Annotated in this window: 45 protein-coding genes, 2 tRNA genes, 1 pseudogene and 1 riboswitch (1 of these 49 running past the window's edge); of the genes and pseudogenes, 33 read left to right on the forward strand and 15 right to left on the reverse strand. The window is 44.2% G+C overall.

Annotated elements, in window-relative coordinates:
* Positions 1 to 87 precede the first annotated feature (87 nt).
* From glcF to BM122_RS05865, 4 genes are read right to left on the reverse strand one after another with little or no spacing between them, the layout of a single operon-like run.
* The gene (gene glcF, locus BM122_RS05850; RefSeq protein WP_074904446.1) at positions 88 to 1,353 is read right to left on the reverse strand and encodes a glycolate oxidase subunit GlcF; all 1,266 of its coding nucleotides are present in this window, start codon (positions 1,351 to 1,353) and stop codon (positions 88 to 90) included.
* A gap of 3 nt (positions 1,354 to 1,356) precedes the next feature.
* Positions 1,357 to 2,430 (reverse strand): glycolate oxidase subunit GlcE, encoded by a 1,074-nt coding sequence (gene glcE, locus BM122_RS05855; RefSeq protein WP_074904448.1) that lies wholly within the window; start codon positions 2,428 to 2,430, stop codon positions 1,357 to 1,359.
* Between the two features lie 52 nt (positions 2,431 to 2,482).
* Positions 2,483 to 3,937: an FAD-linked oxidase C-terminal domain-containing protein gene (locus BM122_RS05860; RefSeq protein WP_074904449.1), complete on the reverse strand. Its 1,455-nt coding sequence runs from the start codon at positions 3,935 to 3,937 to the stop codon at positions 2,483 to 2,485.
* Between the two features lie 9 nt (positions 3,938 to 3,946).
* A complete protein-coding gene (locus BM122_RS05865) occupies positions 3,947 to 4,843 on the reverse strand; it encodes a 2-hydroxy-3-oxopropionate reductase (RefSeq protein WP_442753694.1) in 897 nt (298 codons plus the stop codon).
* Positions 4,844 to 5,253: 410 nt separating this feature from the next.
* On the opposite strand from BM122_RS05865, the gene carA reads away from it, so the two are divergent.
* The 3 genes from carA to greA all read left to right on the forward strand — a co-directional run bounded on the left by carA (position 5,254) and on the right by greA (position 10,193).
* Positions 5,254 to 6,399, forward strand: a complete 1,146-nt coding sequence (gene carA, locus BM122_RS05870; protein ID WP_074904451.1) for a glutamine-hydrolyzing carbamoyl-phosphate synthase small subunit — start codon at positions 5,254 to 5,256, stop codon at positions 6,397 to 6,399.
* Positions 6,400 to 6,457: 58 nt separating this feature from the next.
* Entirely contained in the window at positions 6,458 to 9,655 is a 3,198-nt protein-coding gene (gene carB / locus BM122_RS05875; RefSeq protein ID WP_074904452.1) for a carbamoyl-phosphate synthase large subunit, read from the forward strand.
* Between the two features lie 61 nt (positions 9,656 to 9,716).
* Entirely contained in the window at positions 9,717 to 10,193 is a 477-nt protein-coding gene (greA, locus tag BM122_RS05880) for a transcription elongation factor GreA (RefSeq protein WP_074904454.1), read from the forward strand.
* 70 nt (positions 10,194 to 10,263) lie between these two features.
* Here the strand turns inward: greA and yhbY are convergent, their stop codons facing one another.
* Positions 10,264 to 10,557, reverse strand: a complete 294-nt coding sequence (gene yhbY / locus BM122_RS05885) for a ribosome assembly RNA-binding protein YhbY (protein WP_074904455.1) — start codon at positions 10,555 to 10,557, stop codon at positions 10,264 to 10,266.
* Between the two features lie 37 nt (positions 10,558 to 10,594).
* Here yhbY and BM122_RS05890 point away from each other — a divergent pair, with 37 nt between their 5' ends.
* From BM122_RS05890 to cysG, 5 genes are all read left to right on the forward strand, one after another.
* Positions 10,595 to 11,215, forward strand: a complete 621-nt coding sequence (locus tag BM122_RS05890; protein ID WP_074904457.1) for an RlmE family RNA methyltransferase — start codon at positions 10,595 to 10,597, stop codon at positions 11,213 to 11,215.
* A 157-nt stretch (positions 11,216 to 11,372) separates the two neighbouring features.
* Positions 11,373 to 13,277: an ATP-dependent zinc metalloprotease FtsH gene (gene ftsH / locus BM122_RS05895; protein ID WP_074904458.1), complete on the forward strand. Its 1,905-nt coding sequence runs from the start codon at positions 11,373 to 11,375 to the stop codon at positions 13,275 to 13,277.
* A gap of 123 nt (positions 13,278 to 13,400) precedes the next feature.
* Positions 13,401 to 14,228 carry a dihydropteroate synthase gene (folP, locus tag BM122_RS05900; protein WP_074904460.1) on the forward strand — a complete coding sequence of 276 codons (828 nt, stop codon included), beginning with the start codon at positions 13,401 to 13,403 and terminating at the stop codon, positions 14,226 to 14,228.
* A gap of 36 nt (positions 14,229 to 14,264) precedes the next feature.
* Positions 14,265 to 15,626: a phosphoglucosamine mutase gene (glmM, locus tag BM122_RS05905; protein WP_074904461.1), complete on the forward strand. Its 1,362-nt coding sequence runs from the start codon at positions 14,265 to 14,267 to the stop codon at positions 15,624 to 15,626.
* A 1,071-nt stretch (positions 15,627 to 16,697) separates the two neighbouring features.
* Entirely contained in the window at positions 16,698 to 18,101 is a 1,404-nt protein-coding gene (gene cysG / locus BM122_RS05910) for a siroheme synthase CysG (RefSeq protein WP_074904462.1), read from the forward strand.
* Positions 18,102 to 18,159: 58 nt separating this feature from the next.
* On the opposite strand, the gene sbcB is transcribed toward cysG, so the two are convergent.
* The 4 genes from sbcB to metK all read right to left on the reverse strand — a co-directional run bounded on the left by sbcB (position 18,160) and on the right by metK (position 23,639).
* Positions 18,160 to 19,611: an exodeoxyribonuclease I gene (gene sbcB / locus BM122_RS05915; protein WP_074904463.1), complete on the reverse strand. Its 1,452-nt coding sequence runs from the start codon at positions 19,609 to 19,611 to the stop codon at positions 18,160 to 18,162.
* Between the two features lie 227 nt (positions 19,612 to 19,838).
* Entirely contained in the window at positions 19,839 to 20,684 is an 846-nt protein-coding gene (gene metF, locus BM122_RS05920) for a methylenetetrahydrofolate reductase [NAD(P)H] (protein ID WP_074904464.1), read from the reverse strand.
* A gap of 165 nt (positions 20,685 to 20,849) precedes the next feature.
* Positions 20,850 to 22,301, reverse strand: a complete 1,452-nt coding sequence (ahcY, locus tag BM122_RS05925; RefSeq protein ID WP_074904465.1) for an adenosylhomocysteinase — start codon at positions 22,299 to 22,301, stop codon at positions 20,850 to 20,852.
* A 16-nt stretch (positions 22,302 to 22,317) separates the two neighbouring features.
* A riboswitch (S-adenosyl-L-homocysteine riboswitch) is annotated at positions 22,318 to 22,397 on the reverse strand.
* Between the two features lie 78 nt (positions 22,398 to 22,475).
* The gene (gene metK / locus BM122_RS05930) at positions 22,476 to 23,639 is read right to left on the reverse strand and encodes a methionine adenosyltransferase (RefSeq protein WP_074904466.1); all 1,164 of its coding nucleotides are present in this window, start codon (positions 23,637 to 23,639) and stop codon (positions 22,476 to 22,478) included.
* A 210-nt stretch (positions 23,640 to 23,849) separates the two neighbouring features.
* Here metK and gltX point away from each other — a divergent pair, with 210 nt between their 5' ends.
* The 7 genes from gltX to hemB all read left to right on the forward strand — a co-directional run bounded on the left by gltX (position 23,850) and on the right by hemB (position 29,279).
* Positions 23,850 to 25,241 (forward strand): glutamate--tRNA ligase, encoded by a 1,392-nt coding sequence (gene gltX, locus BM122_RS05935; protein ID WP_074904467.1) that lies wholly within the window; start codon positions 23,850 to 23,852, stop codon positions 25,239 to 25,241.
* 53 nt (positions 25,242 to 25,294) lie between these two features.
* Positions 25,295 to 25,370: transfer RNA gene (locus BM122_RS05940), tRNA-Ala, on the forward strand.
* Between the two features lie 33 nt (positions 25,371 to 25,403).
* A tRNA-Glu gene (locus tag BM122_RS05945) sits at positions 25,404 to 25,479 on the forward strand.
* Between the two features lie 203 nt (positions 25,480 to 25,682).
* Complete coding sequence (gene birA, locus BM122_RS05950; protein WP_074904468.1) at positions 25,683 to 26,702, forward strand: bifunctional biotin--[acetyl-CoA-carboxylase] ligase/biotin operon repressor BirA; 1,020 nt, start codon at positions 25,683 to 25,685, stop codon at positions 26,700 to 26,702.
* A 10-nt stretch (positions 26,703 to 26,712) separates the two neighbouring features.
* A complete protein-coding gene (locus BM122_RS05955) occupies positions 26,713 to 27,459 on the forward strand; it encodes a type III pantothenate kinase (RefSeq protein WP_074904469.1) in 747 nt (248 codons plus the stop codon).
* 14 nt (positions 27,460 to 27,473) lie between these two features.
* Positions 27,474 to 28,232 (forward strand): ribosome biogenesis GTP-binding protein YihA/YsxC, encoded by a 759-nt coding sequence (gene yihA / locus BM122_RS05960; protein ID WP_083398356.1) that lies wholly within the window; start codon positions 27,474 to 27,476, stop codon positions 28,230 to 28,232.
* A gap of 39 nt (positions 28,233 to 28,271) precedes the next feature.
* The gene (gene hemB / locus BM122_RS05965; RefSeq protein ID WP_074904470.1) at positions 28,272 to 29,279 is read left to right on the forward strand and encodes a porphobilinogen synthase; all 1,008 of its coding nucleotides are present in this window, start codon (positions 28,272 to 28,274) and stop codon (positions 29,277 to 29,279) included.
* A gap of 18 nt (positions 29,280 to 29,297) precedes the next feature.
* Here the strand turns inward: hemB and BM122_RS05970 are convergent, their stop codons facing one another.
* Positions 29,298 to 31,610: a penicillin-binding protein 1A gene (locus tag BM122_RS05970; protein ID WP_074904471.1), complete on the reverse strand. Its 2,313-nt coding sequence runs from the start codon at positions 31,608 to 31,610 to the stop codon at positions 29,298 to 29,300.
* Between the two features lie 236 nt (positions 31,611 to 31,846).
* On the opposite strand from BM122_RS05970, the gene BM122_RS05975 reads away from it, so the two are divergent.
* From BM122_RS05975 to pilQ, 5 genes are read left to right on the forward strand one after another with little or no spacing between them, the layout of a single operon-like run.
* Positions 31,847 to 32,950: a pilus assembly protein PilM gene (locus tag BM122_RS05975; protein WP_074904472.1), complete on the forward strand. Its 1,104-nt coding sequence runs from the start codon at positions 31,847 to 31,849 to the stop codon at positions 32,948 to 32,950.
* The gene (locus BM122_RS05980) at positions 32,947 to 33,534 is read left to right on the forward strand and encodes a PilN domain-containing protein (protein ID WP_074904473.1); all 588 of its coding nucleotides are present in this window, start codon (positions 32,947 to 32,949) and stop codon (positions 33,532 to 33,534) included. Before BM122_RS05975 ends, BM122_RS05980 begins: the two co-directional genes overlap by 4 nt.
* Before the next feature lie 18 nt (positions 33,535 to 33,552).
* Positions 33,553 to 34,179, forward strand: a complete 627-nt coding sequence (locus BM122_RS05985; RefSeq protein ID WP_074904474.1) for a type IV pilus inner membrane component PilO — start codon at positions 33,553 to 33,555, stop codon at positions 34,177 to 34,179.
* On the forward strand, positions 34,176 to 34,709 hold the full coding sequence (locus tag BM122_RS05990; protein WP_074904475.1) for a pilus assembly protein PilP: 534 nt from the start codon (positions 34,176 to 34,178) through the stop codon (positions 34,707 to 34,709). The genes BM122_RS05985 and BM122_RS05990 overlap by 4 nt, the downstream gene beginning before the upstream one ends.
* On the forward strand, positions 34,709 to 36,838 hold the full coding sequence (gene pilQ / locus BM122_RS05995; RefSeq protein WP_083398357.1) for a type IV pilus secretin PilQ: 2,130 nt from the start codon (positions 34,709 to 34,711) through the stop codon (positions 36,836 to 36,838). Before BM122_RS05990 ends, pilQ begins: the two co-directional genes overlap by 1 nt.
* A 317-nt stretch (positions 36,839 to 37,155) precedes the next feature.
* On the opposite strand, the gene trmL is transcribed toward pilQ, so the two are convergent.
* Positions 37,156 to 37,626, reverse strand: coding sequence for a tRNA (uridine(34)/cytosine(34)/5-carboxymethylaminomethyluridine(34)-2'-O)-methyltransferase TrmL (gene trmL / locus BM122_RS06000; RefSeq protein ID WP_074904476.1), 471 nt, complete (start codon positions 37,624 to 37,626; stop codon positions 37,156 to 37,158).
* 10 nt (positions 37,627 to 37,636) lie between these two features.
* A complete protein-coding gene (locus tag BM122_RS06005) occupies positions 37,637 to 38,344 on the reverse strand; it encodes a ComF family protein (protein ID WP_256211910.1) in 708 nt (235 codons plus the stop codon).
* Between the two features lie 160 nt (positions 38,345 to 38,504).
* On the opposite strand from BM122_RS06005, the gene bioB reads away from it, so the two are divergent.
* The 5 genes from bioB to bioD all read left to right on the forward strand — a co-directional run bounded on the left by bioB (position 38,505) and on the right by bioD (position 43,101).
* The gene (gene bioB, locus BM122_RS06010; protein ID WP_256211911.1) at positions 38,505 to 39,464 is read left to right on the forward strand and encodes a biotin synthase BioB; all 960 of its coding nucleotides are present in this window, start codon (positions 38,505 to 38,507) and stop codon (positions 39,462 to 39,464) included.
* A gap of 12 nt (positions 39,465 to 39,476) precedes the next feature.
* Positions 39,477 to 40,643 (forward strand): 8-amino-7-oxononanoate synthase, encoded by a 1,167-nt coding sequence (gene bioF, locus BM122_RS06015; protein WP_074904479.1) that lies wholly within the window; start codon positions 39,477 to 39,479, stop codon positions 40,641 to 40,643.
* Between the two features lie 45 nt (positions 40,644 to 40,688).
* Complete coding sequence (gene bioH, locus BM122_RS06020) at positions 40,689 to 41,447, forward strand: pimeloyl-ACP methyl ester esterase BioH (RefSeq protein WP_074904480.1); 759 nt, start codon at positions 40,689 to 40,691, stop codon at positions 41,445 to 41,447.
* The gene (gene bioC / locus BM122_RS06025) at positions 41,437 to 42,318 is read left to right on the forward strand and encodes a malonyl-ACP O-methyltransferase BioC (protein WP_074904481.1); all 882 of its coding nucleotides are present in this window, start codon (positions 41,437 to 41,439) and stop codon (positions 42,316 to 42,318) included. Before bioH ends, bioC begins: the two co-directional genes overlap by 11 nt.
* Positions 42,319 to 42,420: 102 nt before the next feature.
* Positions 42,421 to 43,101 carry a dethiobiotin synthase gene (gene bioD, locus BM122_RS06030; RefSeq protein ID WP_256211912.1) on the forward strand — a complete coding sequence of 227 codons (681 nt, stop codon included), beginning with the start codon at positions 42,421 to 42,423 and terminating at the stop codon, positions 43,099 to 43,101.
* Positions 43,102 to 43,262: 161 nt separating this feature from the next.
* Here the strand turns inward: bioD and pip are convergent, their stop codons facing one another.
* A complete protein-coding gene (gene pip, locus BM122_RS06035) occupies positions 43,263 to 44,225 on the reverse strand; it encodes a prolyl aminopeptidase (protein WP_074904483.1) in 963 nt (320 codons plus the stop codon).
* Positions 44,226 to 44,761: 536 nt separating this feature from the next.
* Between pip and BM122_RS06040 the strand changes: the two genes are divergently transcribed.
* The 7 genes and pseudogenes from BM122_RS06040 to BM122_RS06065 all read left to right on the forward strand — a co-directional run bounded on the left by BM122_RS06040 (position 44,762) and on the right by BM122_RS06065 (position 50,200).
* Positions 44,762 to 45,925, forward strand: coding sequence for a patatin-like phospholipase family protein (locus tag BM122_RS06040; RefSeq protein WP_074904484.1), 1,164 nt, complete (start codon positions 44,762 to 44,764; stop codon positions 45,923 to 45,925).
* A gap of 12 nt (positions 45,926 to 45,937) precedes the next feature.
* Positions 45,938 to 46,660: a TerC family protein gene (locus BM122_RS06045; protein WP_074904485.1), complete on the forward strand. Its 723-nt coding sequence runs from the start codon at positions 45,938 to 45,940 to the stop codon at positions 46,658 to 46,660.
* Positions 46,661 to 46,701: 41 nt separating this feature from the next.
* Positions 46,702 to 47,127, forward strand: coding sequence for a universal stress protein (locus tag BM122_RS06050; RefSeq protein WP_074904486.1), 426 nt, complete (start codon positions 46,702 to 46,704; stop codon positions 47,125 to 47,127).
* A 244-nt stretch (positions 47,128 to 47,371) separates the two neighbouring features.
* Positions 47,372 to 49,208 (forward strand): annotated as a pseudogene (locus BM122_RS06055) (GspE/PulE family protein); the annotation flags it as partial.
* Between the two features lie 66 nt (positions 49,209 to 49,274).
* Positions 49,275 to 49,622: an REP-associated tyrosine transposase gene (locus BM122_RS06060; RefSeq protein ID WP_305728207.1), complete on the forward strand. Its 348-nt coding sequence runs from the start codon at positions 49,275 to 49,277 to the stop codon at positions 49,620 to 49,622.
* Complete coding sequence (locus tag BM122_RS25730; RefSeq protein WP_305728208.1) at positions 49,610 to 49,804, forward strand: hypothetical protein; 195 nt, start codon at positions 49,610 to 49,612, stop codon at positions 49,802 to 49,804. Before BM122_RS06060 ends, BM122_RS25730 begins: the two co-directional genes overlap by 13 nt.
* A gap of 72 nt (positions 49,805 to 49,876) precedes the next feature.
* Complete coding sequence (locus BM122_RS06065; protein ID WP_218152011.1) at positions 49,877 to 50,200, forward strand: REP-associated tyrosine transposase; 324 nt, start codon at positions 49,877 to 49,879, stop codon at positions 50,198 to 50,200.
* Between the two features lie 407 nt (positions 50,201 to 50,607).
* On the opposite strand, the gene BM122_RS06070 is transcribed toward BM122_RS06065, so the two are convergent.
* The gene (locus tag BM122_RS06070; RefSeq protein ID WP_074904487.1) at positions 50,608 to 51,093 is read right to left on the reverse strand and encodes a pilin; all 486 of its coding nucleotides are present in this window, start codon (positions 51,091 to 51,093) and stop codon (positions 50,608 to 50,610) included.
* A gap of 197 nt (positions 51,094 to 51,290) precedes the next feature.
* Positions 51,291 to 54,083 (reverse strand): bifunctional [glutamate--ammonia ligase]-adenylyl-L-tyrosine phosphorylase/[glutamate--ammonia-ligase] adenylyltransferase, encoded by a 2,793-nt coding sequence (gene glnE / locus BM122_RS06075; RefSeq protein ID WP_074904488.1) that lies wholly within the window; start codon positions 54,081 to 54,083, stop codon positions 51,291 to 51,293.
* Positions 54,084 to 54,340: 257 nt separating this feature from the next.
* Here glnE and BM122_RS06080 point away from each other — a divergent pair, with 257 nt between their 5' ends.
* Positions 54,341 to 57,671, forward strand: the 5' portion of a protein-coding gene (locus BM122_RS06080) for a YhdP family protein (protein ID WP_177198059.1). Its footprint extends 539 nt past the window's final position; only the first 3,331 of its 3,870 coding nucleotides appear in the window; its start codon is at positions 54,341 to 54,343; its stop codon lies off the right edge, out of view.

Below are 57,671 nucleotides of genomic sequence, written 5' to 3' on the forward strand. Positions count from 1 at the left end.
CAATTATTTGTTGGAATGCCTTTTACCATACCTTGCTCTTGGCTGCTTGGTTGGCAAACATCCCGGCTTGATAAACGGGTTATGCACTTATGATAAGAATTCACCACTTAATATTTCATCCAAAACTTCTATCCAGTGCCTGACGGGTAATGATGTACCGCTTTGTAGATGCATTAAGCAACCAATATTTGCAGTTACAAGCTGATCTGGTTTCTCGGCAGTAAGGTTAATTAATTTTTCCTTGAGCAATTGTTGAGACAATATTGGCTGAAGGATGGAGTAAGTGCCAGCGGAACCACAGCAAAGATGAGCATCTTTAACCGAACAAAGCGTAAAACCAGTCATACTTAGTATTTTTTCGACGACACCACGGATCTGCATACCATGCTGAAGCGTGCAGGGAGAATGAAACGCAAGCTTTGTTTTGTCATATTGTCCAGTTTTTTCAAGAAGAGTAGCCAAATTAACCGTTTCTGCTGCTAATATCTCACTGATATCTTTAGCTAATGCTGAAATTTGTTTGGCTTTTTCTCCATAAGCTGGATCGTTGCGTAATAAATATCCATAATCCTTGACAGTGACTCCGCAACCACTTGCTGTCATCACAATGGCTTCTATCGGCTGTGTGTTCTTTTTTTCATCAATAAGTGACCACCACGCATCGATATTGCGACGCATGTAATTCAATCCATCTTGCTGAGCATCAAGATGATAAGAGAGCGCACCACAGCAGCCTGCTTTTTCCGCTGTAATTAGCGAAATTCCAAGCTTATCGAGAACGCGCGCAGTAGCAATATTGATGTTAGGCGAAAACTCCGGTTGCACGCATCCATCGAGTACAAGCATAGTTCGTTGATGTTTTTTTGTGGGCCACTTTCTGCTATTTTGAATCTTGGCAGGGATTGATTTTTTTAATTTGCCCGAAATTAAAGGACGGAAAAATTGGCCTATTTTAAATAAAGATGTGAATAAATATCGATTAGGTAAGATTTTGTTCAATAGATACCGCATGCTTCTCTCGCGCGTACCGCGTGTTACATTTTTGTGAATAACACCTCGCCCAATATCGATTAGTCGACCATATCGAACGCCAGAAGGGCAGGTTGTTTCACAAGCGCGGCAAGTAAGGCACCTATCCAGGTGCTGTTGTGTTTTCTGCGTGGCTGGCTGCCCTTCCAAGACTTGCTTCATCAAGTAAATGCGACCGCGTGGGCTATCCAATTCATCGCCCAATAACTGGTAAGTGGGGCATGTAGCCAGGCAAAAGCCACAATGTACACAGGATCTCAATATCGCATCAGCTTCCTGGCCATCCGGGGTATGTTTAATAAAATCAGCAAGATTCGTCTGCATTTTTTAGTACTCTGGATACATTCGTCCTGGGTTAAATATTCCCGCGGGATCAAATTTTTGTTTTAAGCGTTTATGAAGTGTCATCATATAAGATGTTAAGGGATGAAAGATTTGAGCAGAGGATTTGTTACCATAAAACAAAGTAGCATGTCCACCTGCTGTTTCTGCTTGCGCCCGAATAGTGTTTTCATTTAAATTTTCGTCGCTCGCCAGCCAGCGCAATGCGCCCCCCCATTCTAATAATTGTTCTCCTGGCAGTAGTAGCTTGGGGGTGGAAGATTTGAGTGATAAGCGCCACAGTCTCGCCCCTGAATGAAAGAAGGGATGGGTATGCTCGCGTATGGATTGCCAGAACGATTTGGCTTGTTTAATTTCTTCTCCACCCAGTTTAAGGCGAGCGGCATGCACCGCAGATTCGGCACCGGAGAGTCTTACAAAAAGATGATCATTATAAAAGCAGGTAGCAGAAATAGGTAATGGTTTGCTTGCCCAATGATGCATTTTGTCAATTGCTTCAGATTCTGTCATCTGCATACCTAGCGTTATCTCCATTGACGGTAGCGGCAATACCTTGAGTGAAACTTCCAGTAGCACTCCCAGGGTCCCCATCGCGCCGGTTACAAGACGTGAAACATCATAACCTGCTACATTTTTCATGACCTGTCCGCCAAAATGTAAATCATCCCCTTTGCCATCCAGCATGCGTACCCCGAGCACAAAATCACGAGCTGCTCCCGTATAGGCTCTTCGGGGCCCAGAAAGACCGGTGGCGATACAGCCACCGAGTGTGGCATTTTCATCAAAATGAGGCGGCTCAAAAGCGAGCATCTGATGATGTTCCGATAATACTGCTTCAAGATCAGACAGGCGTGTACCTGCGCGTGCGGTTACGATAAGCTCGCTCGGCTCGTAATTTACGATACCCGAATATGCTGCAACATCAAGTATTTCGTATGTTTGACTAGTTAGCTGACCACCATAAAAATATTTGCTGTTACCGCCACGGATATAAAGCGGTTTTTTATTTTTTACCGCAGCATTGATTGTATGAATAAAGTGTTCAACTGCTTTTGGCATAAAGTAAAAAAAATAATATAGTTTGGAGGAATTTACCCAGTATATTGCTTAATCAAAATCTAGGGATCGTTGGAAATTTATTTTCGCCACGATGTACATGCATGGCTCCTAATTCTGCGCAGCGATGGAGCGTTGGAATTGCTTTCCCGGGATTTAATAAGCCAGCAGGATCAAAAGCATGTTTGATCGCATGAAATAGGTTTCGTTCGGCAGATTTAAATTGAAGACACATTTGATCTAGCTTTTCTATTCCAACGCCATGTTCTCCAGTGATCGTTCCGCCAGCCTCAATACATATTTCCAATATTCTAGCGCCGAAAGCTTCAGTTTTCTCTAATTCTCCAGGTTGATTGGCATCGTAAAGTATTAATGGATGTAAATTACCATCCCCGGCATGGAAAACATTCATGCAGCGCAAGCCATATTCAGCAGAGAGCGTTTCAATATCATGTAATACTTGCGCTAAACGCTTGCGAGGAATCGTTCCATCCATACAGTAGTAATCGGGTGATACCCTGCCGGCAGCAGGAAAAGCAGCTTTGCGTCCTGCCCAAAAACACAGCCGCTCTGTTTCATCGCGTGAAATGCTGATTTTGATTGCGCCATTATCTTGCATGATTGTACTTATCTTTTGAATTTCATCTGCTACCTCTTCTGTCATACCGTCGGCTTCGCACAATAGAATGGCAGCAGCATCTAAATCATAGCCGGCATGCAAAAAATCCTCCACGGCATGGATAGTGATCCTATCCATCATCTCCATGCCAGCCGGAATAATTCCAGCACTGATGACATTGGCCACAGCATCTGCAGCTTTTTGGATATCATTAAATGCTGCCATTACTAATTGTGCTTTTTCAGGTTTTGGAGTGAGCTTAACCGTGATCTCGGTGATGATACCTAGCATTCCCTCGCTGCCAGTCATTAAAGCCAGCAAATCATAGCCTGGGCTATCGAGCGCACTACTTCCAATTTCAATTGCTTGGCCTTCCATGGTTAGTACTCGTAACTTGAGAATATTATGGACAGTCAACCCATATTTCAGGCAATGTACTCCGCCAGAATTCTCAGCTACATTGCCACCAATCGTGCAAGCTATTTGTGATGAAGGATCAGGCGCGTAATACAAACTGTATGGCGCAACTGCTTCGCTAATCGCCAAATTCCTTACCCCCGGTTGTACACGTGCCGTGCGTGTTATTGGATCGATTTCAAGTATTTGTTTTAATTTGGCTAGCGATAGCAAAATACCTTCATCATGAGGCAGCGCACCACCCGATAGGCCTGTTCCTGCGCCACGTGCAACTACCGGGGTTTGGGTGGCATGGCAAATTTGTAGAATTTTGACTACTTCTTCTTCTGTTTGAGGGAGCGCAACGATCATCGGCGTTTGCCGGTATGCAGATAGACCATCACATTCGTATGGTTTTAAATCCTCCGTTTCATATAAAACAGCATCACGAGTAAGAAAAGAGCGCAATTTACTGACTAATTCGAAACGAGACATAAATCGGTATTAATTTTTTATTTGATGATTGCTTAATTTTTCAAGCATGCAAACAATAGCGGAGTTATCCCACTTGGCGTCTCCATGAGCAATACATGCATTATAAAGCGATTGGGTTATGGCTGTATTGGGTAAACTGACGCCTAATTCAGATGCGCATGAAAGGGCGATAGCGAGATCTTTTTGTTGCAATTCGATCCGAAATCCTGGATCAAATGAACGCTTGATCATACGATTTCCATGAACCTCAAGAACACGTGAGGAAGCAAACCCTCCCAGTAAAGCTTGCCGTACTCTTGCAGGATCAGCGCCCGCCTTGGACGCAAACAGGAGTGCCTCGCCTACTGCTTCTACTGTAAGCGCAACTATAATCTGGTTAGCAACCTTGCAAATTTGACCCGCACCATTAGCACCTATCAACGTGATGGTTTGTCCCATCAAACCAAGTATGGGTTTTATTTTGTCAAATACACTTTCGTCAGCTCCGACCATAATAGTTAGTGTAGCGTTTTTCGCACCCACATCTCCTCCTGAAACAGGAGCATCCACATAATCACAACCTAACTGGTTGATTCGGTCCGCGAATTTTATGGTTTTGAGGGGAGAGATAGAACTCATATCCACGATTATTTTTTTTGTGGGATGTTTATTCAAACTATCAGCGATTCCACCGTGACCAAATAGAACTTTTTCAACATCAGGCGCATCGGGTAACATCAGAAAAATAATTTCTGCATTTTGGGCGACTTCTTTGGGTGTAGCACAACGATTACCACCTTCTTTGATAAGTTCTTCAGGTACGCCGCTACGAGAGTGTAGAAATAATTTATGCCCACCTCGAATAAGATGGCCTGCCATGGGCTTCCCCATGATACCCAAACCAATAAAGCCAATATTATTAATCACTCAATCTCCTTTAAGGATGTCATTTTCTTTGTGTTAACAATTGATCGGATCGTACCTGATTTAGCACGCTGTTGAAAATATCTCGCCGTTGTCGCTGCGCTGTTAAAAATTGGCTCAAAATGCTCATTTATCAAGTATAAACTTTATTTTTTCGACTGTTTCTACCTATCTTCTGTATATCTCGACTGCTAAAATATGTTTTTAACAGCCTATTAGATCTGTTGAATAATTGATAATAACTATAAAGCGTTTTGTTGATAATGCTATAATTTTGTATGTTTGGCAGTATGCCTGCTATTCCATAGAAAACGCACTTTATCTCACGTATAATCAATAGAGATTTTGAACGTGGACAATATGTGAGTCTACGTTTGTCTTTAAGTCTGGTCAGATCCATAAGGAGTCTTTTTGTGTCACAACATCCACGTGCTATCCTCGTTTTAGAAGATGGCACCGTTTTTCATGGAATTTCTGTCGGTGTTGAAGGGATAACTACTGGTGAGGTTGCTTTTAATACAGCTATGACAGGTTATCAAGAAATTCTTACTGATCCCTCATATTGTCGGCAAATTATTACACTTACTTATCCCCATATTGGTAACACTGGGACTAATTTAGAAGATATAGAATCATCTAATATCAACAAAGTTTATGCTGCTGGTTTGGTAGTGCGAGATTTGCCTCCCGTTTCTAGTAATTGGCGAAAAACTGAAACACTTCCTACCTTTCTAAAAAATCATAATGTCATTGCTATTGCTGAGATTGATACACGTAAGCTTACGCGTATTTTAAGGCAAAAAGGGGCTCAAGCTGGCTGTATTATGACTGGAAGGATCAATGAATCCGAAGCATTGCAGAAAGCTAGAGCATTCCCAGGATTAGCAGGCATGGATCTTGCGCAAGTCGTTAGCTGTAAGCAAACCTACGAATGGCAAGAGGGTGAATGGAAGTGGGGGGGAGGATATCATATTCAACCAACAACCCACTTCCATGTTGCTGCTCTTGACTTCGGGATCAAACGTAACATATTGCGGAAGCTGGCGCAACGTCATTGCAAGGTAACAGTATTTCCAGCGCAAACACCGGCAAATGAAATTCTAGCCTCGCAGCCCGATGGTGTATTTTTATCAAATGGACCTGGAGATCCAGAGCCCTGCAATTATGCGATTAATATTACCCAGAGATTGCTGGAAGCAAAAGTTCCACTTTTTGGTATTTGCCTAGGGCACCAGATACTTGCCCTTGCAATTGGTGCTAAAACAATCAAAATGAAATTTGGTCACCATGGGGCAAACCACCCTGTTCAGGATCTGGATAGTGGTCGGGTGATCATCACAAGTCAGAACCATGGATTCGCCGTAGATATCAATACGCTTCCATCTCACGCACGTATTACCCATCGATCGCTATTTGATAATAGCCTGCAAGGTTTTGAACTTAATGAAAATATGGCTTTTACTTTTCAAGGGCATCCAGAAGCGAGTCCTGGTCCGCACGATGTGGATTATTTATTTGATCGTTTCATCGATCAGATGAATCAGTGTAAAAAAAATTAATTTGAGTCATAGTAGCTTGTATCACATTCAGTTTTACAGATTGCCTGGTTAGAGGAATATGCCTAAACGTACTGACTTAAAATCCATTCTCATCATTGGAGCTGGGCCAATTGTCATTGGTCAGGCCTGTGAATTTGATTACTCCGGTGTGCAGGCATGCAAAGCCTTGCGTGAAGAAGGTTACCGTATTGTTCTGATTAATTCCAATCCTGCTACCATTATGACTGATCCAGAAATGGCCGATGCAACATATATCGAACCCATCACCTGGACAATGGTTGAGAAGATAATTGAGATTGAGCGTCCTAATGCCTTATTGCCAACAATGGGGGGGCAAACAGCTCTGAATTGCGCGCTTGATTTAGTTAAACATGGTGTTCTCGAAAAATATGGCGTGGAGCTCATTGGTGCATCCCGTGAGGCCATTGATAAAGCTGAAGATCGGGAAAAATTTAAAGAGGCGATGTCGCGAATTGGGTTAAATTCAGCACGTTCTGCAGTCGCGCATAGTCTGGAAGAAGCATTGCAAGTCCAAGCCATGATTGGTTATCCTGCTATTATTCGGCCATCATTTACCTTAGGTGGCAGCGGAGGAGGAATTGCATATAACCGTGAAGAATTCGTTGAAATTTGCGAGCGTGGATTGGATATTTCTCCCACTAAGGAGCTCCTTATCGAAGAATCCGTCATTGGCTGGAAAGAATTTGAAATGGAGGTAGTGCGCGATAAAAATGACAATTCCATCATAATATGCTCTATTGAAAATTTTGATCCAATGGGTATTCATACCGGTGACTCGATTACAGTTGCACCGGCACAAACTCTTACTGACAAAGAGTATCAGCGTATGCGTGATGCATCTATTGCGGTATTGCGTGAAATTGGTGTAGAGACAGGTGGCTCCAATGTGCAATTTGCTATTAATCCGCAAGATGGCCGTATGTTAGTGATTGAAATGAATCCACGTGTATCACGTTCTTCAGCATTGGCGTCCAAAGCGACAGGGTTTCCCATCGCTAAAATCGCTGCTAAGCTGGCGATCGGATATACGCTCAATGAACTTGGTAACGATATTACCGGAGGGATGACACCTGCTTCTTTTGAGCCAACTATTGATTATGTGGTAACTAAGATTCCACGCTTTGCTTTTGAAAAGTTTCCTCAAGCCAATGATCGTCTAACTACTCAGATGAAATCCGTAGGAGAAGTGATGGCTATTGGCCGCACTTTTCAGGAATCGCTACAAAAGGCATTGCGCGGATTAGAAACTGGCATAGATGGTTTGGATGAAAAAACCACTGATACCGAAACCATTGAAACTGAGTTGGGCCACCCTGGTTCTGAACGTATCTGGTATATTGCTGATGCATTCCGTTGCAATATTTCTTTTGATGAGATTCATTATCTTACACACATTGATCCTTGGTTCCTCTCACAAATTGAGGATTTAGTAAAAAAAGAAAAAGCGCTTAGAGGGAAAAAGTTAGATTCACTCGATTTACAGGCACTGCGTAAATTAAAGCGCTGTGGTTTCTCCGATCGACGGCTGGCCAAATTGCTTAATACAACTGAGACGGCTGTGCGAGCACGCCGGCATCAAGAAAATTTACGTCCTGTTTACAAGCATGTGGATACCTGTGCAGCAGAATTTGCTACTTATACGAGTTATTTATATTCTACTTACGAAGAGGAATGCGAGGCAGATCCCAGTGACAGAAAGAAAATTATTGTACTGGGTGGTGGGCCTAATCGAATTGGACAAGGGATTGAATTTGATTATTGCTGTGTTCACGCATCGCTTGCTTTACGTGAAGATGGATATGAAACTATCATGATCAATTGTAATCCAGAAACGGTATCCACGGATTATGATATTTCTGATCGACTGTATTTTGAACCGCTTACACTGGAAGATGTGCTTGAAATTGTGGCAATAGAAAAACCGGTGGGCGTTATTGTGCAATATGGTGGTCAAACGCCTCTCAAGCTTGCTGAGGAACTTGAAGCAAATGGTGTTCCGATTATAGGTACCAGTCCAGATATGATAGATTGTGCTGAAGATCGTGAACGCTTTCAAGAGATGCTTCACAAGTTAGGGTTAAAACAGCCCCCTAACCGTACAGTGCGTAGTGCGGAGGCTGCCTTGTCAGCAGCAAATGACATTGGTTATCCTTTAGTCGTTCGTCCCAGTTATGTGCTTGGCGGTCGTGCTATGGAAATTGTTCATGAGCAACGTGAACTCGAGCGTTATATGCGTGAAGCCGTCAAGGTATCCAATGATTCACCAGTTCTGCTAGATAATTTTCTTACCAATGCAACTGAAGTAGATGTCGATGCAATATTTGATGGAGAAACCGTTTTAATTGGTGGAATAATGGAACATATTGAGCAGGCAGGTGTCCATTCAGGAGATTCTGCTTGTTCTCTACCCCCTTTTAATCTGTCTTCGGCCATGCAAGATGAATTGCGTCGGCAAACCGGGATCATGGCTCGTGCTCTCAATGTGAAGGGATTAATGAATATACAGTTTGCTATCCAGAATGAGACTGTATATGTATTAGAAGTTAATCCCAGAGCATCTCGTACGGTTCCCTTTGTCTCTAAGGCAACTGGCCTTCAGTTAGCAAAAATTGCTGCGCGTTGCATGGTTGGTAAGAAAATAGCCGATCAAGGTAGTTTACGTGAGGTCAAACCGTCTTATTTTTTTGTGAAAGAAGCGGTTTTCCCTTTTGCTAAACTTTCTGGCGTAGATACTATATTGGGGCCTGAAATGAAATCTACAGGTGAAGTCATGGGAGTGGGCTCTACTTTTGCAGAGGCATTCGTTAAATCGCAACTTGCTACAGGTATTCGGTTGCCCATGACTGGCAAAATTTTTATCAGCGTGCGGCGCAGTGACAAACCAGAGGCTGTCAATATTGCTCAAAAATTTGCAAAATTAGGATTCACTATTTATGCCACTCATGGCACTGCTGAAGCGATGGCTGAGGCTGGTTTAGTTGTTAATAAAATAAATAAAGTTGCAGAGGGTCGACCACATATCGTGGATATGATCAAGAATGGAGAAATTTGCCTGATTATTAATACCGTTTCCGATAAGCGCAGCGCAGTTCAGGATTCATATTCGATCCGGCATGCTGCGTTACAAGCGAGAGTTACCTATTACACGACTATGGCTGGAGCTCGTGCCGCATGTGTTGGTATCGCTGAAATGCGCGAGTTGCAAGCCTATAACTTACAAAAACTGCATGCATAATGAAAAAGAATGAATTCCAAATAAATAATATGAAATCGATAATAAAAGGTGGGAAAGTGTTATGAGTCCAGTTCCATTAACCGTGACAGGCGCAGACAAACTGCGTGCAGAATTACATGAGATGAAAACTGTACAGCGTCCTGCTGTCATTGCCGCTATTGCAGAAGCGCGTGCACATGGTGATCTTTCTGAGAATGCTGAATATGAAGCGGCAAAGGAAAAGCAAGGGTTTATCGAAGGACGTATTGCTGAACTGGAGGCTAAGCTTTCAAACGCTCAGATCATCAACCCTTCGCTGCTAAATGCGGATGGGGCCTGTGTTTTTGGTGCGACGATCGATCTTAAGGATATGGACAGTGATGTGATAGTAACCTACCAAATTGTAGGGGATGACGAGGCTGATATTAAAGAAGGAAAAATTTCTATCAGCTCTCCAATTTCCCGTGCCTTGATCGGTAAGTATGCGGGTGATATAGCAGTAGTAGAAGCGCCAGGGGGTATCAGGGAATATGAAATTCTAGATGTAAAATACATTTAAAGTATTGATTAATTCCTGCTAGAAGAATAAAGGTTAGTTTCTTGTGGTTAAGTTGATTTTTTGAGAAATCTTAGCAGGTGGGTTTCTTTTCTTCGGTTTCTGGACGATAAATTACAAGAATTTTACCGATATGATTAACAGGAAAGGCTTCCAACTGCTGGCAGATTTCTTCAAGCAATAGGGCTCTCGCTTTCCTATCTCCATTCAATATTTTAATTTTGACGAGTTCGTGATTTGAGAGTCCTTTATCGAGTTCGTTCATTACGCCTGCTGATAGACCGTCTTTACCTATAATCACGATTGGGTTAATGTGATGAGCTCGCGCAGCAAGCGATCGGCGTTGGGAAGTATTAAGTTTCAACATAGAATAAATCCTTTCTAAAATTTTATTTTATTACTCAATGAAATCTGCTAAAACTAGTAAAGCATGGATGAAAGAACATGTGAATGATTTCTTTGTTAAACAAGCAAGAAAAGAAGGTTATCGCTCACGAGCCGCCTATAAATTAAAAGAAATAGCTGAGCGAGATCAACTTTTTAAACCTGGAATGACGGTTATAGATTTGGGGGCAGCACCTGGTGGCTGGTCACAAGTAGTCATTGAAAAAATAGGAAAAAGTGGGAGAGTTTTTGCGTTGGATATACTCGATATGCCTTCCTTGTCAGGGGTCACTTTTATTCAGGGTGATTTCAGCGAAGAAGCGATTCTGAGAAAATTTAAAACTTGTCTTGGAAATTATTCGATAGATCTTGTAATTTCAGATATGTCACCAAATATAGCTGGTATTGGAGTCAGTGACCATGCACGTAGTTCATATCTTGCTGAATTGGCTTTGATGTTCTCCAGGGAGCAATTGAACCCTGGTGGCAATTTTCTTGTCAAATTTTTTCAAGGGAATAATTTCGATCAATATCTGAAGGATATGCGAGCAAGCTTTAAAAAGGTGGTTGTTCGTAAACCTAAGGCGTCACGAGATCGAAGTAGCGAACTATATTTATTGGGGTTAGAAAAAATCTGTTAGACTGAATATACGTTTTGTTAATTAAATAGCGGATATTAAGTTTTATTCAATCAGATATTTTCAAATAACCGGTTTTGTCACAAATATTACAAAATAGGATTAGAATGAGAAACTTAACATTCTGGTACATTATTAAGCTGCAAACCAAGGAGCTGTCATGAATAATTTAATTAAAAATATGGCTATTTGGCTGGTGATTGCGTTGGTGCTAATGACAGTATTCAATCAATTCACTGTACGTCAATCATTACAGGCGCCGCTGGAGTACTCTCAGTTCATCAATGAAATGAATCAAGGCAGGATTGCGAAAGTAGTTATTGATGGGCGCACACTTAAAGGTACTAAATCAGATGGTCGGCAATTTATAACTTATGCGCCGTCAGATCCATGGTTAGTCAGTGACCTGCTCAGAGCAGGGGTGATTGTCGAAGCTAAACCCGAAGAAGAGCCCTCTATGCTAATGAGTATTTTTGTTTCATGGTTCCCTATGCTATTGCTGATTGCAGTATGGATTTTCTTCATGCGTCAAATGCAAGGCGGTGGACGAAGTGGCGGAGCATTTTCTTTTGGTAAAAGTAAAGCCAGGATGTTGGACAAAAATAGCAATCACGTAACATTTGCAGATGTCGCAGGTTGCGAAGAAGCAAAAGAAGAAGTAGCCGAGTTGGTTGAATTTCTGAGGGATCCTACAAAATTCCAGAAATTGGGTGGGCGTATCCCGCGAGGTGTGCTAATGGTGGGTAATCCAGGAACTGGAAAAACACTATTAGCTCGGGCTATAGCAGGAGAAGCGAAAGTTCCTTTTTTCAGTATTTCGGGTTCTGATTTTGTCGAGATGTTCGTGGGTGTTGGTGCATCCAGGGTAAGAGACATGTTTGAGCAAGCTAAGAAGCATGCACCCTGCATTATTTTTATTGATGAGATTGATGCAGTTGGTCGGCAACGCGGCGCTGGTCTAGGCGGTGGAAATGATGAACGTGAGCAAACGCTGAATCAATTGCTGGTAGAGATGGATGGTTTTGAGGGCAATATGGGTGTAATCGTGATTGCAGCAACCAATCGTCCTGATGTACTTGATCCTGCTTTATTGCGTCCAGGTCGTTTTGATAGGCAAGTTACCGTGCCACTTCCTGATATTCGAGGTCGTGAGCAAATACTTCAGGTTCATATGCGGAAGGTGCCCATTTCTCCAGATGTTCATGCGGATGTAATTGCAAGGGGAACACCTGGCATGTCAGGTGCAGATCTTGCAAATCTGGTTAACGAAGCAGCATTATTTGCAGCACGCGCTAACAAACGTTTAGTTGATATGGAGGATTTTGAACGCGCAAAAGATAAGATTCTCATGGGTACTGAACGACGCTCGGTAGTAATGCCTGAAAATGAACGCCGTAATACTGCTTATCATGAATCAGGACATGCTGTGGTTGCCTATCTTTTACCAAAAACTGATCCAGTGCACAAAGTTTCAATCATTCCTCGTGGACGAGCACTGGGTGTGACGATGCAGTTACCAGCGGAGGATAGATATAGTATGGATCGTGACCAGATTCTACAAACTATCGCGGTCATGTTTGGTGGGCGTATCGCAGAAGAGATATTTATGAATCAGATGACTACAGGTGCTTCCAATGACTTTGAGCGTGCTACTGAAACTGCTAGAAGAATGGTAACTCAATGGGGTATGTCGGACACACTGGGACCGATGGTTTACGGTGAAAATGAAAGCGAAGTATTCCTTGGGCGATCGGTAACCACTCATAAGAATGTAAGTGAAGCAACTATGCAAAAAGTTGATATGGAAATTCGCCGTATCGTTGATGAACAATATGGACTTGCTCGTAAACTTATAGAAGAGAATAGAGATAAAGTAGAAGCTATGACTAAAGCGCTGCTTGAGTGGGAAACGATTGATAGCGAGCAAATCAAAGACATTATGGACGGGCGGCCACCACGGCCACCTCAATCACCACAATCTCCAGCTTCAGTTAAGGAGAAAGAAAGTAAGCAACCTGCAGGAACTGTTGCAACTGAAACACCGGCACAAGAAGCTGAAGTATAATCCATAACAGTTTTTTCGATCCAATGTGGCCTGCGTATTAACTTATACGCAGGCCACATTTTTATTAACATGGTATATATCTTTTGATATCTTGCTAGGTTACCCAGTTTTCTTATTTTTATAATGAGCCAATTGCAACAATTAAAACTGACTGATGGCCCATATATAATGGGGATTATCAATGTAACACCTGATTCTTTTTCTGATCACGGCCTCTACGCAACAACAGAAAAGGCTCTTGAGCTTGCTGAGCGCATGATTGAAGAAGGCGCAGATATATTAGATATTGGAGGGGAATCAACGCGACCTGGGAGTTTAGGCATTACTCTTGAAGAAGAACTGCGCCGTGTAATACCTGTGGTAGAGATCCTGTCTCAAAAAAATATTCCAATCTCTGTAGATACATCTAAGCCTGAAGTTATGCAAGCTGCGATAAGCGCGGGTGCTTCCATAATAAATGATGTGAATGCATTGCAAGCACCAGGTGCAATCGAAATTGCTGCAAGAATCAAGGCAACTATCTGTTTAATGCATATGCAGGGAAACCCAAGAAGTATGCAAAACAGCCCTCATTATGTTGATGTGGTTTCTGAAGTTAAAGGCTTTCTCCAGCATCGCATTGATATTGCAATTTCAGGTGGTATTCCATACCATCGTCTCATCATAGATCCTGGGTTTGGTTTTGGTAAAACGCTCAAACATAATCTTGAATTACTCAGGCATCTTGATCAATTTGTGCAAATGAACGTACCTGTCTTGGTAGGACTTTCGCGAAAATCTATGCTGGGAGCGATTACAGGGAATGATGTGGATAACCGGGTTCATGCTAGCGTGGCAGCAGCCTTGTTTGCGGTGGCCAAGGGTGCCAAAATTCTACGTGTACATGATGTTAAGGCTACAAAAGACGCTATTATGATTCATAATGCATTAATTAATGAAGAGTCTTGCTAATAATTAATTTCAAACTTCAAGGAGTTAATTCACAAAATGGATAAAAAGTACTTTGGTACCGATGGTATTCGGGGAAGAGTAGGTGAATTTCCCATTACACCTGAATTTATCATGCACCTTGGTTATTCAGCTGGAAGAATAATAGCGGCTACTGATTGGCACCTCACCAAAGGAGAACGACCTACAGTTTTAATAGGAAAAGACACGCGGGTATCAGGTTATATGCTTGAATCTGCTCTAGAAGCAGGGTTCTCTGCTGCTGGAGTCGATGTGTTATTATCCGGACCATTACCTACTTCTGCTATTGCTTATCTAACTCGAGCTCTTCGTTTACAAGCTGGAATTGTTATTTCGGCATCACATAACCCCTTTGAAGATAATGGCGTCAAGTTCTTTTCATCAGGGGGGACCAAACTGCCAGATGACATAGAAATTGAAATTGAGGCCGGGTTAAATAACCCAATTCAAACAATGCCTTCAGCAGGACTTGGGAAAGTGCAGCGTCTTAAAGATGCAACGGGCCGTTATATCGAGTTTTGCAAGGGTACTTTTCCTTATGATCTTGATCTTCGTGGTTTGCGTATCGTTGTAGATTGCGCTCACGGTGCTACCTATCATATTGCTGGGCACGTGATGCTTGAACTAGGAGCAGATGTCATCACTATTTGTGCGAAACCAGATGGTTTTAATATCAATCATGAATGTGGAGCGACACATATTGCAGCATTACAGAATTCAGTTATACAACATGAAGCTGACCTTGGTATTGCACTAGATGGTGATGGTGATCGCGCCTTGATGGTCGATAAAGAAGGAATTGTCTATGATGGAGATATTTTGCTTTATATTATTGCTAAACATCGTAAGCAAAAGAATATTCTGAAAGGGGGTGTGGTGGGCACACTTATGACAAACCTTGCTATTGAGAAAGCTTTTGGGGAGCTTGATATTCCTTTCAAGAGGGCACGCGTTGGTGATCGTCATGTGCTTGAATTACTGATAAAAAATAACTGGCAATTAGGTGGAGAAGGCTCCGGGCATATTCTATGTCTCGATAAGCATACAACAGGTGATGGAATCATTACGGCGCTGCAAGTTTTGTATGCATTGCGTGATACATCTTTGACATTGGCGGAGTTTACGCAAGATATTGTACTATTTCCGCAACGGTTGATTAATGTGAATGTTCCTAAAGGCTTTGATTTTCGTAATGACGTAACGATTAACTCATCTACACAGCAAGCAGAAAGTGATCTTGGAAACGATGGAAGAATATTGCTGCGCGCATCTGGGACTGAACCACTGATCAGAGTAATGGTGGAAGGCAGGATGAAGCAAAAAGTTGATCATTGGGCAGAACAGATTGCTACTGCAGTTCAGCATGCTGCTAATTTATAATAGAAGAAAGCTGCAATGATGGCGGATCTTACCTCAGTACTAATATTCAATAATGCTGAATATTCTATAATGAATTTATGACTAAACTAATATGAAAGACTTGCTGATTGATTACTAATAACCTGCAATTTTTGATCACCATAAATAGGATTGGTGGGCAAGTTAATTAGTTATTCAATCAGCAATAGTTTGTCATAATTCTATACCATATTAACGCTATCTCAATAATCTGCAGAGCTAATTAGAGCTTACTCAGAAAGTATAAAGAATTGTTTTTACATGAGAATATCGTAAAAATCAATTTTTAAGTGCGAAGTTTTTGAATAAAATTATGCAGAAACCCTTGCACTTGATTTGAGCTCAAGCTCATCTAAGTTCGATCAATTTTTATTAAACCGCATACTATTATGAATAATATTCTTTAGAAAACAATAGATTATGGATGATAAATTTTAAACGAAATTACAAGAAATAATTTTTGAGTAGGCTCTAATTAGGAATAAAGAGACTCACTTTTAAATCAGTTATTTTAAAATTATCGTTTTTGCTATAGTGCCAACTCCAGCGATCACAATATAGAAATACTCATACTTATATGATGCTTTTTCCATTACAAATCAAAAATGACGCGAAGGCGAGCCGCAGACAGTATAAATAATACGGCAAGGTGAAGCCGACAAAGTCAGTTCGGATTTAGAAATGGAATTAACAGTAGCAATCAATCTTCAAAATACTGGAGCAGGACGATAGTTATTGCCGAATTGAAAAAATATCGGAGCTATCGATCCAGGAGAAAATAACCAAGCGTGATCAAATTAACCCAGTAGTACGGCCTGATGAAAAGATCAAGTGATTTGATGGCGAAAGCGAACAGGATCTCGGAATTGATGAAGCGCTAAAACTGAAAGGGAGATTATGATTTAACAATATAACCCATTGAGTATATTATTAATCAACCTATCGCTATTAAATCTGCCTATCGGAGAAAATTGAAGCTCAAGAAATTTTGAGTGTACGAAATACGAGTACGTTATAACAAGCAATAAACAAAATGAGAAATTTCTCAGTTCTATGGATTTTCTGCCCATTTTTCTGAATATTAAAGACCGTAACTGCCTCGTCGTAGGTGGGGGAGAGGTTGCAGCCAGGAAAACTATATTATTATTGAAAGCGGGGGCACAAGTCAGAGTCGTATCTCCAAATCTTAATGATGAGCTAAATAATCTTTTCCAACGAGGCAGCATTATTTTTCATGCAGAAACTTTTGACCCCGTGTATCTGAAAGATGTAGTGTTGGTGTTTGCTGCAACCAATGAACGCTCAGTCAATCAATATGTTTCTGAAGCCGCGAATCGACTTGGTATACCGGTTAATATCGCTGATAACCCCGCATTGTGTTCATTTATTATGCCGTCGATACTTGATCGTTCTCCTATTCTAATAGCCATTTCTAGTGGGGGAACATCACCTGTACTAGCAAGGATGCTACGTGCACAGCTAGAAACTTTGATACCAGCAGCGTATGGTCGCTTGGCTTATTATGCTGCTAAGTTCCGTGAGCATGTCAAGCACCGTTTCAGTTCTTCCAAGAAGCGTCGTTTATTCTGGGAAAAAATTTTACAAGGCCCATTTGCTGAAATGGTTTTCTCGGGAAAAAATCGAGAGGCAGAAGCCTATTTATTTAGTTCTCTTGAACACGAAATAAACGAACCGCCTTGCGGAGAAGTCTATTTGGTAGGTGCCGGACCAGGTAATTCAGATTTACTTACCTTTCGTGCCATGCGCTTAATGCAGCAAGCTGATGTTGTCGTATACGATCGTTTAGTATCACCAGCCATACTCGATATGGTAAGACGCGACGCAACGCGTATCTACGCGGGGAAGGAACGCAATAAGCATACCTTGCCACAAGAATCAATCAACCATTTATTAGTAAGACTAGCAAAAGAGGGAAAGCGAGTACTTCGACTAAAAGGAGGGGATCCTTTTATTTTTGGCCGAGGTGGCGAAGAAATTGAAACATTATCCCAGCATCACATTCCTTTCCAGGTAGTGCCAGGAATTACAGCAGCATCAGGCGTAGCTTCCTATGCGGGTATTCCGCTTACTCATCGCGATTATGCCCAATCCTGCATTTTCGTTACAGGTCATCTCAAAAACAATACCATCAACTTGGATTGGCAGGTGCTAGCCAGGCCACAGCAGACAATCGTAATTTATATGGGACTGCTTGGATTACCTGTATTGTGCGAGCAGCTTATTGAGCATGGTCTTCCAGTATCAACACCTGCAGCCATTGTACAGCAGGGAACCACTTACAAACAGCGTGTCGTGATTGGCTCACTCGAAACATTACCGGCTCTTGCCTCGGCTGCTAACTTGGTTCCTCCAACGCTCATTATTGTGGGAGAAGTGGTCAGATTACATCAAAAACTAGCCTGGTTTGAGCCTGTATGTGATTCTGTTGGAGAATGATGTGAGGAATGGGCCAATTCTAAGGAATGTGAATTTACTAGGGAATTATGCTTTTATATCAAAAATCCCAAGGTATGCTATTTGCTGTAGCTAATTCTCTACCCCATGTTTCGAGGGTATTTAATATTTGCAAAATATGAGCATTTTCTGCATGTGCTTTACGTAATACTCTAATCTTATCGGCGAATTCGATTAAAATGAGGCTATTGCCACAGTTTTTCTCCATAAGATGTTGACGGCATAGAGTTGTCCATCGCTGGAATTCTTTTGTCGATAAAGTATCTGGCCAATTACGTGCACGATATCGAAATAATAATTCATGCAGTCGCTTATCCTGGAAATCAAAATGATGATGTGTAAGCTGCCGGGGTGAAGCATCACGCACTGCTGACATGAGGATGCGATCATTCTCACTAAAAAAATTGTCATAAAGCGCCAGATCGACATCTTTAGTTGCTTCAAATTCCATACTAGAATAAGCCTGCGCTACCCGCTGCATAAATGCGGTATTTTTATGCAACAATTGCCAATGTTGATGGCAAGCTTCTGCATTAAGATTAATTCGGGATGTAATGGATTTATCGAGCACATTCTGAGGAGCAAGTGCAGGACACTTGTTAATCTTTACTGATTTTACCGGCAAGCGGGGTACTTCCGCAGGTAATGCTGATTGAGGTGTAAACAAGCGCATTGCTAGTTCCTCCACACTTAATTCCATAAAAGGCGCTGGATTATGGCGCAGATCATAAACCAAAATACTGTTACCGTTTCCCTGCTCTTGAATCATCGGCATCACTACTGTAGTGCAGCCAGTTTCTGAGGGATACATACGAGAAGTATGGATAACCGGGGTGTGATTGATTAAATCGAATAATAAAGCGGCTCTATGTTTATTGCGGAGTTGAAACAACCAGTTATAAAGACGTGGCTGTCTATCAAGTAACAAGCGCGCCAGCTTGATGGTTGCTTTAACATCTGATAGCGCATCATGGGCAGAATCATGATGAATATTATTGGCTGCTGTTAGATCCTCAAGACGAAAGCTGGGTCTGCCATGACTATGCCTGGGCCATATGATGCCTTCAGGTCTAAGTGCATAAGTCATACGCACCAAATCGATGAGATCCCAGCGCGAATTCCCTTGTTGCCATTCACGCCCATAAGGATCATAAAAATTTCGATATAGGGTAAAGCGCGTAACTTCATCATCAAAGCGCAATGTATTGTAGCCAACACCACAGGTCTCGGGCTGTGCCAATTCATTATGAATTTTTGCAATAAATTCTGGCTCAGGGAGACCTTGTTTATCGGCCATTTGAGGCGTAATGCCAGTTAGTAAACAGGCATCGGGTTGAGGCAAAATATCTTTGGATGGTTTGCAATAGATAACGAGTGGATCACCAATTTCATTCAGTGCTTCATCAGTCCTTAAACCGGCAAACTGAGCTGGACGGTCGCATCTGGGATCTGAGCCGAAGGTCTCATAATCATGCCAATATAATGTTGTCATTGCGTGTTACTGAGTAATCTTTTTATTCAACTCGCGCGGCATACTCTTCCATTTCCCAATCTAAACTGACTTTGTCAGCTTCACCTTGCCGTATTATTGATACTGTCTGCGGCTCGCCTTCGCGTCAGTTTAGATTGGGAAATGAAATTAATATTTTCTACCTATAACTCCCAAAACTTATGGATATGGCCAAATTAAGAATATTCTGGTGAAGAGCAGCAATAACTCTATAATCCAAGGCGTTGCCAAATTTTTGTTGTCAGAACAGCTGAGTTAAGCGTGTAAAAATGGAGCCCTGGCGCACCTGCTTTAAGTAATCGCTCACATAAATCGGTTACCACGTCTAGCCCAAAAGCATGGATAGACGCAATATCATCCCCATATCCTTCAAGTTTTTTTCTAATCCAGCGAGGAATTTCAGCGCCACAATTATCTGCAAATCTAACTAGTTGAGAAAATTTGTTAATGGGCATAATACCAGGGACAATTGGCACATTCAGATTGGCAGTCTCGCACATATCAACAAAATGAAAATAAGCATCTGCATTATAAAAAAACTGCGTAATTGCTGAGTCTGCGCCTGCTTCTATTTTATTTATAAAATTCCTGAAATCTTCTTGAGCAGATCGAGCCTGTGGATGATATTCTGGATAAGCTGCGACATCCATCTTAAAGGTATTGCCAAATTCTTTGCGAATGAAGGTAACCAATTCATTGGCATAACGGAATTCACCTGGTTGAGCCATTCCAGATGGTAAATCTCCACGCAGAGCAACGATATGGCGAATCCCGCTTTCTTGGTACTTTCTCAAGATTGAATAAATATTTTCACGAGTAGAACCGATACAGGAAAGGTGTGGCGCAACAGGATGGCATTCTGCCAGCATTTCTAATACTGTATCAAATGTACGATCGCGAGTGGAGCCCCCTGCACCGAAGGTGACCGAGAAAAACTTTGGCTTAAACTGGGCAAGCTGATAGCGCGCAGCGCGTAATTTCTCTACCCCTTCTGGAGTTTGTGGGGGAAAAAGTTCAAAGCTAAAAGTGGGCGGAAAAACTTTCTGTGATTTCAACTTATTGTATCTGTGATCATTACTAAATTAAGGGGTAATCTTCCTAAGATATTAAAATGGATTATTTACCCCCTCTATTGCGAAGTATTATTCAACCTAAAAGTATTTTTTAGGTTTAAGCAAGAATCTTATTATATTTAAACTGTTCGTGCTTTTAATACGTGATTAATATCGATATGCTTCTGGTTTGTAAGGACCCTTTTTATCCAGATTAAGGTATTGCGCCTGTTCGCTGGTTAATTCGGTCAGTTTTGCTCCCAGCTTGCCAAGGTGTAGGCGCGCTACTTTTTCATCCAGATGCTTAGGAAGTATATAAACTTTTTTCTGGTAGTTTTTCCCATTTTGCCAAAGCTCAATTTGCGCCAATACCTGGTTGGTAAAGGAGCTGGACATGACAAATGAAGGATGACCCGTTGCACAGCCCAGGTTTACCAATCTACCTTGAGCCAACACAATAATCCGCCGGCCTGTCGGGAAAATGACATGATCAACCTGCGGTTTGATATTTTCCCATTGATATTGCTGAATTGAAGCAATATCAATTTCAGAATCAAAATGTCCAATGTTACAAATAATGGCCTGGTCTTTCATTTTCAGCATGTGATCATGACAAATCACACGAATATTACCCGTCGCCGTCACAAAAATATCCGCCTTATCGCATGCATCATCCATCGCTACTACACGGTAACCTTCCATAGCGGCTTGCAATGCACAGATTGGGTCGATTTCAGTAATCCAGACAGTGGCCCCTAAACCCCGCAGTGATTGTGCACAGCCTTTGCCCACATCACCATAGCCACATACTACTGCAATTTTCCCGGCAATCATGACGTCGGTGGCACGCTTGATACCGTCTACTAGCGATTCTCGGCAACCATAAAGGTTATCAAACTTTGATTTGGTGACTGAATCGTTAACATTAAATGCGGGGAATGGTAAAGCTTCCCTTTTTTGCATTTCATACAAACGATGCACACCTGTGGTCGTTTCCTCAGTGACGCCTCTGATACTGGCAAGCTTTTCAGAATACCAGTTAGGTTGACTATTAATTTGTGATTTGATCGCTGCAAACAGTACGCGCTCTTCTTCGTTGGTGGGGTTTGCAATCACTGAAGAGTCTTTCTCGGCCTTACTTCCAAGTGTGAGGAGTAAGGTCGCATCGCCGCCATCATCCAGAATCATATTTGCGTTGCTGGCTTTCTCATCCTTCGACCATTCAAAAATACGGTGAACATATTCCCAGTAATCTTCTAGTGATTCGCCTTTATAGGCAAAAACCGGGATATTTTTTACCGCAATGGCTGCTGCTGCATGATCTTGCGTTGAAAAGATATTGCAAGAGGCCCAGCGAACCTCAGCGCCTAAGGTAACAAGGGTTTCGATTAATACTGCCGTCTGAATCGTCATATGCAATGATCCCGCGATGCGTGCACCTCTCAGCGGTTTTTGGCTTGCATATTCATGGCGCAATGCCATCAAGCCAGGCATTTCCGTTTCAGCAATGGCAATTTCTTTTCTTCCCCACTCTGCTAGGGAAATATCAGCAACTTTGTAATCAGTAAATTGGCCGAGAGAAATATCAGCAACTTTGTTATCAGTAAATTGGCCGTTCATAGTTAAAATCTCCTAAAATGAACGAGCGCCGTTATTTTGCTATCCTCATATACTGAGCCTCACGGATGGATGTCCGTTGCAGCGCTCCTCAGTTTACGGGAACAATTCAAGCCTATACTTAAATAGGGTAGAGGTAATCTCAGCTAATAACTCTTATTCCAGAAATTAAATCAATTAGATGCCAGCATCAGCGCTAAGCTGGGCAGTCATATCCGTAGCTTCCCAGGTAAAATCCGGATCATTCCGCCCAAAATGACCATAGGCAGCAGTTTTCGTATAAATCGGTCGTAACAGATTAAGTCGGTGGATAATAGCCCTTGGACGCAAATCAAAATGTTGTTCTATTAGCTTGGCAAGCTTTTCATCTGAAATTTTCCCGGTACCAAAAGTTTCAACCATCAGAGAGACAGGGCGAGCAACACCAATAGCATACGCGACCTGGACTTCACATTTAGTGGCAAGTCCAGCTGCAACGATATTTTTTGCAACATGACGTACAGCATAAGCAGCGGAACGATCTACCTTAGAGGGATCTTTACCAGAGAAAGCACCGCCACCATGATGCGCAGCACCACCATAAGTATCGACAATGATCTTGCGGCCTGTTAAGCCACAATCACCCATGGGTCCACCGACAACAAAACGTCCTGTCGGATTAATCAGATACCGAGTATTTCCATTCAACATTTCTTTGGGAAGTACTGGCTTAATGATTTCTTCGATAACTGCCTCACTCAGGGCAGCATGAGAAATATCTGGATCATGTTGAGTTGAAATGACAACTGTATCTATACGCTGCGGTTTGCCGTCGATATATTTGACCGATACTTGAGATTTGGCATCAGGCCGCAACCAGGGTAAACGTCCATTTTTTCTCAATTGCGATTGGCGCTCCACCAAACGATGAGCATAATAAATGGGCATCGGCATTAATTGTGGGGTTTCCGCACATGCGAAACCAAACATTAATCCCTGATCACCTGCACCCTGATCCATTTCCTCTTCTTTACTACGGTTGACCCCTCGTGCAATATCAGGTGATTGTTTATTAAATGCGGTTAATACAGCACAGGTGTTCCAATCAAAACCAATCTCAGAGCTGGTATAACCTATTTTTTTAACTGTTTCACGCGCAATTACATTGTAATCGACTGACGCATGTGTTGTAATTTCACCTGATAGAACAATTAGCCCTGTGCTACACATTGTTTCACAGGCTACCCGCGCGTTTGTATCATGACTTAATATAGCATCTAAAACTGCATCTGATATTTGATCTGCAACCTTATCAGGGTGTCCTTCAGAAACAGATTCAGAAGTAAAAAGATATTCTTTCATGTTATTTGAAATTTTTTAAAAGTTGCTCAGTATAGCAAATAGTTTCAAATTAAATAAAAGAATAAAGCAAGATCATTAAGTTGTATTGATTTCGGTTTTTTTGTTAAGAATAAAAATATAAGCTAAAAAATATATTCCACCAGAACATTATCTTTCGTAATTGCATACATTGTTCTGTTTCTAATTGACATTACTCATCGCATTTTCACAATGGTACGTACACGATTTGCACCGAGTCCTACAGGCTATCTTCACATTGGAGGGGCCAGGACAGCCCTTTTTTCTTGGGCATTTGCCCGTAAACATGGTGGTAAATTTATTCTAAGAATTGAAGATACCGATCTTGAACGCTCAACTCAACTATCAGTGCAAGCCATCCTTGATGGGATGGCATGGTTAGGTCTTGATTATGATGAAGGCCCCTTTTATCAAATGCAGAGATTGGCGCGTTATCATGAAGTCGCTGAGCAATTGCTGCAAAACAATCTTGCTTATCGCTGCTACGCCAGCAAAGAGGAGCTGGATTTGTTGCGAGAACAACAACGTGCTGCAGGGTTAAAACCAAGATACGATGGACGTTGGCGGGATGCAAAACAGCCTCCCCCAGCCGAAGTCAAGCCAGTTATCCGCTTTAAGAATCCCACAGAGGGACATGTCGTCTTTGATGATCTGGTCAAGGGTAAAATTGTGGTAGCGAACAGCGAGCTTGATGATCTGGTTCTGCTGAGAAGTGATGGCATCCCGACTTATAATTTTGGTGTGATAGTGGATGATCTGGATATGAACATCAGTCATGTCATTCGTGGTGATGATCATGTCAACAATACACCGCGGCAAATTAATATTCTTAAAGCACTGGACGCTCCCATACCTCAGTATGCGCATGTACCCATGATATTAGGAGCAGATGGTGAAAGATTATCTAAACGGCATGGAGCCGTTTCAGTGATGCACTATCATGAAGAAGGCTATTTACCTGAGGCTATGATAAATTATCTTGCACGACTTGGATGGTCTCATGGTGATGAAGAAATATTCAGTACTGATCAGCTGATTGAGTGGTTTGATTTAGCCACAATAAGTCGTTCTCCAGCAAAGTTTAACCCGGAAAAGCTGATGTGGCTGAATCAGCACTATCTTAAAAACAAAGAAGATGTGCATATAGCCGAATTGATGACACCGTTTCTTGAGCAAGACGGCGGTCATATCCCAAATCAGCAATATTTATTAAAAGTAATTAATTTGTTAAAAGAGAGAGTCAATACGATTAGCGAACTCGCCGATGCGGCTGTCTATTTTTTTCGCCCACTAGAACCCTCTTATGACCTCAAAGCGCAGTATTTCAATCCGGAGGCAAAATCCATCTTGCTTTATTTAATCGATAAATTTAACTCGCTTGATTGGAACCGTCAGGCTATCCATGATGAAATTAAGAAAGCAGCGGCAACATTTAATGTCAAATTACCAAAGGTAGCCATGCCTTTGCGTATAGTGGTAACAGGCGAGACACAAACGCCTTCAATAGATGCCATATTGGAGTTACTTGGAAGAACAGAGACCCTGAAGCGAATAAATCAACAAATATCTTACTTTCCAGATTGATCTTCAACTTTACAATCACCAAGTGTCCCAGTATAATCCTTTCTCCTTCAGTCGGGGGTATAGCTCAGCTGGGAGAGCGCTTGCATGGCATGCAAGAGGTCAGCGGTTCGATCCCGCTTATCTCCACCAGTATCTCTCGATAGTCGTTGTAAATATATTCTGGTCCCCATCGTCTAGAGGCCTAGGACATCACCCTTTCACGGTGAGTACAGGGGTTCGAATCCCCTTGGGGACGCCACTATAGGAAGGTATTCATGGTAATTCCATTTCCAAATCAAAAATGACGCGAAGGCGAGCCGCAGACAGTATCAATAATACGGCAAGGTGAAGCCGACAAAGTCAGTTTTGATTTAGAAATGGAAAAAGATTAAACCTTAGCATGAATACTCAATCAAATACTACTTCGCTTTCCACTTCACCTGAATAAGAGCATTCTTGGGAATGCTCGTAAATTTTTACATCGATCTCAATGTGAAATCACTTACATTTGCTATTTTAAGACGATTAAGTGATGGCGAGTTTCATTCAGGAACAGAACTTTCTCAAATTCTGGGGATATCGCGCTCCAGTATCTCAAATGCTTTGCATGATCTTGACAGGTTAGGGCTGGTCATTCACAAAATTCAAGGCCGTGGTTATCGGTGGCTTAATCCCGTGCAATGGCTGAACACAGCCATAATTCAGACGTATCTTGCGGGGGAGTCAGAGCGCTTTCATATTCAAGTCCTCGACATTACGGAATCTACTAACAATTTACTGCTGCACGAGATCACAAGAAACCATACTACTCATGATGGAAGAATTCATGTTATTGCTGCTGAATTGCAAACTCAGGGACGGGGGCGCCGTGGACGGCAATGGTATACAGGCTTAGGAGACAGCCTGACTTTTTCGTTATCGTGGCAGTTCCAGCGAGGGGTCAATTTTCTCTCTGGCTTAAGTTTAGCCATAGGTGTAGCAATTGTTCGAGCATTAATGGCAGTCGGGATCAAGGGTGTGACGCTAAAATGGCCTAATGATCTGCTGTTTGAGTTTATTAAGCTTGGAGGCGTGTTAATTGAGTTGCAGGGTGACATGCTTGGACCGGCTACGGCAGTTATTGGTATAGGAATCAATCTAAGATTGCCTGACCATATTAAAAATAAGATAGACCAAGAGACGACTGATCTCTATTCCATTGTTCAGGAAGTTCCTGATCGCAATAAATTGTTGGCTGTTTTATTGAGAGAATTGGTGGCGACATTGAATACATTTGATCAGAAGGGCTTCTCGCTATTTAGAGATGAATGGATACGTTATCATGCCTTTGAGAATAAGCTGATTGAGTTGCATCTACCAAATGGCTCTATACAGCAAGGTACTGCCCGTGGTGTTGCGCCTGATGGATCATTACTGGTAAATACTTTAATGGGCGAGCAAAGCTTCAATGGTGGCGAGATCAGTCTGCGTAAATTAGGCTGAAATAAATTTTATGCCTTATCTTCTAGCTATAGATTCGGGTAATACTGCTATCAAGTGGGGGTTACACAATGGTAATGACTGGCATGAGCGCGGAAGCGTTGCTCAGAATCAACGAGTATTGCTGAGCCAAATTTGGCGAGATGTGCCGGAGCCATCCGCTATTATTGTTTCCAATGTGGCAGGGCCTTCAGCTGAATCGGCACTGCTAAATTTGTTTGCTATTTGGAAAGCCATACCGCATTGGATCTCAGCGGCTGCTGATCAATGTGGTGTTAAGAATCACTACTCAAATCCAGTGCAATTGGGTAGCGACCGCTGGGCAGCTTTGATCGCTGCATGGAGAATGAAACAACAGGGCTGTCTGGTGGTCAATGTAGGGACTGCTATGACAATCGATATCCTCTCTGATAGAGGAGAGTTTTTGGGTGGAATTATTTTGCCTGGCTTTGAGTTAATGAAACAGGTATTAGCGCACCAGACGGCATTGTTAACTTTAAAAGAAGGCCACTTTCAAGATTTTCCGGTTAACACTGCAGATGCTATTCACAGCGGAATAGTTCATGCGTTGACAGGTACGCTTGACCATATGTATACATTGCTTTCCACTTATTTGGGTCGTGATACTATCAACTGTATTATTAGCGGTGGAGGCGCTGCCTTATTGCTCCCTTATATTAAAATTCCTGCTATGAGTGTGGATAATTTGGTGCTGGAAGGATTAAAGATAATTGCCCAAGAAAAACCTGAAATAGCTTAGTAGAAAATAAGTATATGCCATTATTTCAAAATATCCATTTTTATACTACCGTCAATCGGTTAGTAGACTTACCTCGAGCATCTGGTCTGGAGGTTGCTTTTGCTGGACGTTCAAATGCGGGTAAATCCAGTGCAATCAATACACTTGCTAAACGTGGTCGTCTTGCTTATGTAAGTAAAACACCTGGCCGAACTCAGCATATTAATTTTTTCCAACTCGGGGATAGTAACTTTCTGGTCGATCTTCCTGGCTATGGTTATGCCAAAGTGCCTTTAGCAATCCGTCAGCATTGGGAGCATCTACTCAGCACTTATCTGCAGACTCGTGATGTGCTATACGGCATGGTACTTATTATGGATATTCGTCATCCTTTGACCAAGCTTGATCTCCAGATGCTGGAGTGGTTTTTGCTCACAAAAAAACCAGTACATATTTTGTTAACCAAAGCAGATAAATTGAGTCGCAATCAAGCAACTTATGTGCTGAAAAAAGTAAGACATTTTTTAACTGAACAATATCCACACTGTACAGTGCAACTTTTTTCTAGCATGATGGGGTATGGTATTGAAGAAGCTACCACAATTTTAACGGATTGGTTTGGGTCAGCCGGAGCAAAGATTCATCAGCATGATATTGAATTAGCGACAAAAAAAACCCCGGTTAAAGGGGAAAAACCGGGGGGGAATCGCCTTATATCAAAGGCCTCGCCTCAGGGAGGGAAGGCGAGAGACGATTTAACACATCATCTTTTCTTAAGAGACAAAATTTCTTAGTAAGTTCCATATTAATATTTTATTTTTTGATGATCAATCATGTCATTTATTAGTCAATTCCCACAAAAGAGAATGCGACGCTTACGTCGTGACGATTTCTCCCGCAGCTTGGTACGAGAAAATCATTTGCGAACAGATGATTTAATTTATCCTGTTTTTGTACTGGAGGGAAAGCAACGAAAAGAGCAAGTGGTTTCTATGCCGGGTGTTGAGCGGTTAAGTATAGATTTACTCAAGCTTCAGGCAGAGAAGTGCTTACAACTTGGGATTCCCGCTATCGCTATTTTCCCAGTGATTGACTCTTCACTCAAGAATTTGACTGCCGACGAAGCACTCAACCCAGAGGGGCTGGTGCCACAAGCAGTCACTCAGTTAAAAAAGAATTTTCCAGAGTTAGGGATTATTACTGATATAGCACTTGATCCTTATACCAGTCATGGTCAAGATGGATTGATTGATGCTAATGGTTATGTGATGAATGATGAAACCGTTTTGGTTCTGGGGCAGCAGGCGCTTGTCCATGCTCAGGCAGGAGCGGATGTAGTTGCTCCTTCGGATATGATGGATGGGAGGATTGCCGCTATTCGTGCAGCTTTGGATAGCAATAAATTTATTCATACACGCATTCTTGCCTATTCGGCAAAATATGCTTCCAGCTTTTATGGTCCATTCCGAGATGCAGTGGGTTCTTCGGCCAATCTGCGGTCGGGTAACAAATATACTTACCAAATGGATCCGGCCAACTCGGACGAAGCATTATGGGAAGTTGGGCTGGATTTACAGGAAGGTGCGGATATGGTCATGATAAAACCAGGGTTGCCTTATCTTGATATCGTGCGCAAAGTAAAGGATAAATTTGGCGCGCCTACGCTGGTTTATCAGGTCAGTGGCGAATATGCTATGCTCAAGGCAGCCGCAATGAATGGCTGGTTAGATGAAGAAGCTTGTGTCATGGAGTCCTTGTTGTCATGTAAACGCGCAGGTGCAGATGCCATCTTGACCTATTTTGCTTTGGATGCGGCTACTTGGCTAAGAAAAAATATATAAACCTGAGAAATCATCTTTTCAGTATAACTGATTCCACAGCGCTTCTATCGAGTCAAAATCCTCAGTAGGCAAATCAGCCTGAGAGGGGAGTTGTTCGTTGAAAAAATATTCACTTACCGCTCCTCTCTCTTCTCTTAAACCGGTTTCCGGATTGATTCTGGCTACCGTGATTCCTTGGGGAGGAGTATAAGTTGCAACAGGGATATCTTTTAACGCCTTTTCCATATAGTTTATCCAGATGGGTAAAGCTACACGTCCCCCGGTTTCATTCTTACCCAATGTCTTGGGTTCATCAAAACCTGCCCAGCTTACTGTGACCAAATTCTTCTGAAAACCACAAAACCAGGTATCAATAAAATTACTGGTTGTGCCTGTTTTCCCTGCGATATCCTTGCGACCGAGTCTTTTTGCCATGGTGGCTGTTCCTCGTTGAATCACATCTTGCATCATACTTGTCATCAGAAATGCATTCCGTGGATCAATCACCTGCTTGGCATTCTTCCCAGCAATAACAGGTTGAGCATGTTCAAGAATTTTACCCTCATCATCTTCTATTCTTTCAATGAAGTAAGGATGAATGCGGAAACCGCCGTTAGCAAAAATTGTATAACCAACGGCCATTTGCAAGGGTGTTACAGAGCCTGCTCCAAGCGCCATGGGTAAAAAAGGAGGGTGACGATCGCTATCAAAACCAAAGCGAGTAATATAATCTTGTGCGTAGCGCAGTCCAATTGATTGAAGAATTCGAACGGATACAAGGTTTTTCGAATGAGTCAGTGCAACGCGCATGCGTATTGGACCGCTGAACTTGCCATCAAAATTTTTAGGTTCCCAAGCCTTGCTACCCGTTTGTGCCGCATCGAAAAATAAAGGAGCATCATTGATAATCGTTGCGGGTGTAAATCCTTTTTCCAATGAAGCGGAGTAAATGAACGGTTTGAAACTAGAGCCTGGTTGTCTCCATGCTTGGGTGACATGATTAAACTGATTGAGATTGAAGTCAAATCCTCCGGCCAGAGCACGAATCATCCCATCAGTCGGATCAATTGCAACGAGTGCGGCCTCAATTTTGGGAAGTTGGACAATTTGCCAGACATTTTTCTCATTCTTTTGTATCCGAATTAATGATCCTGGACGAATTCGTTGATTACCAGCCTTAGGGTCATCGGTAAGAAATCTTTTGGCAAACTTGAGTCCATCTCCGCTAATCTGTATCACTTCTCCACCCTTGTGATAAGCTTTAATAGAATTTAAGCTGGTGGATAGCACTACAGCAATAAGAATATCGTGGCTATCATGAAATGGTTGCAGAGCTTCTTCCAGATTTTTTTCCAAGTTTGCATCATATCTGGGTAAATCAATGAAACCTTCTGGTCCTCGATAACCATGACGACTATCATATTCTAATATGCCTTTACGCAGTGCTTGATTCGCGGCATCTTGATCAGATTTTCTCACAGTGGTATAGACTTTAATGCCACGTGTATAGGCTTCTTCACCATAGCGTTGATATACCGCCTGTCTGGCCATTTCAACCACGTACTCAGCGGGTATGGCAAAATTCCGTACTTGGGGTTTGGATAACGGCTGCTTTTCTGACATGGCGAATTGTTTGTCAGAGATATAGTCCAGTTCGTGCATTCGTTTCAATACATAACGCTGACGTATCTTTGCACGCTCTGGATTAACGACTGGGTTAAATCTCGAGGGAGCCTTGGGTAATCCTGCCAGCATGGCTGCTTCCGCTAAATTAATTTCATCTAATGATTTTCCGAAATAGGTTTGGGCTGCGGCTGAGAACCCATAGCTTCTTTGGCCCAGGTAGATCTGATTAATATAGAGTTCTAGAATTTTATCTTTACTTAGACTGTGCTCAATTTTAAATGCCAGTAATGCTTCGCTGAATTTTCTCGTCAAGGTTTTTTCCTTGGTCAGAAAAAAATTACGTGCAACCTGCATCGTAATCGTACTTCCACCTTGAAGAGCGCTCCCTCCACTGAAATTGGAATAAGCAGCTCGCAGGATACCAATATAATCCACTCCACCGTGCTGATAGAAACGGTCATCCTCAGCGGCTACGATGGCTTGTTTAAGATAGGTGGGCGTTTCATTAATTTTTACAAAATCTCTACGCTCTTCTCCAAATTCACCGATGAGTAATCCTTCCGCGCTATAGATCCGTAACGGTATCTTAGGCCGGTAATCCGTCAAAACTTCGAGCGAAGGTAAGGTTGGGATAATAACGAGTGCTGCAAAAACGATTAGCATAATACCAATCAAGCTTGCTCCCAGCACTGCTAGAAAGAGATAGGTCAGCCAACGAAATAACATGAGATTTAAAATTTCTAACTATGGGGGATAAAAGTCAATTGCTAATTATAGAGGGTATATCTGTTGCTTTTGTATAAATCAAACTATTTTAGGATCTGCCAGAATATTTTACCCAGCATATCAGTTTGTTAAAGAAAGTTGGATTGACTCGAAGGATTAAACATGCCGATGACAATCTTTGCATGCCATCTGATAATTAAAATACTGCACTTTAAGATATTGTTTCTAATAAATCAATGTTGAATAAAAGCTTTGATATCCATCTTAATTTCTTTTCTACGAAATCATCACGGCTCTTAGGGGTAGATATCAGTGCTTCGTCGGTGAAAATGATCGAGCTTTCCATGATTAACAAAGCTGAGAACACATTACGCCTTGAGCGATATGTCATTGAGCCGATGCCGAAAGAAGCTATTCTTGATGGCAATATCAATAATCTCAAGCAAGTAGGAGATAGCCTCCATCGTGGATGGAAGCGCATGGAGACACGTGTAAAAAATATCGCACTCGCACTACCCGCGGCTGCTGTCATTACCAAAAAAATTATCATGTCTGTTGGGCAACGAGAAGATGATCTAGTTTTCCAAGTTGAAACAGAGGCGAATCAATATATTCCATTTACGCTGGACGAAGTAAATCTCGATTTTCAGGTCATCAGAGCAATACCCGAGAATCCAAATGAGGTAGAAGTCCTGATCGCTGCTGCACGCAAGGAAAAAGTGGAAGATCGTGTTGCTGCTGCATTAACGGCTGGTCTAAAAGCAGTCGTAATAGATGTCGAGCACTTCGCTGCCCAAACTTCTTTTGAGTTAATTGAACGTCAGTTGCCTGAAAGAGGCAAGGATCAAGTGATTGCACTGGTCGATATCGGTGCGAGTACTACCCGTTTAAATGTTCTTTACAATGGTGGATTTGTGTATACACGGGATCAGCCGATTGGGGGAGCTCAGTTAACTCAGGAAATCCAAAATCAGTTTAATTTGACATATGAAGAAGCAGAAGCAGCCAAGCGCAAGGGGAGTTTACCCAAAAGCTATCAGACGAATGTGCTGCAACCTTTCTGCGAAACACTCGCGCAGGAGGTAACACGTGCTTTGCAGTTCTTTTTTACTTCTACCCAATATACCCAGATTGACTACATTTTTCTTTCTGGTGGATGCGCAATAGTTCCTGGTTTGGAGGAGATCATGACTGAACGTACCCAAGTTAAGACACAAATCGCTAACCCTTTTGTAAATATGGAACTATCTAACCGTATCTCCCTCAAGCAGCTGAAAGTAGATGCCCCGCTATTAATGACTGCCTGTGGATTAGCAATGCGGGGCTTTGATCCCTCATGAGTCGCATTAATTTACTTCCGCACCGTGAACTTAAACGTAAGGCACGCCAGCAACAGTTTGCCATATTGGCTGGAGCCGCATGTGTTCTTGGCATACTGATTGTCTGGGCAGGGCATGAGGCCATCTTAGGAAAGATTGAGTATCAGAATAGGCGTAATCAATACCTGCAGAGTCAAATTGCTATTCTCGATAAGCAAATTGTAGAAATCAAACAAATCAAGCAGCAACTCAAGGAAGTGCTCGCACGCAAAGAGGTAGTGGAGACATTACAAGTCAATCGTACTCATGTCGTTTATATGTTAGATCAGCTGGCTAGACTAGTGCCAGATGGGGTATATCTCAAGAGTCTCAAGCAAAATAATGAGCACATCCATCTTTCTGGCTATGCGCAATCAAATGCTTGGGTATCTACCTTAATGCGGAATTTGGATGCGTCACCCATATTTGAATCTCCTCTATTGATCGAGATCAAGGCAGTGAATGTCAATAATGTACGTATGAATGAATTTGATTTGAATGTGAGGCTCACCGAGCTATTGACTAGTTGGGATAATGGACCTACGCCAGCCAATATTTCCAATTAACTAAAAAGGTCGATGAGGATGAATTTATTGGAACAATTGCGCCTACTTAACCCCAATGATCCCGGTAGCTGGCCGATAGTCATCAAGGCCAGTGCATTGATCAGCTTGCTGATGGCGATTGTCGTGGTAGGTTATTTTCTGGATTGGCAAGAACAGTCAGAAATTCTTGAAAGGACTGAAGCCGAGGAAGTGACCCTTAAAGAAACTTATCTGATCAAAAAAAGAAGCGCTATCAATTTGGATATTATGCGGCAACAATTACAGGAGATCGAGCAGACGTTAAGTGTGATGCTGAAACAATTACCCAATAAATCTGAAATAGATGCTTTGCTGATAGATATTAATCGGGCTGGTTTAGGACGAGGATTGCAATTTGAATTATTCAAGCCTGCAGCGAGCGAAACGATCAAGGAAATTTATGCTGAATTACCCGTGACGGTACGTGTCATAGGCAACTATCACGATATTGGTGCTTTTGCAAGCGATGTTTCCCAGTTACCTCGTATTGTGACATTAAATGATATCAATATTACTCCTGGGAAGGAGCAAAATTTGGTATTGAACGCAGTCGCAAAGACCTTTCGCTATCTTGATGATGAAGAGCTTGCTCATCAGGTCAAGAGCAACAGTGGAGGGAATAAATGATTAAATGGTTTCATCATTTATGGAGTGTGTTGTTTGTTATCATTTCGGCCTCGGCCTGTAGTGAAGGTACTTACAGTGATCTTGAAGAGTTTGTGAACAAATCTGGAGAAGGGTTGCGTGGCAAGGTCGATCCATTACCTCAGATCAGGTCTTTTGCTCAGTTCAATTATGAAGCATTTAACGTTTCCGATCCTTTCAATGCGCAAAAAAACATTCCATCCAGCAAGCATGACACACTTCAGCCGGATCTGAAACGGCGCAAGGAAACATTGGAGAATTTTCCACTGGAAAATCTGACAATGGTTGGAACATTACAGCGAAATAAGCAAATTTTTGCATTAGTAAGAACGCCAGATAATACCGTGCAACGTGTCAAAATTGGTAACTACTTGGGTCAGAATTTTGGATTGATTACCGATATTTCTGAGACAGAAATCAAGCTAAAGGAAATCGTACAAGACAGTGTCAATGTTTGGATCGAGCGCCTGAGTACGCTTGTATTGCAAGTGCAGGCGCAGGCGCAGAAATAATGAGAATGATGATAGCGAGAGTGTTTTTCGACGGGTGGCGATCTGCATCCCAACTCATACTATTATTTATATTATTTCAGGTCTTCACCGTCACGGCAGATAATCTGGCGCATGAGGAATCCATGCAGCAGAACAGAATCAATGCAATCGATGTGGTTAGCAATCGAAGCAGGCAAATCATGGTTAAAGTATCGCTTGATCAACTGCTTGATACGGCTCCTGTAGGCATTTCTTTAAACAATCCGGACAGAATTTATTTTGATTTTATCAATACGATTAATGCACTTGGCAAAAAAGTACAAACAGTAGGTGAAGGAGATTTGAGTAGCATTGACATTGTGCAAACAGAAAACCGTACCCGCATGGTGATGAACTTGTTAAAGCCTATGACCTATGAGACTAAAATTGTAGGAAATCAGCTGCTTATTTCGCTAAATGGACTCAATGCAAAAAAAACTACCAATGCTTCCGTTCATTCTTTTAACAGCTTAGATATCCAGAAGAAAAAGCTATTAAGTCTGCAAGATATCGATTTCAAGCGTGGCCTGAATGGCGAGGGTCGTGTGGAAGTCGATCTTTCCGCACCAGGCGCCGGAGTCGATGTTCGTCAACAGGATAGCCGGATCATAATCGAATTCATCAACGCTTATTTGCCTCCTCATTTAGAGCGTCGTGTGGATGTGGTAGATTTTGCCACACCGGTGCAAATCATAGAAACCATGGCAAAAAGTAATAACGTACAGATGGTCATCAAATCCAAAGGGCGGTGGGAGCATACTTCCTATCACGCAGGAACTAGATTTATTCTGGACGTCAAACCGATTGTCGAGAGCGAAGATGTGCCTGCCCACAGGAAATTGGTCACGGGAGGGTATACTGGCGAGAAACTATCGCTTGATTTTCAGAATGTGGAAGTCCGCTCAGTTTTGCAGGTTCTGGCTGATTTTACTAATCTGAATATTATTGCCAGCGATTCAGTTAAAGGAAATCTTACTTTACGCCTGAAAGACGTTCCTTGGGACCAAGCTTTAGATATTGTACTTCAGTCCCAAGAGCTCGATAAGCGTCGAGTAGGTAATGTCATTTTTATTGCTCCACGTGAGGAGTTAGCTGCCAGGGAAAAAACTGAACTGGAGTCTCGTCAGCAAATTACTGAATTAGAGCCTTTGCATACTGAGACTTTCAGATTAAATTATCGGACAGCCAGTTCAATTCCTCTCAAAGGGATTTTGAGTCAACGCGGAACGGTAGAAGTTGACGATATCAGTAATACTTTGACCGTTACCGATATCCCTATCAGACTGGCAGAGGTCGCCAAACATATCAGAAATCTTGATACCTCTGTGCGTCAAGTCATGATCGAGTCCCGTATCGTGGTAGCGACGGATACATTTAGTCGCAATCTGGGTGCACGATTTGGCGTACAAAGTGCTCATCAGATAGGAAACCGTAATTTGGGGATCTCTGGCAATCTGGACAGCTCCAGCGCACTTGCTGCTGGCACCGCTCCGGGCGGTGGTCAGAATCTTAACGTCAATTTACCCGCTGCTGCGATTGCGGGTGCAGCAGGGGGGCCGGCTGCTTTAGCGCTGAGTTTAATCAAAATCAATGATGATTCGCTGATCAATTTAGAATTATCCGCGCTGGAATCAGACAGTAAAGGCAGAGTGATTGCCAGTCCACGTCTAGTCACGGCTAACCGCGTAGAAGCAACTATTGAACAGGGAACCGAAATACCTTTCCAAATTGTCAGTCAGCTCGGAAGGCCGCAGATTCAGTTCAAAAAAGCTGTACTGGCTCTTAAGGTAACACCACAGATTACTCCGGATGACAATATTATTATGAAGCTGCAAGTTAATCAGGACACCCGTGGTCAAGATACGCCCGCTGGACCAGCGATTGACACCAAACAAATTACGACTGAAGTACTCATTGAGAATGGTGGAACAGTGGTAATTGGTGGGATTTTCGAGCGGCAGGAAAATATAGCTAATAACAAGGTGCCTTTGCTAGGTGATGTGCCGATACTCGGTAATCTCTTCAGGAATAATTCAAAACGGGATGATAAGCGAGAACTTTTAATTTTTGTCACCCCTCGGATTTTGAATGAAAATTTAAGCATACGCTAAATAATTAAACCTAGACTTTTCAGTTGGTTGCTCGCTCTGTTGTTAATATTACCAATATAATAAGCCTTTCCTATCGATTTCATTCTTACCCACTTGCTTATTTTCGCTGCCGTACCGATTGATGGCGCGATTTTACAAACACATAGCTGCGTTGCAACTCCTTATTCCATTTCTAAATCAAAACTGATTTTGTCGGCTTCACTTTGCCGTATTATGGATACTGTCTGCGGCTCACCTTCGTGTCATTTTTGATTTGGAATTAGAATGGAACGACTGCAGAACCGCACATTCCTTCACAGCCGACTGAGAAATCTAGATTAAAAGTTCTCGTTTACGATAAACCCAAGCTGTCGCCAAGCTTCGTAGATGACGATGGAAACAGCATTAGCAAGATTCAAGCTGCGACGGTCAGGCAGCATGGGAATATGGATACGTTGCGTATTGGAAAAACTCTCCAGAATTTCAATCGGTAATCCACGGGTTTCTGTACCAAACAGAAAAACATCTTGAGGGTGATACTTAACCTGATCATAGCGTTGGGTTCCTTTGGTGGACACAGCAAAAATACGCCGTCCTGGTAAGCTATGCATACATTCTTCCCAACTTTTGTGTAGCACGACATGAGCAAATTCATGATAGTCGAGTCCGGCCCGGAGCAGCTGCCTGTCATTCAGAAGAAACCCTAACGGTTTGACCAAATGAAGTGTAGCGCCTGTATTGGCACAAAGTCGGATGATATTACCGGTATTGGGAGGAATCTCAGGCTGATAGAGAATAACATTCAGCATAAGGCATATTCTATAACATAGTCTGATGATGCTCAGTGGTTTTGATTAAAGCGGATGACGGCATTGCTCTAGCGATCACCCATACACTCACCCCGGTAGCCCCTTCTTTACGTACCACCTTGGCCAATTCATTCAATGTGGCACCGCTTGTCATGACATCATCCAGTAAGGCAACATGCTTATGTGCGAGACTCGTAGTACATTCAAACGCATTTCGCATATTAGTTAACCGTTTCTTCCAGGATAACTCAGTTTGAGAAAACGTGTCTTTGGTACGCACACAAGCATGAGGCAGCAAGGGAACATTGATTTGTCTGGATAGATGTCGGCTTATTTCTAGCGCCTGGTTAAAGCCTCTCTCCTGTAATTTAGTCGGATGGAGCGGAACAGGGATGATGACATCGGGTAGAGGGCAGTGATTCATTTTTGCGAGCAATAGATTGGCCAAGATGGGCGCCACAGCCAGGTTGCCTTGATATTTAAGCGAATGAATCATGGCATCGATGGGAAAAACGTATTGTAGTGCTGCAAGCGCATGTGTCCATACTGGCGGATGCTTGAGGCAATTACCACAAATATAGGAATCTTTTGTGGGCAATAAGCACAAAGGGCAATGTTCAGAAGGTAATTGGGGTAAGCTTTCATGGCAGGCACGACACAGATCGCTTTCGCAGGCTGCCAAGCATAAAAAACAATTTGTTGGGAACAGGGTTTGCACAAAATTTAATCGCCTGTTCAAAAATCTTGAAAGAAAATTTGACAATTGAAGCTTGATCCTTGATGATTCCTAACACCGTATTATAGATCGAGCAAAAATTTCTGGCCTTATCATGATTGAATCCAGTACCAAGTCTGTTTCAAATGAAAAAAAGAAAGCTATGGGTGATCAACAGGATCGTAACCATATGGCACAATGGAGTGTTCCACAAATCCAGGCCTTACTAGATCTCCCTTTTACTGATTTGGTTCATCAAGCGCAAACCATTCATCGGCAATACCATGATGCCAATGCAATTCAATTATCTACGCTGATTTCTGTTAAAACAGGTGGCTGCCCGGAAGACTGTGGTTACTGCCCCCAGGCCGCACGTTATCATACCGGCGTTGAGAATCAGGATATGCTGTCGCTGGATACCGTTGTGGCCGCTGCGCAGGCAGCCAAGACGGAAGGAGCGACACGATTTTGTATGGGGGCAGCCTGGCGTGGCCCCAAACAACGTGATATTGATAAAATGAGCGAAATCATCGGCGCTGTAAAGGTGCTGGGACTTGAAACCTGTGCTACCTTGGGCATGCTGAAACCGGGGCAGGCTGAGCAACTCAAACAGGCTGGCTTGGATTATTACAATCACAATCTGGATACCTCACCCGAATTCTATGGAGAAATCATTACCACACGCGACTACCAGCATCGCCTCGATACACTTGAGGAAGTGCGTAAGGCAGGTATCAATGTGTGCTGTGGCGGTATTGTAGGTATGGGTGAATCCCGGCTGGCTCGTGCTGGATTGATTGCCCAGCTGGCCAATCTAGATCCTTATCCTGAATCAGTGCCGATCAATTATCTTGTGCAAGTTGAAGGTACGCCGCTTTATAGTACGGAGCCCCTTGATTCGTTCGAGTTTGTACGTACCATTGCAGCCGCCCGTATTACTATGCCAAAAGCGATGGTCAGATTATCTGCAGGAAGACGGCAAATGTCAGAGTCTGTGCAAGCGTTATGTTTTCTTGCCGGAGCTAATTCCATTTTTTATGGAGACAAGCTGCTGACGACAGGTAATCCCGAAACAGAAAGCGACAAAGCATTATTTGAGAAATTGGGGTTACGCACCCTATAGCCAGAAACAGGAATGCTAATAAATCTCTCAGCCAAACTGAGGGAGCGGGAAAAAGCGGGGTTGTACCGTCGCCGATTGATGCTCGAAGGCCCTCAGACGATTCATGCTACGATTGAGGGAAAGCATTATCTTACTTTCTGTAGCAATGATTATCTAGGCCTCGCCAACCACCCCGACTTGATCGGAGCGGCCTGTGCGGGAGCCCAACATTATGGCGTGGGATCAGGTGCATCCCATTTGATCTGCGGCCATTCTTTGGCCCATCACACGCTAGAGGAAGCGTTGGCCCATTTTGTGGGGTTACCCCAGGCATTATTGTTCTCTACCGGCTATATGGCGAATATGGCGGTGATCACGTCGTTGGTCGGTCGTGGTGATACGATTTTCGCCGACAAGCTCAATCATGCTTCACTCAATGACGCAGCGCTGCTTTCCAAGGCAACCTTTAAACGTTATCCCCATCTTGACTTAACCAAACTGGAAAGATACCTGGCTGAATCGGAAGCAAGCGGTAAGCTCGTCGTAACCGATGCCGTGTTCAGCATGGATGGTGACATTGCTCCTGTCGTTGAACTATTGGCGCTATGTGAGCAGTATGGCGCCTGGTTGTTACTGGATGATGCACACGGTTTCGGCGTGCTTGGCAAAAACGGTAATGGTGTCGCGCATGCGTTTGATGGATTTAATCTGCGTTCCCCAAACTTGGTTTACATGGCCACGCTCGGTAAAGCAGCGGGTGTTTCCGGTGCTTTTGTCGCTGCTCAATCCGACATAATAGAAACGCTTATCCAATTCGCGCGCCCTTATGGTTATACCACTGCTACGCCTGCATTATTGGCCCATGTCCTCATGACCAGTTTGTCATTGATCAAACAAGAAGCATGGCGACGCGAAAAATTAATCAAGCTTATAACACAATTGAAAACTAACCTACAATCATTGCGTTGGTTATTAATGCCTTCCATAACGCCCATTCAGCCATTGATGGTAGGACGCAATGACGAAGCCATGCATTTAAGTGAAGCATTACATGACAAAGGAATTCTCGTGCCTGCCATCCGCCCGCCTACTGTTCCGGAGGGAAAAGCTCGATTGCGGATTTCTTTATCAGCTGCACACCGCGAGGAAGATGTTGAGCAATTGAGTGAAACATTACATGATTTGGCAAAAATCATATAATCGAAAGCAGGCAAAAACACTTAACATGAAAAATAGTTGTGTAGTATGAAGCGGTTATATGTAGAAATTGTAGGAAAGGGACCCGATCTCGTGATGTTGCATGGCTGGGCTATGCATAGTGGTATCTGGGGCAGTATCCGCGATCAGCTGGCGCGGCATTTCCGGCTGCATTTGGTGGATCTGCCTGGTCATGGCCAGAGTCCAATGTGGGAATCGTATTCACTCGAAGCCATCGTAAACAGTGTTGCGGAGATTTTGCCCGCGGAAAGCATCGTTTGTGGTTGGTCACTCGGTGGGCAAGTAGCCCTCAAGCTGGCTTTATCTGTACCCACGCAAGTGAGTCAGCTTGTTTTGGTCGCGACCACTCCTTGTTTCGTCAAACGGGAGGATTGGCAGTGGGGAATGGATCAATCTACGCTGCTGCTTTTTATGGAAAATCTGGAGCATCATTATACCCAGACGCTCAACCGTTTTTTTACCCTGCAGGTAAATGGTGGATGTGATATGACACATGTATTAGCGCAAATACGTGACCATTTTTTCCAATATAAGCAACCCGATGGTCACGCGCTCAGGGCAGGTTTACAAATCCTGCTGACCACCGATTTACGTGGAAAATTAGCGGATATTTCTCAACCTGCCTTACTGTTGCATGGAGAAAATGATGTGATCACACATGTGGATGCAGCCAAATGGATGCATCAGCAATTGCCTCACGCAAAATTAGTCGGCTTTCCACACTGTGGTCATGCCCCGTTTTTATCGCATCCGAATCAATTTATAACCAGCCTGTATGATTTATGATCACATTTTAGATAAGCGTCAGTTGCGCCAAGCATTTGAACGAGCTGCAACCAGCTATGATCAAGCGGCCGTTCTGCAGCGGGAAGTGGGGGAGCGCATGCTCTCACGTCTTGATTACATCAAATATACGCCTGATTGGATACTGGATATGGGCAGCGGTACCGGCTATGGCAGCCGTAAGCTTATCGAGCGCTATCCGCATAGCAAATTGGTGGCATTGGATATCGCACTCGCGATGCATTTCCAAGCGCGTCAACCTGTTCCGCGATGGCAGCAATGGTTACCGTTGGGTAAACGCTCTATTACTCATTATGTGGGTGCGGATATCGAACAGCTTCCACTGCGGGATGGTTGCGTGGATATGATTTGGTCGAATCTAACCATTCAGTGGTGTAATGATCTCAAGCAGACCTTTGCGGAAACACATCGTGTTCTGAAAAAAGGAGGACTGCTGATGTTTAGCACCTTTGGTCCGGATACCTTGAAAGAATTAAAGCAGGCCTTTAAAGCAGTGGACAGTTACAACCATATCAATCGCTTCATGGATATGCACGATATCGGCGATCTGCTGGTTTATAGCGGCTTTGCCACACCTGTCATAGATATGGAATACATTACGCTCACTTACCATGAGGTGATGGATATCATGCGTGATCTTAAAACAATTGGTGCGCATAATGTGACACATGGCAGACAGCGTGGCTTGACAGGGAAAGGAAGATGGCAACAAGTGGTGAAGCATTACGAATCATTCCGTCAGGCAGGGAGGCTGCCGGCGACTTTCGAAGTGGTCTATGGTCATGCCTGGAAACCAGAGCCACGACAAGCTGCTCTCAAACCCGAAACCAGACGTAAGCTCGGTCTGGGATAAATGGTTATTCCATTTCCAAATCAAAACTGATTTTGTCGGCTTCACCTTGCCGTATTATTTATACTATCTGCGGCTCGCCTTCGCGTCATTTTTGATTTGGAAATGGAATTAAACACTATGCCAGCAGGCTACTTTGTGACCGGTACGGATACGGCTGTAGGTAAAACTCTCGCAAGTTGCGCGTTGCTACATGCGTTTGCCATGGCAGGTAAATCGGTGATTGGTATGAAGCCAATCGCAGCAGGTTGCGAAAAGGGTAAATGGATGGATGTGGAACGTCTTGTTGAAGCCAGCAACGTATCAGCAGCACGTGAATTGATTAATCCTTATGCGTTAGTGCAGCCGATTGCACCTCATATCGCGGCTAAGCAAACGGGTATCGTGATGGATATCGCAACTGTTCAACGGGCTTTTAAATTGTTACAGGAAATGGCGGAAATGGTCATTGTCGAAGGGGTCGGGGGATTTCTGGTGCCGCTTGATGACCGATACGATGGCAGCGATTTGGCGCGCGCATTGAAATTACCCGTGGTATTGACAGTAGGATTGCGGTTGGGCTGTCTCAACCATGCTTTATTAACTGCCCGGGCTATTCATTCAAGTGGGTTAACCCTGGCAGGCTGGGTAGCTAATCAGATTGATCCTCATATGGAAAGCCAAGCAGAAAACATTCGTACCTTGCAACACCGCCTGGATTGTCCTCTGCTTGGCGTTTTGCCATTTAGCGAAAAAATAGAGGCAAGGGATTATGCTGGGTTGCTCGATATCTGGCAGCTTATCTAATTCCATTGCTAAATCAAAACTGGCTTTGTCGGCTTCACCTTGCCGTATTATTTATACTGTTTGCGGCTTGCCTTCGCGTCATTTTTGATTTAGAAATGGAATGAGACCCCCCTCGTATCATGTTTGATTGGGAAAATGGAATGATGGAGCAGCTAGCAGGTCTATTTGAGCGGCTTAAGAATGGTTTTGAATTTAACTGTTGCTTGCACCAGCGCCGCGCGAATACCGGGCTCCCACGCAGAATGACCCGCATCCTCGATAATGACATATTCGGCTTGAGGCCAGGCATGGTATAAGTCATCTGCGCTGACGATCGGGCAAACGGCATCATAACGTCCCTGCACGATGGTGGCAGGAATGCCTTGGAGTTTTTTGACATTATCCAGCAACACATTTTGCGGCAAGAAGATATCATGACTGAAATAATGGGCTTCCATGCGTGCAAGCCCGAGCGCAACCGTATCGCTTGTAAAATAATTGACGGTTTCCGGGCTGGGCAGCAAAGTGGAGCATCTGCCTTCATAGCAACCCCATGCACGGGCGGCAGGCATATGGATGGCAGGATCCGGGTCCATCAAGCGTTGATAATAAGCTGCGAGGATATCTTTTCGTTCATGCGGGGAGAGTGGTGCGACAAAATCCCGCCAGGCTTCTGGAAAGAAATGGCGCAGCCCATAAAGAAACCAGTCGATTTCGCTTTTGCGGCAAAGAAAAATGCCCCGCAGAATGAATCCCAGGCAACGTGAGGGGTGGGCTTCTCCGTATGCGAGTGCCAATGTGCTGCCCCAGGAGCCTCCGAATACGAGCCACTGTTCGATACTCAGATATTGTCGCAAGGTTTCGATGTCCTCGATAAGATGAGGCGTGGTATTGTCTCGAATTTCACCTAGGGGTGTGGAGCGTCCCGCTCCACGCTGATCATAAATGATGATGCGGTAGTGAGCAGGATCAAAGAAACGACGATGATTGGGTGCTGATCCAGCACCTGGCCCACCATGTAGAAACAAGACGGGTAAACCCTTAGGATTACCTGATTGTTCCCAATATAGGGTGTGCTGCGCATCGACCGGCAACATTCCTTGCTGATAAGGCTCGATTTCCGGGTAAAGCTCGGTATGTGACATGTTATCCTCTATGATTGATGGTATAAATCTGCCAGTTTACTGATTGTGGAGATATTGGAAAAGCAAAAGAAATTGTTGAGAGTTGCGCCATTTGCACATTTGCTCATTTGTTTGAGATCGTGCCCTGATTCCATTTTCCAATTAAAAATAACGCGAAGGCGAGCCGCAGACAGTATAAATCATATGGTAAGGTGAAGCTGACAAAGTCAGTTTTGATTTAGAAATGGAATGATAAGGTAGGATAACGATTGAAACTGTATACCTGGCTAAAGGAAACGATTATGATGCATATTTCATAGTAGAGCATGAGAGTTCAATGTGACAGGCAGAAATAGCAACGCTAATGAGTGAACGGCACAATCTTTTGAACATTTAAAATAAGCGGGTCACGGCACCACTTATTGCCAACATGATTATGAGATGCTGTGAAAATATTTATCGTGAGATCAGTATGCTATGTATGATCAATCAGCGTAAGTAATTTATCTGAAGAAGCTTTGTGTTACTTGAAAAGCTGAGAAAGAAATTAATAGCCAGTGAGTGAGCCGAATAATACTTCCGCACAATCATCTAAATTAGGCTTGTTTTTGACAGGTGGAGGCGCGCGCGCTGCTTATCAAGTAGGTGTGCTGCGTGCAATTGCTGAATTGTTGCCTTCTCCTGCGCATAGCCCTTTTCCTGTTATTTGTGGAACCTCAGCCGGTGCCATTAATGCAGCAGGTTTGGCCATGTCGGCCACCCATTTTGCGACAGGTGTGCGGCAACTGGAGGCAGTGTGGGGAAATTTGCACGTTGACCAGGTGCACCGGGCAGATCTTCTGGGTGTGGTCCGCAACACGGCCCATTGTGTGGGTTCATTGCTGTCGAGCGAGGTGAAGAAAGAAACGCCTTTTGCACTACTGGATAATGCTCCCCTGAGAACGCTGCTTGGCTGCCGTTTGCCGTTTCGTGGTATCCAGAGAAGTATCCACCTTGGCGCATTGCATGCACTGGGGGTAACCGTTTGGGGTTATACTTCAGGACAATCGGTAACGTTTTATCAAGGCCATGAAAGTATTCAGCCCTGGAGTCGGGTGATGCGTGTCGGTGTGGCATCACGTATCGGTATCCAGCATTTGCTTGCTTCTTCGGCTATTCCTCTCATTTTTCCGGCCATCCGGCTAAATCGCGAGTACTTTGGCGATGGTTCTATGCGACAACTGGCGCCGCTCAGTCCAGCGTTACATTTGGGAGCAGATCGAATCCTGGTGATCAGTGTGAACAAAAAAAGAGAAATTCCCCTTGAGCGTATTAAAGTCACGAGCTATCCACCCGTAGCCCAAATCGCGGGTCATATGATGAGTAGTATTTTTTTTGATAGCCTGGAAGTTGATCTGGAGCGTCTGGAACGCATTAATGGCACTTTAGCGCTCATTCCGCCTGAGACAAAAAAAGAGGGAAGCATTTTGCTGCGACCCATAAAATCGATGGTGATATCACCTAGCGAAAGAATCAGTGAAATCGCGTGGCAGCATGCTTACTCATTACCACGCACTATGCGCTATTTATATCGTGCCGTGGGAGCAATGAGTCCGAGCGGCTCAAGATTGTTGAGCTATGTTTTATTTGAAGCTTCTTATTGTCGTGCCTTAATTGATCTTGGCTATCGGGACACGATGCAACAGCAAGATGAAATTCTTAAATTTATTACCATGTCTTGAGAGAAATTAAATATGGATTTTTCTGATCCCCAGTTCTGGTTTGCGGCATTACAAATTATTGCGATTGACATCGTACTTGGAGGAGATAATGCAGTCATTATTGCTCTTGCTTGCCGGCGATTGCCTGAGAAGCAACGTAATCAAGGAATTTTCTGGGGAGTTTTTGGTGCAATAACAATACGTATCATATTAGTTTTCTTTGCGCTTAATTTATTAACACTTCCCTTCCTGAAGCTCATAGGCGCGCTGCTGCTGCTTTGGATCGGGATCAAATTACTACAGCCAGAATCGACTGGTGATGGGCATGAAATTGATGCCAGCACTACTCTGATGGGCGCCATTAAAACGATTATCATTGCTGACACGGTCATGAGCCTGGATAATGTGATAGGAATTGCTGGTGCTGCTCGAGGCGATCTTACTCTGGTTATTTTTGGCCTGTTCGTGAGTGTTCCGATCATTGTCTGGGGGAGTAAGCTGGTCATGAAGCTGATGAATCGCTTTCCCCTTACCATTTTTGTTGGGGCTGGATTGCTTGGCTGGATTGCGGGAGACATGGCTATCACCGATTCAGTGACCAGAGAATGGGTCAATGTGCATGCTGCTTTTCTACATTGGCTCATGCCAATTGGCACTGCATTAGTCGTGATCATTATTGGCAAGTGGCTGGCAGCGAGAACGCAGAAAAATATAGCAGTGGTTGATCTCACGAATGACACGAATAAACCCATGTAACCATTAAATAAGTAATAAAAAACAATTTAAGGGAGTGCATCATGTTAAAAATACTACTGCCAGTGGATGGTTCTGAGGCTTGCCACAAGGCCATTGCGCATTTTATCCAGTTGCTCAACTGGTATAAGGAAGTACCAGAAATTCATCTACTCAATGTGCAGTTTCCATTGCATGGTGATATTTCGATGTTTATCAGCCAGGAAAATATCAAGCAATATCACCAAGAAGAAGGATTGAAGGATTTAAAATCAGCATGTGATTTATTAGATCAGGCAGGTATTGCTTATCAGTACCATGTCATTGTAGGTGATGTAGCAAAAATGATCGTTCAATTTGCGACAGAAAAGCAATGTGATCAAATTGTCATTGGGCCACGTGGGCTCGGCACTGTCCAAGGTATGCTGTTGGGATCAGTCGCCAGTAAGCTGATACAGCTTTCACCGGTTCCGGTTCTTTTGGTCAAATAACAAGAATCGGGTGTAATTCCTGCGCTATTAGCGAGAATACCTGCTAGGCAAATCATGTTAAATATCTGGACAAGAAAGGGTAATCACGTCTTGTCATTCAGAGTATAAGCGCTAGCCATCTGAATTCAGGTGGCTGATTTAAGATAAACATGCTTTGCGCGCATTTAATGGGCAAATTGGCTCAGCTTTTCCCGAATCCTATCATTTTGCGGGGATAGGTGAAGCTAGCCAGCTACTGAGCATTGCTTTCAAGCAGCGGCAGAGGCAGCAATTATTGGCAAATTCCAGATATGATCATTTATGATCATTTGATATCAAAGGCTACTCTATCGGCTGCTGAACTTGAGCAGGCCGTGCGATATGCACGTGAGAAAGGATGTGATCTGGAAGAGGTGCTCATCGATTATTTTCAGATCAAACCTGCTCAAATTGGTGAAGCGCTAGCGTATTACTTCCAAGTCCGCTATGAACCGTACCGGGTTGATCGGATTAAACCGTTCGAGGTCTTGAAGAATCTCAAACGGGATTTTGTTGAAAGTAACCACTGGCTACCGATTGATGAAACCAAGGAAGGTCTGGTGGTATTGACGCTCGATCCGGAAAGAATCAAAGCGCTGCGCATAGTCAATCAAATTTTCCCCAAGCATACCATCATCTATACCGTCTGTACCCAGCGAGAATTCAAGGCGACAGTGGATTTGTTCTATGGGAATGGTAAAGGCATTGCCTTGGAAGATAGCGGTAGTATCGATGAGATGCTTTCCAAGCTCAAAGAGAACGAGGAAGCATCGCTGGACGAAATCGATGAGGCTTCTGCCGCTTCTGAAAACGAACTGGTCAAACTCGTCAACAAGATTATCATGGATGCTTACAAAATGGGGGCTTCGGATATCCACCTTGAGCCTTATCCTGGCAAGGAGAAAACTAAAGTTCGTTTTCGCAAGGATGGTTCGCTGATGCCCTACATTGAAATTCCAGCCAGTCATCGCAATGCATTGGTAACGCGGATCAAGATCATGTGTGACCTGGATATTTCCGAGAAGCGCAAACCACAAGATGGCAAAATAAAATTCAGACGGTTTGCACCGCTTGATATTGAACTAAGGGTGGCTACGCTTCCTTCTGCGGGTGGGCTGGAGGATGTCGTCATGCGTATATTGTCAGCGGGAGAGCCGATCCCGCTCGAAAAAATGAATTTTACGGTTCGCAACCTGCGAGAACTCAAATCCATCATCAGCAAACCCTATGGTTTATTTTTCGTCTGTGGCCCGACCGGCTCCGGTAAAACGACCACATTGCATTCGATTTTGAAACACCTCAACACGCCAGAAACCAAAATCTGGACAGCGGAAGATCCCGTTGAGATTACCCAGAAAGGGTTGCGCCAAGTGCAGATCAATGTCAAGGCCGGCCTCACCTTTGCTACGGTGATGAAGTCCTTTCTGCGGGCAGATCCGGATATTATCATGGTGGGGGAAATGCGCGACAGGGAAACGACCAGTCTCGGGATTGAAGCTTCACTGACCGGCCACCTGGTAATGGCTACTCTGCATACCAACAGTGCGCCAGAATCGGTCATCCGCTTACTGGACATGGGTATGGATCCATTCAATTTCTCCGATGCGTTGCTCGGCATTCTGGCGCAACGTCTGGCGAAACGTTTATGCCAATGCAAGAAACCGCATATTGCCAGCCGGGAAGAAATCAGTACGCTATTGATGGAATATTGCGAAGAGTTGAAACACATCGAGCATTTCAAGGCTGACCCTGAGGCAGCTTATCAGAAGATCGAAGCGCGTTGGCGGCAGGAATATGGTGATGAGCATCAACAGATTACCCTGTACCAGGCGGTCGGTTGCGATCAATGCAATGGCACGGGTTACTCAGGGCGCGTGGCGCTGCACGAACTACTGACTGCGACTGATGCCCTGAAAAAGAACATCCAGGAACATGCGCGCGTCGCTGACATGTTCGTGACCGCGCTCACTGATGGCATGTGCACCTTGAAACAGGATGGGATTGATAAAGTGTTGCAGGGGATAACTGACATTCATCAGGTAAGGGCGGTGTGTATCAAGTAATTTCTCTCTATCACGTAGGGCGCAATAACCAGCGGGCATCGCGCCATAGACTTGAATACCGCTACTATGCCTGATTATCGCCGCCTGTGGCATCCTGGCGGCACCTATTTCTTTACCGTTAATCTACTGCAGCGGCATGGCAACCATTTGCTGATCCGGCATATTGACGTCTTGCGTGCCGTTGTTGGCCGGGTTCGAAAGGGTCACCCGTTCCGAATTCATGGCTGGGTGGTATTGCCTGATCACTTACACTGTGTGATAGAGCTGCCGCCAGGCGATGCCGATTTTGCTAGGCTCTGGCATTTGATCAAGATGGGTTTTTCCAAGGCGCTGCCAAAGCAGGAACGGTTATCCACAGTACGGGCCAGACGGGGTGAACGAGGCATTTGGCAGCGCCGCTATTGGAGCACCTGATTCAGGATGAGGCGGATTATCGGGCGCATATGGATTACGTCCACATCAATCCAGTGAAACATGGATTGGTAGAGCGGGTCGTCGATTGGCCGTATTCAACCTTTCATCGATGGGTAGCGCAAGGTGTGTATCCATCGGATTGGGCCGGTGGAACGGAAGATAGCTTGGGCTATGAAGACTAGCAACTGTAGGGTGCAATAAGCGCAGCGCATTGCACCGGATGGTAGAGTGAGGCACATACGGCGCAATGCCCGTTGGTTATTGCGCCCTACGCAGGCTGGCGCTTGATCAAAATGGGTTTTTCCAAAGCGCTCCCAAAGAAGGAACGGTTATTCGCAATGCGGGCCAGGCGGGGTGAACGAGGCATTTGGCAGCGCCGCTATTGGGAACACTTGATTCAGGATGAAGCAGATTATAGGGCGCATATGGATTACGTCCACATTAATCCAGTGAAACATGGATACGTTAAGCGTGTTGCAGATTGGCCGTATTCAACCTTTCATCGATGGGTAGCGCAAGGTGTGTATCCATCGGATTGGGCCGGTGGAACGGAAGATAGTCTGGGGTATGAAGACTAGTTTTTTTGAGGATGAAGCTTATGGGGTGCAACTGGTAGGGTGCAATAAGTGTAACGCATTGCACCGGATGGTGAAGTGAGGCACATGCGGTGCAATGCCCGATGGTTATTACACCCTACGCGGGCTGGGCCGGTGGAATGGATGATAGCTTGGGCTATGAAGAATAGTCCTTTTGAGGATGCAGCTTGTAGGGTGCAATAAGCGCAGCACATTGCACCAGATAGTGAAGTGATGCACATACGGCGCAATGTTAACTGGCTAGTGCACCCTACGCAGATTGCGTAGGGTGTATTTTAAAAAACACGCAGGTATTTCCGGGCAGCTTGAGCGATAGAGTATGGCTCATAGGATGCAATAAGCACATACAGCGCAATGCCCGCCGATTATTGCGCCCTACGCGATTTAAATTAGCAAATTGCACCAGCAGCACGGGTTCTGCAGCCACTCGCTGCATTTACTGCCCAAGCAATTTTACTATCCGCCCCGAGTGTACCGGTAAGGATATATGTGTCGGCAGCTGTAACACCATTAACAGCATTTGGTGTAAATGTTAGTGTTGCTGTACCACCAGCGGTAGCTAGCGTTACTCCAGCTGGATTAAAAACAGTCCCGGAAGAAGCAATACCAGGAATTCCAGCCGCTATAGCTGCTGCATCAGGCACACCAGCAGCAACGGCTATTGCTGTAAATGCACCTGCATTATTACAATTACCATCTTGAGCACATACTTCCAGAGCTAGTTTATATGGTGAAGATGCAGTAATAACTTCTGTGAAGCGAGATTTTACAGTGTAATTCTGATAAGCCGGGATCGCTACTGCTGCCAAAATACCAATAATAGCCACTACAATCATTAACTCGATCAGGGTAAAACCTTTTTGCATGTGCTGCATGAATCATTCTCCTTTGGGTTGAAAAAGCACTCGGTGAGTGCATGGGTTAGTATGAGCAGAAATAATCGCGCAATATCTTACTTAAAAGAATGCCATTAGCATCATAACGACATTCAACAAAAAGTTTAGTTTGAAATAAGCGGCTTATAGGGTGCTTTTCTTGAATTAGCATAGAGTAAACTTGGAGCCCGTTAGGCTTATACCCCAAAGACCTGTTCCCACAGCTGCAATACCGCCATGCGCGCATGGCTTAGATAATCAGCTTCGATGCGGGCAAAGTTGCCTGATTTTTCCGGGGAAGCCAGTGAGCTCTCAAGCTTGGGCCCGGCATTCAAGCGCAGGCGGTGTTGTACGCGACGAAATTCACGGTAGCCTGTGCGCACTTGCTGCGCGGTTTCAGCCGGAATGAGCCCCAGTTCACCGGCCAGTTTCAGAAGCGCGATATTACCGATATTGCCGGTAAGTTGCGGATACTGGTGCGCGTAGCCGAGCACCAGATATTGCACGATGAATTCCACATCGATAATGCCGCCGCGGTCATGTTTGATATCAAACAAGGTAGTGGGGTTAGGGTGAGCATCCAGCATTTTTTCGCGCATCATCAGGATATCCTGTCTGAGCTGAGCGAGATCGCGCGATTCACAGAGAATCTCCCTGCGGATTTGTTCAAATAGCTTGCCAACATGCTGATCGCCGGTGACGAAACGGGCACGCGTCAAGGCCTGATGCTCCCATACCCAGGCTTGAGTATGCTGGTATTGCGTAAAGGCTTCGATGGAACAGGCCAATAATCCGCTGGTGCCATTGGGGCGCAGGCGTAAATCTGTTTCATATAATACCCCGGCTGAAGTGGGGCTGGTTAGCCAGTGATTAATGCTTTGTCCCAGCTTGGTGTAGATCTCCTGTGCATCGGGATGGTTATCCTGGTAAAGGAAAATGATATCGAGATCGGATGCATAGCCAAGCTCCTTTCCACCCAGTTTGCCGTAGCCGATGATAGCAAAAACGGGTTGTTCGCGGTGTTTTTTCTTCAGCCACATCCAGGCGAGGTACAATACATTATCGAGAATGAGATCAGCGAGCTCGGTCAGATGATCGCTGAGGGTTTCCAGCAATAGCTTTCCTTCCAGATCGATCGCCAATAACTGAAATACTTGCGCATGCTGGAAATGCCGCAGGACATCCATTTGCCATTCAGTGATATTGCTTTTGGGGCTGTCCACATGGTTGAGCTGGCGCGTCAGCTCCTGCCTCAGTGCCGGCCAGTCCGGTAATTGATACAACCCGCGCGGTGTCAGCAGTCGATCGAGCAGGATAGGGTGTCTGCCCAGATAATCGCTGGCCCATCGACTCGCGCTGACGAGCTTGGTCACCCGCGGGAGGGTTTGTGGGTGTTCCAGCAATAAGGCCAGGTAAGCGGCTTGCTGGCTAATATGCTCCAATAATTGCAGCATGCGCTCCAGTGTGGCTTCCACCGGTGGAAACTGAGCAATGGCTTCTACCAGAATCGGCATCAGAGATTTAATTTTTTGCTGATTAGCGGGCGGTAATTGCTGGAAAAAATAACTGCCATAACATTGCTGGATGCGCGCCGAGATTTTTTCAGGCTCGGTAAATCCCAGCGTCGTCAGCTGAGTGGTGGCGGCCTCCACTTGAGTCCTGTCTCCGGCCTGCTCCTGCCAGAGACTTGCCAGGATGTCATGAGCTGGCGATTTGCGTGGCGCGGCGAAGATCAATTCAAAGTGGCGCGTGACATTGTTGCGGTGGATATCGAGCTGTTGCAGAAACTCGGCAAAGCGGGCATAACCCATGGCTGCGGCAATTAATTCCTGGTCTTCAGGATTATCAGGCAGATTCTGGGTTTGTTGATCATCGAGGTATTGCAGGCGGTGCTCCAGCTTGCGTAGAAAGCGGTAGGCCTCGATGAGCTCAGTGATGGTTTGAGCAGGAATCGGCTGCTTTTGCTGCAAGCGGTGCAGGGCGGTCAGCGTGGGGCGAATGCATAGATCGGCATCCCGTCCTCCCCGTATCAGTTGAAAAACCTGGGTGATGAATTCAATTTCGCGGATACCACCCGGGCCCAGTTTAATGTTGTCATGCATTTCGCGGCGGTCCACTTCCTTGCGCAGCTGCGCATGCAGGCGGCGCATGGCTTCATAGGCCTCAAAATCGAGGTATTTGCGGAAGACAAAAAGGCGGGTGATGTCCTCCATCAGCACCACCGATGCGGTAGCCGGCCCTGCAATGACCCGGCTCTTGAGCCAAGCATGTCGCTCCCATTCCCTTCCTTGCGTCACAAAATATTCCTCCAGCATTGCGAAGCTGATGGCCAGCGGGCTGTTTTCTCCGTGCGGGCGCAGGCGCATATCGACCCGGAAGACGTAGCCATCCACTGTGTAATCATTTAAACTGGCAATCAGCTTGCGCCCCAGGCGAGTAAAGAAGTCATGGTTGGAGATAGATTTTCTGCCGTTCGTTTCGCCATCCTCTGGATAGATGAAAATCAGATCGACGTCGGAGGAAACATTGAGCTCTCCTCCTCCGAGTTTGCCCATGGCAACGACTAATAATTGCTGCGCGGTTAAACTTTTTTCACCGATAGGTGAACCAAATTGATTTGGATGCGTCATCCAGTTCTGATGATGTGCGAGCGCAAAACGAATAGTGACCTCGGCTAAATGGGTCATCGTGACCATAACTTCAGTCAGATCAGCCATGCCGGCCAGATCACGCGCAGCCAGACGCAGAATGACCCGTTTACGGAGCTTGCGCAGGGCGCTATGCAGACTTGTTTCGTTTACGGTGTGTTCCGGGCAGGTTTCGCCGAGGAATGCGACCATTTCTTCGCGTGCAAAAGGGCGATGGAAATTTTCAACCAGATCGGTGCGTAAACCGGGCTCGCTTTCTAATAGACGGCGCGCATAACGGCTGAAACGAAGGACATTTTTCAGCACGGATTCAGTGGGTGGATTGATGCTGTGTAAAAACATATTCAAGGTTAAAATAAAGCATGCTGGGTTTGCTAAGATCAGTTATGTCACTAGGTAGATAAAATGAGTGTTTTGTAGGGGAGGGTCACGGCCCGCGGCCCACGCAATGCTCCTATTAGAAATTCTATTAAAAACGCCATTTTGATCAAGCTTTTCTTTTTTACTTTCTAGGATTAAGCAGTTTTTTCAGAATAAAACTGTGCTTCTTATTCAATTACTGCATGATGCATTCCTTTGTTAAGCATAGCATCTTCACCTTGCGTAAGCTCGGGTGGGTTGTGTTTGCTATCGTAATGTTTTTTTCCCTATCGCTGTTGTTATTGCGCTATTGGCTGTTGCCCGATATTGAGCGCTACCGGCCAAACATTGCGGCCGCCATTTCTCAGGTTGCCGGGCAAGTCATCAGTATAGAGCGCATCGATGCAAATTGGGACGGATTACACCCCTACTTACGATTACATGGTGTGCGCGTGCATGATAAGCATGGCAATTCTGTTTTGATTCTGGCCGAGTTGGATGGAACCCTTTCCTGGCAATCGTTGCTGAACGGAGAATTGCTGTTTCGTGATATTAAAATTGAACGGCCTGTTCTGAGCATCCGCCGTGACATGGACAAGGTGATCCACATAGCAGGCGGTACGTTTGATCAAGAGGAAGCAGATAATGGCTTTTTCAATTGGTTATTACGTCAGCGCCAGCTGTTGGTCAATGACGCTGAAGTTTATTGGCTGGATGAACCGCGTGCTGCGCCCGTGCTCTATCTGAAAAAAGTAGATTTACGTATGCATAATAAGGAGGGTCATCACTATTTCGGGTTACGGTTAATTCCACCCACTGAATTAGCCAATCCGGTGGATATACGCGGTGATTTAACGGGCGAATCAGTCAATACATTGAGTCAGTGGCGCGGACGCTTGTTTGCTCAATTGAATCATGTCGATTTAGCTGCTTTACAAACCTGGTTATCATTCCCGGGAGACTTGGAATTTGATCGTGGCAGTGGCGCCTTTCGTGCATGGATGGGCATAGAGGGTAAGTCTGTTGCTTACTGGAAGGCTGATGTAAATCTTCATGAAACTTATATGCGTTGGGCAAAGGATCTGCCTAGACTTGATCTTGAACATTTGCGTGGTCGCGTGGGCTGGAAAAGAAACAATGACGCGATACAGCCGGGGGATGAATGGTTTGCCCAGCAACTGAGTGTCGCCATTGAAAATGAAGTGTTTACCAAACCAGTGAATATTTTGTGGCAAAGACAGCGGGTAGAGGGAGCGGTGCCCAGCGAGAATAAATTACTAGTAAATGATCTGGATTTGGGCATTGTTGCTTCTCTGTTAAGTTATCTTCCTATGGAAGATTCATTGCGAAATCAGGTTAGTGAATTATCCCCGAAAGGAGTCATCGAGCATGTGCAAGCTTATTGGCAAGGAAATTGGACAAAGCCTTCATCTTTTAATGTGGAAGGAAGTTTTCACAATTTAGCCATACAAGCGTTTGACAAGCTGCCTGCAGTGAGTGGGATAAGTGGCAGCGTCAAGTTAACTGAGGTGGGCGGAACGCTTCATCTTGATTCAGAGAAAGCCAGCATGAGCTTTTTCGAGGCATTTAATGAGCCGCTCGAGCTTGACAGACTGATCACACAGCTCAATTGGAAGGTGTTGACTGATCAGGATAAAATTTTGCTTGAATTTAATCATATTTCATTTGCTAATCGTTATCTGTCCGGAACGATGCGTGGCCACTACCATAGTGGCGCCCTTGAGCAGCCCGGCACAATCGATCTGGCTGGTGAGTTGGCACGTGCAGAGGTTACTTATCTTAATAAGTATCTGGCTTTCCTGGGTGATCAGGAGGCTACGCAAAATTGGCTGAATAAGGCGCTCGTAGCGGGTAAATTGGAAGGAACCAGATTTAATATTCGTGGCGATTTAAGTGAATCTTCTTCAGATCTGCGCAACAAGCTCGCCTTCAAGTTAACTACCCGAATGGCTGACACAGCGGTAAATTTGCCGGAAGAATGGCCGAACATGACGGAAATTCAAGCTGATCTTTCATTTCAGGATAATCAACTTGAAATGACCATTTCACGGGCGAAACTGGCAGATATTGTGATGAAAGATGTGCGGTTGCAAATTGCAGATTTGTACGCACCGCAGCCTATTTTACACCTGACGGGGGGAGCCGAGGGCGCTACCCAAAACATCATCGATTTGATTAAAAAAAGCGGTCTAGATCGCCATGCGGTTGATTTCTCTCAGCCAGGTAAAATTTCCGGAAATGGGAAATTGCATCTGGAATTAGCCATGCCGATAAATTTATCAGGCGATGAGGGGAAGCCTATGGAGCTAAAGGGTCGTTATCAGTTCATTAATAACGAGATTAATCTTGGGTATGATTTGCCTGCCTTGAGTAAGATCAATGGAGTGCTTACTTTTACTCAGTCCACACTGGCTATAAAAAATGTGACTGCGCAATTAACCGGTGAGCCAGTGACAATTAACTCTACCGTATTGCCGAACGGCGGAATGCGCATAATGGCGGCAGGCAGGGCTAATTTCGATCGCTTACATTCACCTAAACCTGATCAACCGGCAAATACCTTGCAGTTGTGGATGCAGTATATGCGGGGAATGACTGATTGGTCAGCCGTGCTTGATATTAACCAAGAAGGAACGGATCTCAGGGTTGAATCCTCGTTAGTTGGCGTTGCTTCATCATTACCCGAACCTTTTGTCAAAGCTGCGGCAGAAAAAATTCCGCTCAGCTTTGAAAAAAAATTCATTGATTCAGAACATGAGGTGCTGCGCTTTCGTTACGGGGAGGTGGCCACGGCAGAAATTCAACGTAAACAGGCAGAAAATGGCCATTACTATCCAGTACGTGGTGTAATGAATTTCCAAGCTGCACCCGTTGAATTACCGAAAGATGCTGTCACACTAGTACATGGTACGATTCCGGTGTTGGAATGGGATCGCTGGAAAGCTCTTTTTGATCGGCATGATGAAATTGCTGCTCGATCAGGACAAGCTGGCCAAGGAATGAAGGCATTGCTGACTGATCGGATCAATTTCAATCTGAATATTGGCAGGCTCGATTTTCTAGGAAGCCGTTTTAATGAGTTTGTATTGGATGCCAATAAACACGGTGGGCAATGGCATACTGCTGTTGTCTGTAAAGAGGTCATCGGTCATATCGTTTGGAATTCTCTCAATAAGGAAGCATTTGCACGATTAAAAAAATTGGTAAAACCAGAAGCTATTCCGGTATCTGATTCAGTTGTGAAAAAAAAGAATCAATCTACGGATTGGCCCATCATGGATCTGTATGCTGATGAGTTCTATGTAGGAGAAAAGCTTTTAGGTAAATTAGTATTGGTAGCTCATCAGCAAGCAGAGGGTTGGCATATCGATCAACTACAAATTGCTCACGCCGACAGCTCTCTTTTGCTGCAGGGAGTGTGGCAGAACCGTATCGCTCCTTTTCAGATGCAGGCAGAAGTCGAACTGCGAGCAAAAAGCATAGGTAAATTCTTGGCGCGCTTAGGTTATGCGGGACGTATTGCACGCGGAAAAGGCGAAGCGATAGGTT

Source organism: Nitrosomonas communis (assembly GCF_900114745.1).
Taxonomy (GTDB): Bacteria; Pseudomonadota; Gammaproteobacteria; order Burkholderiales; family Nitrosomonadaceae; genus Nitrosomonas; species Nitrosomonas communis_A.

Bases quoted from the DNA above. Each gene is read 5' to 3' on its own strand.
- ahcY (WP_074904465.1), bottom strand. From the start codon at position 22,301: ATGAACGGCCAATTTACTGATAACAAAGTTGCTGATATTTCTCTCGGC.
- bioD (WP_256211912.1), top strand. From the start codon at position 42,421: ATGGAATTAAACACTATGCCAGCAGGCTACTTTGTGACCGGTACGGAT.
- BM122_RS06045 (WP_074904485.1), top strand. From the start codon at position 45,938: ATGGATTTTTCTGATCCCCAGTTCTGGTTTGCGGCATTACAAATTATT.
- trmL (WP_074904476.1), bottom strand. From the start codon at position 37,626: ATGCTGAATGTTATTCTCTATCAGCCTGAGATTCCTCCCAATACCGGT.
- hemB (WP_074904470.1), top strand. From the start codon at position 28,272: ATGTCATTTATTAGTCAATTCCCACAAAAGAGAATGCGACGCTTACGT.
- gltX (WP_074904467.1), top strand. From the start codon at position 23,850: ATGGTACGTACACGATTTGCACCGAGTCCTACAGGCTATCTTCACATT.
- folP (WP_074904460.1), top strand. From the start codon at position 13,401: ATGAGCCAATTGCAACAATTAAAACTGACTGATGGCCCATATATAATG.
- bioC (WP_074904481.1), top strand. From the start codon at position 41,437: ATGATTTATGATCACATTTTAGATAAGCGTCAGTTGCGCCAAGCATTT.
- BM122_RS05990 (WP_074904475.1), top strand. From the start codon at position 34,176: ATGATTAAATGGTTTCATCATTTATGGAGTGTGTTGTTTGTTATCATT.
- glmM (WP_074904461.1), top strand. From the start codon at position 14,265: ATGGATAAAAAGTACTTTGGTACCGATGGTATTCGGGGAAGAGTAGGT.
- BM122_RS05955 (WP_074904469.1), top strand. From the start codon at position 26,713: ATGCCTTATCTTCTAGCTATAGATTCGGGTAATACTGCTATCAAGTGG.
- ftsH (WP_074904458.1), top strand. From the start codon at position 11,373: ATGAATAATTTAATTAAAAATATGGCTATTTGGCTGGTGATTGCGTTG.
- BM122_RS05985 (WP_074904474.1), top strand. From the start codon at position 33,553: ATGAATTTATTGGAACAATTGCGCCTACTTAACCCCAATGATCCCGGT.
- glcF (WP_074904446.1), bottom strand. From the start codon at position 1,353: ATGCAGACGAATCTTGCTGATTTTATTAAACATACCCCGGATGGCCAG.
- birA (WP_074904468.1), top strand. From the start codon at position 25,683: ATGCTCGTAAATTTTTACATCGATCTCAATGTGAAATCACTTACATTT.
- BM122_RS06070 (WP_074904487.1), bottom strand. From the start codon at position 51,093: ATGCAGCACATGCAAAAAGGTTTTACCCTGATCGAGTTAATGATTGTA.
- BM122_RS06050 (WP_074904486.1), top strand. From the start codon at position 46,702: ATGTTAAAAATACTACTGCCAGTGGATGGTTCTGAGGCTTGCCACAAG.
- pip (WP_074904483.1), bottom strand. From the start codon at position 44,225: ATGTCACATACCGAGCTTTACCCGGAAATCGAGCCTTATCAGCAAGGA.
- greA (WP_074904454.1), top strand. From the start codon at position 9,717: ATGAGTCCAGTTCCATTAACCGTGACAGGCGCAGACAAACTGCGTGCA.
- BM122_RS05890 (WP_074904457.1), top strand. From the start codon at position 10,595: ATGAAATCTGCTAAAACTAGTAAAGCATGGATGAAAGAACATGTGAAT.
- pilQ (WP_083398357.1), top strand. From the start codon at position 34,709: ATGAGAATGATGATAGCGAGAGTGTTTTTCGACGGGTGGCGATCTGCA.
- sbcB (WP_074904463.1), bottom strand. From the start codon at position 19,611: ATGACAACATTATATTGGCATGATTATGAGACCTTCGGCTCAGATCCC.
- glnE (WP_074904488.1), bottom strand. From the start codon at position 54,083: ATGTTTTTACACAGCATCAATCCACCCACTGAATCCGTGCTGAAAAAT.
- glcE (WP_074904448.1), bottom strand. From the start codon at position 2,430: ATGCCAAAAGCAGTTGAACACTTTATTCATACAATCAATGCTGCGGTA.
- BM122_RS05860 (WP_074904449.1), bottom strand. From the start codon at position 3,937: ATGTCTCGTTTCGAATTAGTCAGTAAATTGCGCTCTTTTCTTACTCGT.
- BM122_RS05970 (WP_074904471.1), bottom strand. From the start codon at position 31,610: ATGTTATTTCGTTGGCTGACCTATCTCTTTCTAGCAGTGCTGGGAGCA.
- bioH (WP_074904480.1), top strand. From the start codon at position 40,689: ATGAAGCGGTTATATGTAGAAATTGTAGGAAAGGGACCCGATCTCGTG.
- metK (WP_074904466.1), bottom strand. From the start codon at position 23,639: ATGAAAGAATATCTTTTTACTTCTGAATCTGTTTCTGAAGGACACCCT.
- yhbY (WP_074904455.1), bottom strand. From the start codon at position 10,557: ATGTTGAAACTTAATACTTCCCAACGCCGATCGCTTGCTGCGCGAGCT.
- carB (WP_074904452.1), top strand. From the start codon at position 6,458: ATGCCTAAACGTACTGACTTAAAATCCATTCTCATCATTGGAGCTGGG.
- cysG (WP_074904462.1), top strand. From the start codon at position 16,698: ATGGATTTTCTGCCCATTTTTCTGAATATTAAAGACCGTAACTGCCTC.
- yihA (WP_083398356.1), top strand. From the start codon at position 27,474: ATGCCATTATTTCAAAATATCCATTTTTATACTACCGTCAATCGGTTA.
- BM122_RS05980 (WP_074904473.1), top strand. From the start codon at position 32,947: ATGAGTCGCATTAATTTACTTCCGCACCGTGAACTTAAACGTAAGGCA.
- BM122_RS05975 (WP_074904472.1), top strand. From the start codon at position 31,847: ATGTTGAATAAAAGCTTTGATATCCATCTTAATTTCTTTTCTACGAAA.
- bioB (WP_256211911.1), top strand. From the start codon at position 38,505: ATGGGTGATCAACAGGATCGTAACCATATGGCACAATGGAGTGTTCCA.
- bioF (WP_074904479.1), top strand. From the start codon at position 39,477: ATGCTAATAAATCTCTCAGCCAAACTGAGGGAGCGGGAAAAAGCGGGG.
- BM122_RS06060 (WP_305728207.1), top strand. From the start codon at position 49,275: ATGCCTGATTATCGCCGCCTGTGGCATCCTGGCGGCACCTATTTCTTT.